Here is a 53,667-nt window from a genome sequence, read left to right on the forward strand (position 1 = left end):
TGTTGCTGTAATGCGTAAGTATTTAACGGGATTGTGGGCAGTTTATAAAGAAGGTCAAGCATTTGACTCCGCAAAATTATTCAATTTTGAGAGTAAAAATGCTTGAACTTGGACAGAGTATCTACAAGAGCTGCTCCACTAATAGCATTATTGTGAAGATCTGCATGAATTAGTGATCAAAAAAACGAAGATCCTGCCGATAAAGGCAACCAACTGATAAGCTAAGGAAAACTAATCCATTAGTAATCAATAAGTGGTAGTTTGGCTGAGCGCTCTGTTTAGCGATATGGCTTCTTTATTGCCTAATTGGGTTGTTAATCTGTTGTTGCAATGGATAAAAATAGATGGATTTAAAGGGATATACTGACATTGAGTTGGTGCACTTGGCGCAGCAAAGCCGAGTTTATCGCGCGGTTAGAGAGGTCGACCAAGTTCAGGTGATGCTAAAAACGCCTAACCAAGATTTCCCCGATCCCCGTCAGTTATCCGCATTAAAGCGTGAACATAGCATCTTACAGACCCTATCTGGCGATGGTTTAGCTCAAGCATTTGATTACATAGAGCAAAAAAACTCAGCCGTTTTGGTTAGGCAGTGGTTAGAGGGGATATCACTGCGCCAATATGAAAAAGAGAACTCGCCTTCCTTAACACAAGCCTTAAATATAGCCATTCAACTTACGGATATTTTGGGTTGCGTGCATCAGCAACATTATTGTCACCGCGATATTTCTGCTGGCAATGTGATTGTTGATCCGGCCACTGAGAAGGTGAGTCTCATTGATTTTTGTTCCGCGCTGGAGCTGCCCAATCGCGCTCGGCAAGTGATAAAGCCTAAGTTTATTGAAGGCTCAAGGCCTTATATGTCGCCCGAACAAACGGGACGAATGAATCGAGGACTGGATTTTCGTACCGACTTTTATTCGTTAGGGGTGTTGTTTTACGAACTGTTTACCCAGCGTTTACCGTTTGCGGCATCGGATAATAACGAACTGATCCATTGTCATATTGCGGTTGAGCCTGCCTTTCCTGATACGGTCAACCCTGACATTCCCCATCCCTTAGCGCGATTGATCATCAAGCTAATGAGCAAGTCGCCCGATGATCGTTATCAGAGTGCACAAGGCCTAGCTGCGGATTTACGTCATTGTCTAGCTCAGTGGCAACAACATCAACGAATTGATGATTTTGTTTTAGCACAACATGAAGTGCAGGACTGGTTTATTCTGCCGGATAAACTCTATGGTCGTGAGCAACAAACCGCGCAGCTACTTAACACCTTTGATCGGGTGAGTGAAGGCAAGGGCCATTTGGTGTTTATTTCTGGCCCCGCTGGTATAGGCAAGACATCATTGATCCGTGAATTATACCGGCCACTGGCGGGCAAGGGCGGTTATATCGTTAGTGGTAAGTATGACCAAGTAATGCGACATCAGCCCTATTCCGCTTTGTTGCAGGCACTAACCAGTTTGGTTAGGCAGCTATTAGCTGAGCCCGCGGCCTTGATTGAGTATTGGCGGGATAAAATTCAGCAAGGCGTTGGCGTCAATGGGCAAGTCATCATAGAGGTGATCCCTGAGCTGGCTTTGCTCTTAGGCCCTCAACCAAAATTGGCAACCTTATCGGTTGAAGCGGCGTCAACGCGATTTAACACCACGTTTCACAACTTGATGCACAGCCTAGGGCATACGCGTTATCCCTTAGTGATCTTTATTGATGATTTACAGTGGATCGATCCCCCTAGCTTAGCCTTGCTTGAAGCCATGGCGCCAGCTTTGGCCGATTCATCTTTAATGATGATTGCGGCCTATCGTGACAATGAGGTCGACCAAACCCATCCATTGTCTTTATCCATGCCCAATTTAACGGCCAGTTGTCCCCATGTGTTGTCGATTGCGTTAGGCGAGTTAGATGAGCCTGCGTTTGTGGCGTTAGTCCAAGATTGTGTTGCGTTACCTCACGCTGAACTCGCGCCATTTGTGGCCTTGTTGCGCCAGCGTGCCCAAGGTAACCCACTGATTTTTAGAACTATGTTGGCCTCATTGCATCATCAAGGCCATTTGTACTATGACTATGAAACAAACACTTGGGGCTGCTTGCTTAAAGAGGTAGAAAAGCTACCTACCATGCACAATTCACTTGAGATGTTAAGGGCTTATATTCTTCAGTTACCCGAGGCGACATCGAGTTTATTGCGTTTGGCTAGCTGTATTGGTAACACCTTTGACTTGCACTTGTTAGTGAGTTTAAGTGGTTTACCTCGTTCGAAAGTCGCGACCTTGTTGCTGCCTTGCGTGAGTGTGGGGTTGATCTTGCCCCTTGATGATGACTTTGAATTACTGACCACACAAGCCGGAGAACAGCTGCCGGATGTCGCATTTAGGTTTAGTCATGATAGGGTGCAGCAGGCCGCTTATACTTGTTTATCCGAGCAGCAAACAATACAAGCCCATTGGCAAATTGGCTGGCAAATGCTGCAAGATAGCCACGAGGGTGAAACCTTATTTGATGCTGTTGAACACTTAAACCAAGGTTGCGCCTTAGCCAATGACGTTGAACGTGACCGCTTGGTTGAGTTAAATATTCAAGCTGCGGCGAAAGCCAAGGCCTCGGCGGCATTTAGTGTGGCTTATAATTGCTTAAGCCAAGCCCATGCCTTGTTAATCCCATTAGCCGAGCCTGAGCATTCAGAGCGCACGATAGATCTTGAAATTCAATTGGCACAGGCGTGTTATCTGGTGGGGGAGTTTGAGCAAGCACAAGACTTGTATCAAGCTCTGGACGCTAAGAACACGTCAGTGGCCGCTAGGCTTAAGCTATGTAATATCAGAGCGAAACAATACCATCACCAAGGTTTATACCAAGCGTCTGTAGCTCAAGAGCGCGCCGCATTGGCCTTGTTGGGAATCGATTTACCCGATGATGATGACGCTTTGCTCGCTATGTTTGCAGAGCAGCAACAGCAAATTAATGCGCTACTACAGCGTAAAGATGCCGAGCGGTTATACCAACAAGCTGAGGTGGATGAAGCCCATTTTGTGTTAACCCATGAGCTATTGTTCGACTTATTCGTTGATAGTTATTTACTGGGGCGCGCCCCGTTATTATCCGTTGCAGCGGCCATCAGCGCTCGAATTTCGATGGAGCAGGGCAATTGTTGTGTCACCTCTGCTGGCTACATTAATTACGCCACCATTTTATGTTCCAGTGGTCACTATCGCGATGGCCATGCCATTGGCCGTTTGGCGGTAAGGTTAGCAGATAAATACCAAAACCCCGCCTTTCAAAACTATACCTATCATGTCTTTTCGTTAGGGATTAATCACTGGCTTGAACCCCTAAGATCGAGTTATCACTATTGGCATCAGGCGTCTAAATTGTCACTGGAATCTGGCTCGCCCTATGCGGGTTGGGTGTTTTTGCAAAAGCCTCACTTATTGTTTTCGGCCGGTGCGCCCTTAGTCGAAGTGGCTGAGCAAGTGAAGGCAAGTGAGCATTATCTGCAAGCCAACAAGCTTGATGATGTTGCTCAGTTACTGACTATTATTGTTAGCCAACCATTAAAGCATTTACTCGGGCAAACCCAGCATTTTGCCACCTTAGATGACGCCAACTTTAATACCACAGAGTTGCTTCACCGTTATCAAGATGCGCCCTTCTTTCTTGGCCATACTTATTATGCCCAGCTGAGAGTGGATTTATTGGCGCAGCAATACCAAAGTGCAACGCAGTTAATGCAACGCTTAGCCGTGATTGAGGCAACCGTACAGGCGCAGATTATTCAGGTGGATAGCTGCTGGTTCGTTGCTTTGCAATTAAGCGCACCTTGCCATCACTTAAGCGGTGAGGCCAAGGCTGAACACTTGGGTTTATTACAGCAATTGATTGATAAGTTTGCGGTTTGGGCTCAGTTATGTCCGCATAACTTCAAACATAAATACTTATTACTTCAAGCTGAGTGGCTTCGCTTAGATGGCCAAACCATGGCTGCGCTTGATCATTATGAGTTGGCGCGTGAAGCCGCCCTCGCGGGGCAGTTTTTGTTTGACGCAGCCCTTTGTGACGAGTTCACGGGCTTATTCTGGCTGAGCTTAAATAAAGCGTATCAAGCACAGAGCTACTTAAAGCGGGCGATGGCCGGTTATGAACAATGGGGCGCTAAAGCCAAAGTTAATTGGATGAAGGCCAATTACGCAGGTTTATCCCCTGAATTGCCTAGTGCTTCAGGCTTGTTTGGCACATTAGATTCAACCTTAGGCAGCCATGATTTTTCAACAGCACTTGATATAAACACAGTGTTAAAAGCCTCCCAAGCGATCTCGCAGCATATCAACATAGATAAACTGAGCGACCAATTGTTAAGTTTGGCGGTAGAGAATGCTGGCGCAACACGAGGACTATTGTTATTAAGGCAAGCTGATGACTATGTAATTGCCAATGAAAACTGTGCCAAACAAGGGGGCGTCCTCAAGGTTGAGCTAGCGCAGTCATATAGCCAATCCTTGAGCTTGTCTCAAGGCATAGTGCGCTTTGTAATTAATACCAAACAATTAGTGCTTTACTCGCCAAAACAGCACGATGAGCAATTTGATCGCTGCCCTTATCTGAAAAAGCACAAAGAGGTGGCGATTATTTGTGTGCCGATAGTGCGTCAAAATCAGCTCACCGGGATCTTATATCTTGAAAACAGTCACCTTGCCGAGGCCTTTATGCCGGAGCGGGTGTATACCTTACAAATTTTGGCCACGCAAGCCGCCATTTCCTTGGAAAATGCGCAAATGTATCGCGATTTGCAGGGCTTAAATAAAAATTTGGAAGCGCTGGTGGATGAGCGCACCCAAAAGCTACACCATGCTAACCAGTTGTTAGTTGAAAAGAACAATGAGCTGTATTTGCTTTCAACCACAGATCAGCTAACGGGTATTTATAACCGCCGTTATATGGAAGAGCAGTTACAGGCAAGTTTAACCACATTAATGCTCCAACCTGCCTGTGTGTTGATGCTAGATGTCGACTATTTTAAGCAGGTTAATGACAACTACGGCCATGACGTGGGTGATGATGTTTTAGTCAATGTGGCCAATATCATAGGGCGAGTGATCCGCCGAGTGGATGTTGCCGGGCGTTGGGGCGGAGAGGAATTTGTGATCCTCACTATGTCGGATCTCGCTGGCGCTAAAGCCAATGCCGAGCGCCTTGCTAGAGAGGTGGCGACACATACTCATCCAACAGCAGGGATAGTCACAGTGAGTATCGGAGTTACGCCGTTATGCGCGACGGATACATTAGATTCTGCCTTAGTACGCGTCGATAAGGCGTTGTATGAAGCCAAAAATCAGGGGCGTAATCAAGTGGTGGTTAGGACTAAGTAATGAGTAAGGAATATAAGTGCGAGTGAAACAGGATAAAAATAACAGCCGAGCTATCAAAAAAGCGTTATTAGTTGTGACTAGCCATACGGAGCTTGACGGCACAGGGCAAAAAACAGGTTTTTGGTTTGATGAATTAGCGACCCCTTTTTGGGGATTGTATGATGCCGGATACGAAGTTTGTATCGCTTCGATAAAAGGCGGCAAGGCCAGTGCCGATCCCCTCAGTGCTCAAGGTGAGTTTGCGACGCCTGCCGTGCAGCGCTTTTTAGCATCCGATTTTGCGATGTCTTGGCTCGATGATACCTTGCTGATTGATGAAGTGAATGTCCCTTCTTTTACTACTTTGTTTCTTTGCGGCGGCCATGGCACCTTGTGGGATTTTAAGCAAAGTCGTGGCTTAGCTCGAGTGGTGAGTGAATTTTACGCCGGACAAAAGTTAATTGCCGGCGTTTGCCATGGACCAACGGGACTTTTATCAGCGAAAAAGCCAGATGGCAGTGCGCTGATTGCAGGCCTTAAGTTAACCGCATTTTCGGACGCTGAAGAAACCTTAACCCCGCCGCAATATATTCAAGCCTTACCCTATCATTTAGAAGATGCCTTGGTTGAGCAAGGGGCAAATTATCAATGCGGGCAACCCAATGCGCGTTTTGTTCGCTCTGAAAAAGGCCTGATCACAGGGCAAAACCCTGCGTCGGTCGAGCTGGTAACGAAAACCTTACTGGATGCGCTGAGTAAAAAACGGGTGTGGTTAGACACTAACCTAGCGATAGGGGCTGCGAATCCAGCTGGGCAAGTGTGCAAGGTAGACGATGCTTACGCGCTGCTTAGTCTATTTAATAGCAGCAACGTAAAAGTGCAGGGCATTAGCAGTGTTTTTGGTGAGACAGATACGCTGACGGCATCACAACTTGCCAAGATGTTAGCGAACCGATTTGGTCCGGTGGCGTTACCAGTTGCGACAGGTGCTGCTCAAGCCCTCAATATTAGCGAGGTGAAGTCCAATGAGGCGGTGAAGCGGTTAGCGCAAGCCTTGCGTCAAGGGCCTATGACGCTGGTAGCCCTTGGGCCGTTAACCAACATTGCAACGCTTATCCTGCTTCATCCCGACTTAACCAGCCAGATAGAACAGCTTATTTGGGTGGCTGGGCGTGCCAGTGAGCATGGGGCGTTTATCGGTGGCCCTAAACAGCAAACGCCACTTGCCGATACGGGCTTTGAATTAGATGTGGATGCAGCGCGAGTGGTATTAGCCAGTGATATTCCCGTGGTGTTAACGCCATTTGAGTTAGGGGGCCAAGTGTGTGTAACCCAAGCTGATTTAAAGGCATTAGAAGAAAGTCACGGTGTTGGTGAGTATTTAAGTGAGCATTCACAGCCTTGGCTAAATAAATGGACACAGGATTATGGCGCGCAAGGATTTACGCCGATAGCGGCACTGGCTGCCGGGTTTGCGATAAACCCGAACCGATACCAATGGCAAAAATTAGCGGTGGAGTTTCGTATCGCCGCCGATGATACCAAAGGGGCCCGCTTTGGCACGCCGGAACAATACAAGCCCTATCTCGTTGTTTCGCCTGAATGCCAAAGCCCATACTCGGTGCTTTACTGTACCCATGTGGTCGACGACTTTAAGCAATCTCTGCTATCTGGGATCATTAACCCCAATGATCCGGCTAAGTACATTGCAGCCGTGTCGCACTTAAACATCATAGTGGACGATGTTGATGAAGCCACCGCGTTTTATCAGCGCACCCTTGGTTTTGAACAGGCCTATGATGAAGCCGGAGAAATCATGGATTATCCGCATTTAACCTTGGCTTCATTTGCGAAAGATGCGGGCTTTACCAATGGTAAAGTCGATGTGGATATCCGTTTTTTGCGTCACCCTACCGCAGGTCTTTACCTTGAATTAATGCGTTATTACACCCCACAAGGCGAGCAAGTAATCACTAGGAAAAACACCCATGATATGGGCGGCGTGCGTCATACCGCGCTTGAGGTGAACGATATTATGGAAGCCTTTAACTACCTTAAAGATCAGCCTGGGGTCGAAATGGTACGTTTTCCTGATGATCAAGATAATGATGAGCAAGGGCCGCCCATGGTATTGGCGCCATTCCCAATGTCGTTCTTTTACTGGCGCGACCAATATGGTGTGCAGTGGGAAATGGAATGCGGCAGAAAACGCGGTTATTTAAGAGGCATCTAATTGAATTAGCTTCACTTTAGGCAATGGTGTACTTGGCTTGAGACTGCGTACGCTATTGCCAACTGTTTTCTATATTGTCTCATCAAGCGAGAGAAGTCTCGCCGCTTTCAGTCTTCTTAACCGCATTTCTCGATGAATATTTTAAACAAGGTTTTAGTATGAAACTTAATGGATTAACGCGCATCAGTATAACCCTAGTCCTGTTACTTAGCTCGGTACGGGCTTTTGCTAGCGATGACTACAGCGTGCAGCTTTACTTTGGTCTTTCTGTTCCCGATGGTAGCGGCGTGTCTATGCAGCAGTGGGATACCTTTATGACCGAGCATATCGTGACACGCTTTGCTGGCTTTAATGTGGTGGACTCGGTGGGCTATTGGCAGGGCAAGCCCGAGCGCTCCAAAATAGTGACTATCTTGCTTAAAGCCTCGCAAGTGGCTGAAGCTGAAGCGGTAGCTCGCCAGTATGCTAAACAGTTTCATCAAGATTCAGTGATGATGGTGAAAAGCTCTGTAGTGAAGGTTGAGTTTGTGAGCGCAAAAGAGCCTGAATTAATCCAATAGCTAGTTTTTAATCACGACATGGTGAAAGTGGTCATCCATTCACACTGGATAGAATGGCGAGTAGAAAGCGAGAAAATCAGATATGCCCCAAAGAAAAAAGCACTTAATACCAATGATATTAAGTGCTTACAAATTTGGTGGCCCCTCACAGACTTGAACTGTGGACCTACCGATTATGAGTCGGGTGCTCTAACCAGCTGAGCTAAGGGGCCTATATTATTGTTGCTCTTTAAGTGTGCAGAAGGGCTAACTTCTGTCTCGACATCCTTATCTTGGCCAGCCAAGTGAGCTGCAAACCGATGAGATAAAAGGTCGATTTATTCTTCTTATTAAGCGGGGGAGATTATATAGAGCTCGCTGAGCCCTGTCTACTGTTAGCCAATCGTTTGCTGTTTTTATAGTCAGTTGGTTGCAGTGAAGCAAGGGGGCCTAGTGATCAGGCAAAAAAATACCAGCCGAAGCTGGTATTTTTATCTGCGAAGGGTCGCTTATTCGTCGAGGAAGCTGCGAAGCTGCTCGCTGCGACTTGGATGGCGCAGTTTACGCAAGGCTTTAGCTTCAATTTGACGGATACGCTCACGGGTTACGTCAAACTGTTTACCTACTTCTTCTAGGGTGTGGTCGGTATTCATGTCGATACCAAAACGCATCCGCAGTACTTTCGCTTCACGTGCGGTTAGGCCGGCTAATACGTCGTTGGTCGCATTTTTCAGGCTTTCGCTGGTGGCGGAATCCACTGGTAGATGGATGGTGGTATCTTCGATGAAGTCACCTAAGTGCGAATCTTCATCATCACCAATTGGCGTCTCCATCGAGATCGGCTCTTTGGCAATTTTGAGTACCTTACGGATCTTGTCTTCCGGCATCATCATACGCTCTGCCAATTCTTCAGGAGTGGGTTCGCGGCCCATCTCTTGCAGCATTTGGCGTGAGATACGGTTCAGTTTGTTGATGGTTTCAATCATGTGAACCGGAATACGTATGGTACGTGCTTGGTCAGCAATCGAACGCGTAATGGCTTGACGGATCCACCAAGTAGCGTAAGTTGAGAACTTGTAACCACGTCGGTATTCAAACTTATCAACCGCTTTCATTAGACCTATGTTACCTTCTTGGATCAGATCCAAGAATTGTAGGCCGCGGTTGGTGTATTTTTTCGCGATGGAAATTACCAGACGTAAGTTGGCTTCAACCATTTCTTTTTTAGCACGGCGGGCCTTGGCTTCACCTATGCTCATGCGGCGGTTGATGTCTTTAATGTCGGTAATGGTTAGGCCGGTTTCTTCTTCTACCGAGGCCATTTTTACGATACAACGTAAAATTTCGTCGCGTAACACAGACAGTGAAGCGCTGTAAGGCTTGCCTTCTGCGATGGCGTTTTCTAACCAAGTACGATCGGTTTCATTGCCTGGGAAAACGGATACGAACGATTTCTTAGGCATCTTACATTGGTCGACCACCATTTTTAAGATAAGACGCTCTTGAACACGTACGCGATCCATCATTGAGCGCATGTTGCTTACCATGCGGTCAAATTGCTTAGGCACAAGGCGGAATTCTTTAAATACTTCTGCCAGCTCTTTGATGGCTTCTTTTGAATCTGGGCTTTGACGGCCTGACTTTTCGATAACAGCTAACAAGTTATCATGGGCTGAGCGCAGTGCCGCAAATTTCTCACGGGCTTCTTCCGGATCGGGGCCTTTGTCGCCGTCATCATCGTCGCTGTCGTCGTCATCGTCATCGTCGTCATCTAGATCTTCATCGTCTAGATCGTCGCCTGATAGTTCAGAACCGATGTGAGTGGCTGTTGGGGCTAAGGTTTCCGCTTCATTTGGGTCAATAAAGCCGGAAATAATATCGCTCAGCTTGATTTCTTCGGCTTCGTAGCGATCCCATTGCTCAAGTAGGTAGTGAATTGCTTCAGGGTATTCAGAGACGGACGTTTGAACAAGGTTGATGCCTTCTTCAATCCGTTTTGCGATATCGATTTCGCCTTCACGGGTTAACAGCTCAACTGTGCCCATTTCACGCATGTACATACGTACCGGGTCGGTAGTACGACCAATTTCTGATTCCACCGAGGCAAGGGCTTGAGCCGCTGCTTCTGCTGCATCTTCATCTGCAGTATCTTCAGATAACATCAGATCATCGGCATCAGGTGCGTTTTCTACTACCTGAATACCCATGTCGTTAATCATTTGAATGATATCTTCAATTTGATCAGAATCGACGATGTCTTGGGGTAAGTGATCATTAACTTCGGCGTAAGTAAGGAAGCCTTGTTCTTTACCTTTGGTAACCAGAAGTTTTAACTGAGACTGAGGGGTTGGCTCCATAGACTCCATCCGATTAGGGTTTAAGGATTGGTGCAAAAATGCAAGGGCGCGATTATAATGCCTTTGCGCTTAATTTACTAGTTAGAAGATGATAACTTTCTACTTTGAATCAGTTCACTGAGCTGCTTTTTTTGTTCTAAGCTAAGCTGACCTGTTCGGGCTTTAGCAAGTAATGCTTCTTCTTTTTGTTCGATATAGGTTGCGAGTAACTTATCTAAGGTGTCTAAAAACACCGCTTCAATTTGTGTTGCTTCAATATGATGGTCCCACATGGCTAATTTTGCCAGTTGTTGGCCTTCTTTTGTGCCTCGCCAATCTTCTAATAACTGTCCCGTGGTGATATGGGGTTGTTGTTGGCACTTTTCAAGTATTTGGGCAAAAAGAGCACTGCCAGGCAAGTTTAACTCGGCGATTTCCGGCATCGGCGGTAAATCATTAACCAGCTGAGGATATTGAATGACTAAAGCAACGGCCATGCGCATGGGGGTGACTTTAGGTTGTCGAGCTGGTTTAGGTTTAGTTACTTGCTCTGTTGTGTCGGATGACGGCAGAAGTTTCTCGAGGCCGGTTAAATCAATGGCGAGTAAGTTAGCTAACTTCTCCTTCATCATATGGCTGAATACGTTGTTAGGCAGTTTTGCGATCAACGGCATGGCCAGCTGCGCTAATTTGGTCTTGCCATCACGACTGCCCATATTGACTTGTTGCAGTAAGTTTTCAAACAGAAAATCCGACAGCGGTGTGGCTTTGGTTAGTCGTTGCTCAAACGCGTCTTTACCTTCTTGACGAACCATGGAGTCGGGATCTTCCCCATCGGGTAAAAACATAAATTTCAGTGATTTACCGTCTTGAAGCAAGGGTAAGGCATTTTCCAACGCGCGCCAAGCCGCTGCGCGTCCGGCGCGGTCTCCATCGTAACAACAGATCACTTCATCTGTGGTTCTAAACAAGGTTTGCATGTGCTCGGGCGTGGTACTGGTGCCAAGGGACGCGACGGCATAATCAATGTCAAATTGGGCGAGGGCGACCACGTCCATGTAGCCTTCAACCACTAGGATCTTGGCCACGTCTTTATGGGCTTTTTTGACTTCATAAAGGGCGTACAACTCGCGCCCTTTATGAAAAATAGGGGTTTCGGGCGAGTTGAGGTATTTAGGCGTGCCGTCGCCTAACACGCGGCCACCAAAGCCGATCACGCGACCACGCCGATCACGAATAGGAAACATCACACGATCGCGAAAGCGGTCATAGCTGCCACCGCCCTCTTTTTCGATTAGCATGCCGCCTTCAATCAGTTGCGCCTGACTATCACGATTAGGTGCGAAGCGCTTTTTCACCTCGTCCCAGCTGTCGGGCGCAAAACCAATGCCAAATCGTTGGCAAATTTCCCCGCTTAGGCCACGACCTTTTAGGTAATCAATGACGCGTTGGCTGTGGGCTTGGCCACGCAGCTGTTGCTGATAAAAGTGGGCGATTTGCTCCATCACTTGGTAAAGATCTTTTTTACCTTGGATTTGCGCTGGCGTTGGTGCTGGGCCTGAGCCTTGCTCACGTGGCACATCTAAACCATGAATACTGGCTAATTCTTCAATGGCATCGGGAAATTCTAAGCCGTCGTACTCCATCACAAAGCTGATGGCATTACCGTGAGCGCCACAGCCAAAACAATGGTAAAACTGCTTGTTTGGGCTGACGGTAAATGAGGGGGATTTTTCGTTATGGAACGGACAACAAGCCTGATAGTTTTGTCCGGCTTTTTTGAGTTTTACTCGGCTATCGATAAGATCAACGATGTCTGTGCGAGCGATAAGGGTATCGATGAAATCGCGTGGGATCCTGCCTGCCATAAACCCTCAATAAACGAACTTGAATCTTTTCTATGTTGCTGGCCAAGCTGAAACACCTTGCATCAAAATGGCTTAAGTGTTGCTAAGTTAGCAGTAAACAATAAGAAATAAAACGTCAGAAACAAACAAGCCGCACACTTTCGAAAAAGTTGCGGCTTGTTCAATCAGCTTAGAATGGGATTAAGATAAACTGGCTTTAATTTTGCCGCTTACTTGTCCCATGTCCGCTCTACCTTGAATTTGGCTTTTGATCGCCGCCATGACTTTGCCCATGTCCTGCATACCCTGTGCGCCGGTTGATTCCAGTGCAGCAGCGATAATGCTGTCTACTTCTTCCTCGGTAAGAGGTTGAGGTAAGAATTCTTGTAGAACATTAAGTTCTTCAGATTCTTTATCGGCTAGGTCTTGACGATTTGCTGCTTCAAACTGGGCGATAGAGTCTTTGCGTTGTTTTACCATTTTGGTAATCACTGCAATAATCTCTTGGTCAGATAACTCAACTTGGTTATCGACTTCGCTCTGCTTGATGGCCGCCATGAGCATGCGGATGGCACCTAAGCGGACTTTGTCCTTGGCGCGCATTGCTGCTTTTTGTTGGTCTTGCAACTTCTCTTTCAAGGTCATTACGAACGCCTTATTAGTAAAGACGAACGCGACGTGCGTTTTCGCGAGCTAGCTTTTTCAAGTGACGCTTAACTGCAGAAGCTTTAGCGCGTTTGCGAACGGTAGTCGGTTTCTCGAAGTATTCGCGGCGGCGAACTTCAGAAAGGATACCTGCTTTTTCGCAAGAACGCTTAAAGCGACGAAGTGCAACATCAAACGGTTCGTTTTCACGTACTTTTATTACTGGCATATGCCCATCACCTCAGGGTGTTTGTGAAGCCGGTCGTAGATTGACCAGTCTGTTTAAAAATGGTGCGGAATTTTAATCCTATTAGGGGGCGTTTGTAAACCCCGATTAATTGTCTCTGGTGAAAAAAGCTGTGAATCGTTACACTAGCGCCAAATTTTTGCCCCGCAAACGCGGTGGAAAAGTGAATTAAGCCCGACTTTGTTGGTTGATTCTAGCTTAGAGGAATGAAGATGCGAATTTTAGGTATTGAAACATCGTGTGATGAAACAGGTGTGGCCATTTATGACGACGAACAGGGTTTATTGGCTCATCGTTTGTACAGTCAGGTGAAGTTACATGCTGATTATGGTGGTGTGGTGCCCGAGCTGGCTTCACGCGATCATGTTCGTAAAACCATTCCTCTTATAAAAGAAGCGCTAGCCGAAGCGAATTGTACTCAAGCTGATATTGACGGCATTGCATTTACCGCAGGGCCAGGGTTAGTGGGTGCTTTGTTAGTCGGTGCCACGATTGGCCGCAGTATTGCTTACGCATGGGGTGTACCCGCAGTGGCCGTACATCATATGGAGGGGCACTTATTAGCACCCATGTTAGAAGAAGATCGCCCTGAGTTTCCTTTTCTCGCGTTGCTTGTTTCTGGCGGTCACAGCATGATGGTCAATGTGCAGGGCATAGGTGAATATGAAGTGCTCGGTGAAAGTGTGGATGATGCGGCCGGCGAAGCATTTGATAAAACAGCTAAGTTAATGGGGCTGGATTACCCGGGCGGGCCATTACTGGCTAAATTAGCCGAGCAGGGTACGCCTGGTCGTTTCACCTTTCCAAGGCCGATGACAGATAAGCCTGGACTTGATTTTAGCTTTAGTGGTTTAAAGACGTTTGCTGCCAACACGATACGCAGTGAAGGGGATGATGAACAAACCCGCGCCGACATCGCCTATGCGTTTCAAGATGCGGTGATCGATACCTTGGCGATTAAGTGTCGCCGCGCCCTAGATCAAACCGGTTTGAAATCCTTGGTGATTGCCGGTGGGGTGAGTGCGAATAAGCAGTTACGTGAGCAATTGGATGTCATGATGAAGAAACGTGGCGGCAAGGTGTATTATCCTCGCCCTGAGTTTTGCACCGATAACGGCGCGATGATTGCCTATGCGGGGATGCAACGCCTAAAAGCGCAGCAGCTGGAAAGTTTAAGTATTCAAGCTAAACCGCGTTGGCCGATTGATACCTTAGCGCCATTAGCATCCTCGTGCTAATCAGCTGGGATCACTTAGATTCATCTTGCTGTTGAGTGGCTTGGGGTGGCGTTTCTTGCGGCGAATCATGTTTATCCATAGAAAATTTGCGCCAAATCTTCAGCTCGGTGCCACGATAAAGGCGAGCGATGTTTTCATGGTGGCGCAAAATCACCAAACAACCTAGCATGGAAACGGGTAAGGTATATTCCGGCTTAATTAAATAGGTAAACAAAGGCGCAAGCAGGGCGGTGATAATGGCCGCTAACGAAGAATAGCCACTGAGAGCCACCACGAGTAGCCAGCAGCCCACTAAGGCGCCAGCAATATCCATTCCTAAAGGCAGCATGGCCCCCATTGAGGTGGCCACGGCTTTGCCCCCCTTAAAGTGAAAAAATATTGGGTAGATATGGCCTAAGCATGCCGCCACGCCGACTAAGCCAATATAAACCGGCTCAAACCCCGCCCAATAAGCACAATAGACGGGCAAGGTGCCTTTTAATAAGTCAGCTAGTAACACCCAAGCCGCTGCTTGTGGGCCGCCTAATCGGAGCACATTGGTAGTACCTGGGTTGTTTGAGCCATGTTGGCGAGGGTCGGGAAGTTTTTTTAATCGGCAGATTAAAACGGCACTCGAGACTGAGCCCAGTAGGTAAGCTAAAAAAATAAAGACAATGACGGTGGCAGTCATAAAATGCTGTTTTTCCTTCTTGGCTTTTTGCGTTATTATCGCCGCTCTTAAATAGCCTACCGATAATACGCTTAATTATTGGGCGGTGGTAGCCCTTCTCGGCCAAAAAAACCAAACTGTCAGGAAAGCAAATGGATCGCGTTTTTATTCATTCTTTGGAAGTCTTGTGCACCATAGGCGTGTACGATTGGGAAAAGACCATCAAGCAAAAACTGGTATTTGATCTGGTATTAGCCTTTGATAACAAGCCTTCAGCCCAAGATGACAATATTGATTTAGCTTTAGATTATGCGGTGTTATCGCAACGAGTGGTTGAGTTTGCACAACAGCATACTTTCGAGCTGATAGAAACTATGGCAGAGCGGGTCGCAGCCATGATCATGGCTGAGTTTAACGTGCCAGGATTACAATTAACCCTGAGTAAACCCGGCGCGGTCCCGATGGCGGCCAATGTTGGGGTGCAAATTACCCGCGGTAAGTTTTATGCCCAAGGTACACAGTTGTAATGGCGCAAATTTATATTAGCGTTGGCTCAAATATCGATCGTGCTCATTATATTCAAGCTGGGATAGATGCGATGACGGCCTTGTTTGGTGAGTTAAAGGTATCTTCTGTGTTTGAAAGTGAAGCGGTCGGCTTTAACGGCAGTGCTTTTTATAATTTAGTGGTCGGGGCCGACACGCAATTACCTGCGGAGGAAGTAGCGCAGTGTTTAAAGCAAATTGAATTGGAAAACGGCCGCACACCAGATTCACGCAAGTTTTCGCCTCGCACGCTCGACCTTGATTTATTACTTTATGACGATTTAATCACCCATCAAGGCGTCCAACTCCCCCGAGATGAAATCCCCCATAATGCCTTTGTGTTGTGGCCGTTAGCAGAGCTAGCGCCTGATAAGGTTCATCCTATTTTAGGAAAAAGCTACCGCGTACTTTGGCAAAATTACGATAAATCTTCACAAAAATTGTGGAAAATCCCTTTTAATTGGAAATCTTCAGAAAGGAACAATCAGCATGACAATGCTTGAAATAGTGGTGTTAGCCATCGTTCAGGGCCTCACCGAGTTTTTACCTATCTCCAGCTCGGCACATCTCATTTTACCCTCGCAAATTTTAGGCTGGCAAGATCAAGGCCTTGCCTTTGATGTGGCGGTTCACGTGGGAACCTTGATCGCGGTGGTGCAATATTTTCGCCGCGAAGTCTCAACCATGGCCGTCGCTTGGACGGGCTCGGTTTTAAAGCGCCAACACAATCAAGACAGTAAGCTTGCTTGGTGGATCATTTTAGGCACCATTCCCGCGGGCTTGTTTGGGCTATTTGGCAAAGACTTTATTGAAACCTATTTACGCAGCGGCTACGTGATTGCGACGACGACTATCGTATTTGGTTTATTGCTTCTACTTGCCGATAAACTAGCCAAGCAACAGGTTACCGAGTATCAGTTAGGGTGGAAAACGGTGTTGTTGGTCGGTTTTGCGCAAGCAATGGCATTGATCCCCGGTACATCGCGCTCGGGTGTCACCATGACCGCTGGTTTGTTTTTAGGCATGACGCGACAAGCCGCAGCGCGCTTTTCCTTCTTGTTGTCGATTCCCTTGATCTTTTTAGCGGGCAGTTACTTGACCTTGAAGCTGATCACCTCCGGTGAAGCGGTGGATTGGTTTGCCATGATAGTCGGGGCCTTGTTAGCCTATATCAGTGCCTTGATCTGTATTACCTTCTTCTTGAAAGTGATTGAAAAGATGGGCATGTTGCCTTTCGTTATCTACCGACTAGCCTTAGGTATCGCGCTATTTGTCGTGCTGTCATGGGCATAAGGTGACTAGGCTGGAATATCGCTCCAGCCTAGCTAAACAATCTGGCTTTCATTTTCTATCATAAATTGGCTTAGGCGTTTGGCGCGTTGCAATGTCAGTTGTTCACGAATGGCTTGGCCTTTAAAACCTGCTTTAATAATCGGCTGAACTTCAACGCTTTGAGCGGCTTTAAAGGCGGCGTGTAGATAGTCAGCTTCCGCATAGGGCCTGTCTTCAAAGCCCAAACGCCCAGTTAAATCGGCTTTGCAGGTTAATAATAGTTGCTCGAACCGCTCCGGTTTGCGCCATGCATCGGCGGTATCAAACAGGCTAAGGATTTGTTCAGGGGGTAGGCTGTATGCTCGGTGCACATCGCCATGGACTTGACTCATGATCAAAGCCAGATCGCGACAAGGGTTCGGCACTTTATACCGCTGACAAAAACCTTTGATCAGGGGCAACCCCTTGATGCCGTGATGCTTGTGGCTTGGCCAAAGGTTGGGGTCGGTTTCGGCTTTGCCAAAGTCATGACACAAGGCGCTAAAGCGGACCTCTAAATCCGGAGACAAGAGCGCGGCTTGCTCGATCACCATTAGGGTATGCAGCCCTGTGTCTATCTCGGGGTGCCATTTTTTCGGCCCTGGTACACCGTATAAGTTATGCAGTTCAGGCAGTAATATTGGCAGCGCCTGACAATCTTTGAGTACTTGAAAAAAGACCTGAGGCGAATTTGTCATCAAGGCGGCTGACATTTCTTGCCAAACGCGCTCGGGCGTTAAATGATTAAGCTCGCCGTTGGTACTAAGCTGAGTCATTAGCGCCAGTGTCTCGGGCGCGATGGTAAAGCCCTGACGATGATATCGCGCGGCAAAACGTGCCACCCTTAACACCCTTAAGGGATCTTCGGCAAAGGCTGGGGAGATATGACGTAAGATCCGGTTTTTGAGATCTTGTTGGCCTTGATAAGGGTCTATGATCTGACCTTGTTGGTCTTGCGCCATGGCGTTAATCGTCAGATCGCGGCGCTGTAAATCTTGTTCTAGGGTGACATCGGGGGCGAAATAGCATTCAAATCCCGTATAACCCGCTGCGGTTTTACGTTCGGTGCGGGCCAGGGCATATTCTTGCTTTGTATCAGGATGCAAAAAAACCGGAAAATCTTTACCTACCTGCTGGTAGCCTTGGGTTTGCATTTGTTTAGGTGTTGCCCCAACGACCACATAATCGCGATCTTTGATGGGTAAACCTAACAGGCGATCTCGAACGGCGCCTCCAACCAAATAAATTTGCACGTTATTTCCCTTAAAATTTCACTTTCTTAAGTATACCTAAAAATAAATCTGAGCAGGCAATGGCGGCGGATGTTAGCCAAAGAATGTGACCCAAAATCCAGGTTTTTGTGGTTAACCTAGACTCTTTAACCCCTCTGTTGTGACGGTAAATCCAATATTGGCTGATTAAGATGAAATAATCTTTTGCGCCTGTGCGCAAAACTGACATTCTGTGGTAGCTTGATTTTGGTAATATGACGCTCTCTGCTATAGTGGGCGTCCACTGGATGGATGCAGTTAGACTATGTACACAGAGTTTTTTGGCTTAAGAGAAAGCCCTTTTTCAATCGCCCCTGATCCCGATTATCTTTATCTGAGCGATCGACACAAAGAAGCCTTAGCGCATTTAATGTATGGATTAAATGGCGGCGGTGGCGGCTTCATTTTACTTACGGGGGAAGTGGGGACCGGTAAAACCACCGTATGTCGTTCTTTGTTACAAGAATTACCTGAGCAAACTGAGCTAGCATTTATTCTTAACCCTGCTTTAACTGAACTGGACTTATTGGCGACCATATGTGATGAATTTTCTATCGAATATGATCGTGACAAACCCAGTTTGAAGCACTTATTTGATGTTATCGCAGCGTTTTTGTTAAAGAATCACGAGCAAAATATTCACTCGGTATTGCTCATCGACGAAGCTCAACTGTTGAACCCGCCTGTGTTAGAGCAGTTAAGGCTGTTAACTAACCTTGAAACGGATCGTAAAAAGCTGCTACAAATCATTCTCATTGGTCAGCCCGAATTACAGCAGTTACTGAAAAAAGATGAGCTGCGCCAATTGGCGCAACGGATCACCGCTCGTTACCATTTATTGCCACTCAATCAGCTTGAAGTGTGTAATTACATTCGCCATCGTCTACAAGTGGCGGGCTGCCAGTTACCCATTTTTAGTAAATCTAGCCTAAAAGAAATTCACCGACAAAGTGGCGGTGTACCGCGCTTAATTAACCTGATCTGTGATCGCGCATTATTGGCTGCCTACGCCAATAGTGATCACACCATCACGCCCTTGTTGATTAAGTCGGTGGCCAATGAGGTGCGAGGTGATGGCGCGGTCGAAAGTCTTAATGCTAAGCCCATCATTATCGGCTCCGTGGTGTTGGCCATGGCCATATTAGCGGGCTTGACCTTACCTTATATGAGTGGGCCTGCTAATGTCAGCGAGGCTGAATTACTGGCCGTGGTCACGGGGGAGAGTAGCCCAGAGCCAGCCGTTGTCAAAGATGTTGATCAAGCTATCGAACAAGCGCTTGGCGAAACACAAGCGCCAGCACAGCAGGCGAGTGATGAACCTGCTGCCTCTAACGCTGAGTCGAGTCAATTAGCTCAGCTTGAAGTCGTTACTCCGCTTGAAGCTGGCAATAATGCATCCTCGGCTAATGAGATAAATGGCAAAACCGTGGTTGAAGTGGCCTCAAATTCAGTGCAAACGCCTGATAAAATGAAATACCAACGTCGTTTAGAAAAAGTGGTTACCGATAGCCGCGAGCCAGAAGCGGCCATCCAGAACCTCTATAAGGTTTGGGGTTATGAAGTGCCACTGATGCAAGCAACTTGCGAGCGGGCATTAGCGGCGGGCCTACATTGCCTTAATGGTACCGGCAGCATTCGAACCCTAAAAGAGATGAATCACCCCGCGGTGGTGAAGATGTTTGATAAGCGTAATCAACCTTATTTCGCTACGTTAATTGCCATTAACGATGGGTTTGAAATTCTGATCAATGCTAATCGGATCAAGGTGACGGAGGCTTGGTTTAACAAGCACTGGAGCGGAGCTTATACCCTATTTTGGCAAGCCCCAGAGGGTTACCAACGCGCCATTGGCTTTGGTGCAACCGGCAATGCGGTACAATGGTTAGATGACAGCCTAGCTCAAGTACTTGGCTACCCGGCGCGCAGTGCGCGCCAATTTGATTATGAGTTGCAAGATAGGGTGATGCGTTTTCAAGCAAAGCATCACCTTGAGGCGGATGGCATTGCCGGTGTGCAGACCATACTAAGGTTAAATTTGGCAGTGAATATCGCTATGCCAAAACTTAAGGTTGAGGGGTAATCATGTCTACCATACTTAATGCCCTTAAAAAGTCGGAAGAGTTACGCAATCGAAAAATCCCGACTCAATCTCTGGCCAGTAATCATTATCAATACCCTGTTGCTGAAGAAACAACCCAAGCCATTTGGCCCTATGTGACCATTGCTGTGCTCAGTACCAGCTTAATTTGTGGTGGCGTGTTTTGGTATTTAAGCGCTAATAATGACATGGCTAGCGAGCAGGTTAGCCCAGCTGCTTTGGATATGGAGCAGTGGATTGAACAAACAGCGGCACAGTCAAGCAAGCAACTCTCAACTAACCTACAACCGCCCAAGGAGCAATTGGTTGCTGAGCGTCAAGGGCAAACCGAGCAGGCCTTGGAGAGTGCGACGCCAGCGGCAAAGCCGATAATAAAGCCTGAAGCTAAGCCAGTGAAGCCAGATGCGCAAACGGTGAGATCGGCTGAGCCTGCAGAGGTGGAGTTCTTACCAGAAAAACAATTTGAGACGGTTCCACTGCCGGTTTATGTCAGTAGTCAAAAACCGAGGGCTCGCGTTGAACAAATTCAGCCTAAGGTGATCGAGCCTGTTGATCCCCTTGCTGATCTTGATTTATCAGACACCTCTCCCGAGCTGGCCGCAAAAATTCGCTTGGCTTTAGCCGGTGAACAAACACAAGCCGTCGAGCCTGAGGCTCCCAATGAGATAGATTATTCGGATGTGTCAGATACGGTCGCTGAGAAATTTCAGCGTGCCCTTGCGGCACAAGAAAATACCCCTGTGGCCGAGCCTGCACCGAGTCAGCCGATGTCGGCTATTCCTGTCTCAAATCTACCCGATGATATCCAAGCGAGTATCCCACCATTTGCCTATAACTCCCACGTGTATTCCAGCTTAGTTGAGAAACGCTCGGTGCGGTTTAACGGCACCGAGTTTAAAGAAGGCGACAGTGTGTTTACACCGGATTTAACCTTGTTGGAAATTCGCCCTGATTACGTGATCATGCGCTATCAAAATCAAAGTTTTAGCGTTAAATCCATGGAAGATTGGAAAGGGTATTAAAAAAAGCGGCCGAGGCCGCTTTTTTCTTACGCAATGGCATATCCCATTGTTATACCCAGTTAGGATCTTTCTTCTTTCGTCTGGGTAAAAAAGGAATAACAAGGCCTAGGAAAACACCCGCGCCAAGTACGGCTGCGCCTCTAATTAACCATTGCATTTGCACGGTTTCACTTTGATTATCTAAGCGTGTTTGTAACGTTTCATTTTTGAGTTTCAACGCTTCAATGTCTTGTGTTAATAAGGTTTGTTGCTCGAGTAATTGTTTTATCTCATTACTTTGTTGCTCGATGGTATGGTCTCTATCAAGCAATACCTGATTATGGCTTTGCTCTGTTTCAGTTAAGGTTTGCTTGGTTTGTGCTAACTCTTGTCGTAATTCGGGCAGCAGGGTGAGTGCAGGCGGCTCATCACTGACAAACTTGGTTTCAACCCAGCCGATACGACCACGAGTATCTTGAATTTGAGTAAAGTTGGCTTCGTTGTCCTGTTGCTTAACGGTAACGGGCGAGCCTGCATTTAGGCTGCCTATAATACGAAATTGGGTGCTCGGGCCAGAGTGAATGTAGACAATCAGGTTATCGCTAATATATTGAGCTTGTGCGGAAACGGGGGCCACAATCAAAGTAACCAGTAAAATGGAATAAGAGATGAAACTTTTCACAAAACCTTCTCTGCTAAAACAAAAGTTAATGACAAGTTTAAGAGTTTAAGCCGTGAAGACAAGCAGAAAAAATGAAAGCTGCGTTTGATGCTCCAATAATAGACTTAATCAACCCGGAGATGCTTGATTTCAGCAGGCGTTTAGGCAAGGCATTGATTGCAGGTAATGACTTGCCCTAATTAAATCAATAACGCGGTATAAACGCCTGTAAACTGTCGCTGAACGATGCCATAAAAACAAAAAAGCGCCCGTAGGCGCTTTTGTGATTAGACGCTGAACATGCCTTTCAACATGTAGAAGAACATGATGGAGAGGAACGCGCCAATCGGCAAGGTGATCACCCAAGACACTACAATGCTGCGCACGACACCTAAGTTCAAGGCAGCAATACCGCGCGCCATGCCCACACCTAATACGGCACCCACTAAGGTTTGAGTGGTGGAAATAGGCAAGCCGGTACCGGACGCGATAACCACAGTGGTGGCGGCTGCCAATTCTGCGGCAAAGCCTCGGCTAGGGGTGAGGTGAGTAATACCATTACCTATGGTTGCGATAACGCGTTTACCGAAAATAGCCAAGCCTAATACGATACCAAAACCACCTAATGGTAAGATCCACCAAGCTAATGCTGCTTTACTGGCTATTTCACCTTGGCTATTAACGATGCTGACCACCGCTGCCAGTGGGCCAATAGCGTTAGCAACGTCATTTGAGCCGTGAGCAAAGGCCATGGCACAAGCCGTGATCACCATTAAGATAGCGAAGACTTTCTCAACATTGGTAAAGTGCATTTTTTTATCGGCTTTAGGGTCGATTTTGATGCGATTAATGAAGTACTTACCAATCAAGGCGACCAAGATGCCCACGATCACGGCAAGGCCATAAGCTTCCATGGTGTCAAAATGTAAACCAACGTGCTTAAGGCCTTTTTTGATGGTGACCAGTGACATCATAAAGCCAGCTAAAAACATGTATAAAGGAACATAGCGTTTAGCATTTTTTAACGGCTCTTCGGTATCAAAGATAAGTCGCTGTGCACTCATAAAGATGGCATAGGCGATCAAACCGGCTATCAGCGGGGTCACTATCCAACTGCCGACAATGCCGCCAATCTTACCCCAAGATACGATATCTGGGCTGACGCCAACGGCCGCAAAACCAACAATCGCACCGATAATAGAGTGGGTGGTTGATACAGGCCAGCCGCAATAAGATGCGATCAACAGCCACAAACCGGCCGCTAGTAACGCGGAGATCATACCAAACACTAATAAGTCTGGGTGCTCGACAAACGCCGCAGAGTCAATGATGCCTTTACGTATGGTCGAGGTCACTTCGCCACCGGCAAGGTATGCCCCTGCAAACTCGAAAATCATCGCAATGATAACCGCTTGCTTGATTGTCAGCGCTTTAGAGCCGACCGAGGTGCCCATTGCGTTAGCGACGTCATTGGCACCGATACCCCATGCCATAAAGAAACCAAACACGGCTGCGAGTACGACTAAGGTTGTGCCGTAAGTGCTTATTATTTCCATAATTTAACTACTCTTTGAAACTTATGAACGAGCTAACATTAGCTCCAAGCGAGCACCTACACGCTCTGCTTGATCGGCAAGGGCACCTACCCACTCCAAGATCTGATATAAAAACATCATATCAATGGGGCTGTATTGGTTTTCCACTTGCTGGAACTGGCGACGCAATTTAATTTGTAAATGGTCGGTATCGTCTTCAATTTCATCAAGGCGATGAATCATGTCTTCGACTAAATCCACTTCTCGGCCTTTAAAGCCGGTTTCAAGCAATTCATCTAGCTCATTAATGGCTTTTTTCGCTTGATTGGTGGCATCGATGCAGCGTTGCAAGTAGGCCATAAAGTCTTCTTGCGTTTCGGCTGGTAGGGTGAGTTGACGGCCCAAGATACGGCCCGAGATGTCTTTTGCTCGGTTGGCGATTTTATCTTGCTGAGTCAATAGTTCCAGCATGTCGGTACGCTCAACGGGCATAAAAATACCGCGAGGTAACTTTAAGCGGATTTCGCGTTTTAGCTCATCAGCTTGTTTTTCTGCTTGGGATATTTTCGCTCTCAGTTGCTCGGCTTCATCCCAGTCATTAGCGTTAACCGCTTCAAAAAAAGGGACGAGGAGTTTACAACATTGGTGAACTTTGTTGATATGCTCTTGTAGAGGCTTGATTGGGGACTTTGCAAAAAGTCCAAGTATTGTATTTACTGGCATAGCCAATTACCTGTTCTCGGTGAAAAAACACACGATGGATAGATTGGAGCGCATGTTAACGCAAGTTGGCGAGCATGAAAACAGCTAAACTGGGTAAATACCCGTTAAAGTCAATTTTTGCGTTTAAATGGTATCGCTAATATACCTGATTAACTTACTAAAGTGTTTAATTATCATATGGATACAGAAGTAGAGATAAAGTTCTTTGTGTCAAAAAAAGCGGGGGAAAAACTGCCAGAGTTACTCGCTAAATGGCAAGTTTGTGCACAAAATCAGCATAATTTACAAAATGTTTATTTTGATACCCGAGAGCGAACCCTGAAAAACCAAGGGATTGGTTTGCGTGTGCGTAGCCATGATGGCAAAAATGAACAGACCATTAAATTAAATGGCTCTGTGGTAGGTGGTTTACATCAACGCCCCGAATATAATGAGCCCATTGAGGGAATACAGCCCGAATTAGCCCGATTTAAGGCGGATATTTGGCCTAGTGGTCTAGATATAGCGAGTATTCAGCAAGACTTAGTGCCCATTTTTAGCAATGACTTCACCCGACAAACTTGGCTAGTTGACATCAATGATGAAGGTTTGGTTGAAGTGGCATTTGATTACGGCAAGCTATCTTGTAAAGGCCAAGAGGAGAGCATTTGCGAAGTCGAACTAGAGTTACTCAAAGGGCACCAAGGTTTGTTGTTTGAATTGGCTCACGACATGGCTGCCTTACCTGGGGCTCGTTTGGTGAATATCAGTAAGGCTCAAAGAGGCTATCTACTGTCGAGTCAAACCTTGCCCGAGTTGCGGGCTTTAGACATCGTTCCTCTGTCAGCAACCCATGACATTACCGAGGCTTTGGTACAAACCCTAAGCCAAGCCTTGCAACATTGGCAATATCACGAGCACTTATACTTGCAACACCGATTAGATGCCTTGGCCAACATGCGTGACGGCGTGAATTTATTGCATCAAACCTTGCTTATATATTCCCGTTACTTGCCAAACCATTTGCCTATTACCTGGTTGGCAGATTTAAATTGGCTCACCAGCAAGTTAAAGTGTATCGACCGCTATCAGGCGTTGACAGGCTTGACCCAAGATCAAGGGCGTTACATTAAAAAGTTAGATAAGGTTAAGCCCCTAAAACAATTTTTAAAACAAGAGCTGAAGTCGCTGCCACAATATAAGCAGATGAAGCGCTTGTTTACCAGTGAGCGTTACTGCACCTTGATATTGGCGATTTCCCAATGGCTAATGGCGTTAACCAAGTTGCCTAAAGGCCAGCAAGAAGTCCCCTTATCGGATTTTGCCCATCAAGCCATCGCGCAAAGTTGGCAAGAGCTAAGCCAGTCAGCCTTAGTGCTTAGTGATGAATTATCGCGCTCGCAATATATTGCCCTTGAAGGGTTGTTGAATCGAAATCTGTTAGTTGGCGCCTGTTTGTCAGGTTTGTTTCCGGGTCAACTGAGGGATGAGTTTCGCTTACCTTGGAATGACATATTACATGGCATTGAAGAGCTCAAAGTGCTCACCCCTATTTATGACTATTTAGAGATTGAGCAAGATACGGCCACCCAAGAAAAAATTCTCAAGTGGCTAAAACGCAAAGAGAGCTCATTATTGTTGGCAATGGAACAATCTAGATTGCAAGCCAAAACATTAAGCCCGTATTGGTAGAGAGCCCGTAGCGAGCTTAATCGGATTCGTCTTGGCTTAGGCTCGGCTTAGGTTTTTAGGTTCGCCTTAGGCTCACCTTTATCAGGTTGTTTCTTGGGCTGTTGTTTGTGTTTTTCATCTTTCGTTGCGACTGTTTTTAACTCAGCAATTTCAGTGCGCAGTTGCTTTATTTCATTCAATAAGTGTTTGTTGTCAATGTGCTCTTGTTGGCGACTAGCGGTCAAAAAGGTAGCCATTAGACCACTCAAGGTGGCAAATGCGCCCACGCCACAAATAATCAAGGTGGTTGCGATGGTTCTGCCCCAGTCTGTGACGGGGTAGAAGTCGCCATAGCCCACGGTAGAAATCGTCACCACGGTCCACCAAAATGCATCGCCTGCCGTTTTAATGTTCCCGTTAGGGTCGGCCGATTCGAGGTATAGGATAGCGGTTGAGCCGGAGACCAGCAGTAGCATAATAAAAAGGATAATCGATGCAACTGTGGCTTCTTGATAGTGTTTTTTGATTTGACCGAAAAAGTGAGGGTTTTCTTTTAATACCCTAATGATTCTCACTATTTGTAATAGTCTTGCGTACCTAAGCTCTTCCGTCATCGGAATGGAGGCAATAAAGTCTACCCAGTGATGTTTGAGGTATTCAAGTTTGTCGTCGGAGCGGATCAGGCGATAGCTCAGGTGGATCAAAAAAATGTAGCAAATGCTGCTATCTAGGTTATAGAAAAGTAAGGCTGTTTCTGCATCTAGGTTGAGTAATAGCCGTGACAATACTAAACATATACTGATGATGGAAAGGATCATCATGGTGACATCAAGCGAGGTGATCTTGCGGCTTTTGGCTGTGTCTGTCATGTTTTTTAAACCTAGTTCTAAAGTATTGGTTTTACAGGTCGATTAGTTACCTTGATTAGAGTAATTTAGTCATTACACAATAATCTTCTCGTGTTGGAGTAATTATGACTGCTTTTCGGTTGAATAAGCTAGAGCAAGTGTTTGCAAATGTTAAATTGATGCCCAAAATGATCTTGCTTATGGTGTTCAGTACCTTGTTGCTAGTTGGCAAGTCTTTTTTCGATGCAAACCAATTTAGAGTGGATGTGCTTGAACATAGCCAGCATGAACTGGCGCAAAAGCTGGCTCTGGCCGACGGTGTGTTAAAAACAGCCTATGAAACCCAATCCCAGCTGGGAGGGGAAGATAAGGCCAAGCAGTTTGCCCTTGATGCACTAAATAAAATGCGTTGGGATGGCGATGGCCATTATTGGGTCGTGGCCAGTCAAGGGGCCGATTCAGGTAAAGCTTTGCTTTATCCGGCTCAAGAAAGTTTAGTGGGTAAAAAGCTGACCGCCGTTTTTGATGCCAACAGCCCAGCCAATATCCAAACTCAATTAAGGATTTCTCAAGGCGAAAGTGAAGGCTATTTTACAGCCTTAAAGCAAGGCCAAGCGTATGAAGTCTATGCCCGCGGTTTTCAACCTTGGGGCTGGAGCGTTGCAACCGCCATTAGTCATCAGCAACTAGACCAATTCTATTATGCGGCCCTTAAACGTGGCTTAGTTGAAACCTTTGTCATGGCCGTGGTGTTTATCTTTATCTTAGTTTGGGCGGCCAATACCATGTCTAAACAAGTGAAGCATTTAGTCAATGGCATCGATAAAATGGCAAACAAAGATTTACGCCTTAATATGACCATTAGCAGCAAAGATGAGTTTGGTGAAATCGCAGAAGCTGTACGCATTACGGCGGCTAATTGGCAGGCTCTATTAGCAGAGCAGCATGTCACTTCAGAGCAGCTAAATGATGTATCTGAGCAACTGTCTATTTGCATGGAGGCGGTACAAGACTCCATTGAGGAAGAGTTTGGCCAAATAGACGAGCTGGCCTCCGCAATGAGCCAAATGGCATCAACGGTAAGAGAAGTGGCTAATAATGCGGTGACGGCTGCCAATGCGACAACTCAGGCTAATCAAGTTGCCCTAGATGGCAATCGTTATGTGGATACCACCATAGGTATCATCAGCTCTCTTTCAAATAATATCGATGCTTCGTCAAAAGCGGTTAATGAAGTTGAGAGTAAAGTGGGCAGTATAGGGACTGTGGTTGATACCATTCGCGGCATCTCTGAACAAACGAATTTATTGGCGTTAAACGCTGCGATAGAAGCGGCCCGAGCAGGTGAGCAAGGTCGGGGCTTTGCCGTGGTTGCCGACGAAGTACGTAGCTTAGCGCAGCGCACCCAAGATGCGACGGTAGAAATACAAGGCATGATCGAACAGTTGCAAAGCAGTGCAGGCCAAGCGGTGAGCCTGATGGTGACCAGTGTTGATGAAGCTCAAAAAAGTGTTGAACAGGTCAGCCAAGCGGGTCAGAAGATTGATTACATCGCTGAGCAAGTACAAAGCATCGCTGACTTTAACAGCCAGATCGCAACGGCATCGGAGCAACAATCTAATGTGGCTGAAGAAATGAATGAAAACCTCAGCCAAGTAAAAGAGTTGGTGGAAGGCTCTGTGACTGTGCTTAAAGAGCTCAGTGAAGTAGCTGAAATTATCGCAACGCATGCCCAAACCATGGACAACTCAATCAAGGAATTTAAAGTCAGTTAATTATTTGTTGGGGGGAGCTGGTGTTCTGTGTTATTCGCCGAACGAGCTCGCATCCCACTGACCTTGAATGGCTTGGCTGAAATCATCGCAAGCCATGTTCAAAGCCCAAACCATGGATAATTCAATTAAGGAATTTAAAGTCAGTTAATTAATTGCGGGGGGGGAGTTTGTGTTCGGTGTTATTCGCCGAGCCCGCCACTCTCTGGCCTTGAGTGAGTGTTTACACGATATTGCTTACCCATGCTCAGGCTTTTTCATTGCGAAGCCTGAGCGATTAAAGGTCTCGTTTGTTTATCTATTGCAAGTCCCAGTTACATTGATTGCTAAATTCACGTGTACCGGAATCGTCCAAGGCCTGATTCATCATCCGCTTGTAACGGTTTTTGATATTGGCTGGGAGTGGGGGGATCAACAAACGCTCATCAAATTCAGGCAAGGCTTTATCGGGTAACACCGCCAGTTCATCAGCAGTGAATTCTCTGCGTAATAAGCGATTGACGCCTTGGATACTGGGGACACCTTGCAAAACGAGTGCTTGCTGATCTTGGCTGATCAGAAAGTCTATTAACAGGTATGCGGCTTCAAGCTTATCGGGTTGATTGGCCAGGTGTTGGGCAATCGCTAAGGTATCAAGTGAATAGATGGGGCCTTCTTCGGCGACCGCGATTTTCCAGCGTTGGTTATTTTCTTGATTGCATTTTACCAGCTCGAGCCCCCAAGTCGTGGCTAAACTTTGTTGGCGTAAATCGGCGCAGTTGTTTTCTTGATTGGACCAAAAGCCTTGGGCGGTTTTTAATCTCATGGTTAAGGTGTTTTGCACCCGCTGTTGCAGTGATGGGTCTTTGATAATTTGACCATTGGCAAACAAGGCGGGAGATTCACCCAGTGCAAGCATGCTGGAAATTAAAACGGGCTCAAACTGATCGCAATAGATTTTGAATTGCTGTGTGTTTTCAGGTTTACTCAGCCCTGACCAACTGGTGGGCGGCGCACTGAATTGGTTTTGATCATAAGCTAAACTAAATAAGGCATAAGTATGAGGCACGGCATAGTTATGCTCTCCTTCTTTGTCGTACTGGGTTTGCTGGAAAATGGGCCTGAGCTGTTGAAAGTTACTCAGCCTCGTTTTATCAATCGGCAGTAATAATTTAATCAGTGGAGAGTGGTGGGCTTTCAAAAAGAAATTGGCCGGCATCACTACGTCGGCTTTTTTCGTTCTTAGCGCACTATAAATACTATCAAAGTCGGTGATATAGGGTTGGATAGAGGTGACGTTGACATCCATCCCCTTCGTTCGAGCATAGGCTTGAAAACGGTCTTCAAAGCCGACGGGTAAATACCCCCATTCGAGGAAATTCAGCTGGATGGGAGCACTTTTGGCCTGACCAGCCCAAGAAAAAAGCGACCCAATCAGTAACAACGAAAAGCACATCCAATTTGATATCAACTTCATATCTTATCTCTTAACTTCTTTTTCGCGGGACAAGGTTTAACTAAGAGTATAGTTGTAGAGAAAATTTGCTGACGGATTGTTGTAAAGCGTGAACTTAAGAACAAAATTAACCCAACGGGCTATGACTAAACCGATATAAAAGCGCTGGCTGAAATTTTGCTTGTTCCTAATAGCATGGCCATGCTCGACATAAGACCTAGCTCTAGTAATTGAAGAGAGATTCGGCTGTTTAGTTAATTTAGCCTGTGGTTTGCGGTACTATCGGCGGCAAAACACATCAATGTTTAAGGATGAACATGAGGTTTGATGCGCTAGATAGTATTCGAGGCTTAGCGGCTCTCGCGGTTGTGCTGTTCCACCTTCATTATGGCTTTCCAGGCTATTTAGCGGTGGATTTATTTTTTATTTTGAGTGGCTTTGTACTGAGTTATCGCTACTTTAACCCCCATAATCAGGGCGAGCTCTCGCTCACAGACTTTACCATCGCTCGACTTTCGCGTTTGTATCCCTTACACCTATTTGGTCTGATTGCCGTGTTATTGTACTATTTTGCAACGGACTTTCCTGACAAAGGGGATGGGAATCTATACACCTTTTTGCAGCATATTTTTTTATTGCACAATACGGGAATGAGTACTTGGTGGGTGAGTTGGAATCAACCAAGTTGGAGTATCAGTGTTGAGTTTTGGGTGAACCTGATCGTGTTTGCATGGATAGCTTGGCGTGCAAATACCTTAACGCTATTGATCCTGTCGATTCTCGGCTACAGCGTACTGATCGCGAACATAAAACACTTAGATGTTCATATCCAGTTGTTATTCGGTTTTTTAAACGCTGGTATGGTGCGCTGTTTCGCAGGCTTTTTCTTAGGCATGGTGCTGTATCGTTGGTTTGTTGTGATTAAGGCCCACCCCATTAAATTCAGCTCTCCTGCCATGAGGTTTGGTCTATTTTCCCTAGCCGAAATCGCTTTGGTTGCGGCGGCGGTGGCATTGGTTTTCTTTGCTCCGATACGCACCAAAATGGACTTTAATGCGCCCTTTGTTTTCACCGCACTTGTATTTTGTTTTGCTTGGCAAGGTGGAATATTAAGTTGGATATTTAACAAGTGTCGTCTTGCCTTTTTAGGCACTTTATCTTACTCCCTGTACCTTAATCATTATTGGGTGATCAATGTAATGAAGAAGTGGGACTTGCCGACTTATGGCTTTAAGCTGGAAGTGTTTGCTTGGGTGTTTGGTGTGTTAGTGCCGGTATCACTCGCCACGTATTATCTCATCGAAAAACCAGGACAAGGGTATATACGAGCCAAGTGGAAGCAAATTAAAGGGCGAGTTGAGTAGCGCCTAACAGAGCCCATGAATATAACCCGGATTTACTTACTGTGAAATAATGCTCAAGGGTCCTCTCTGGCCCTTAGTCGGGCCAGAGACATGCGGCACTAATATACCGCTGAGTGGAAAAACAGCACGACAAATAGGGTCAGGAACAGGCCAAGGGCAATATCCAGTGTGTTTTCCAAACTAGGGTGCTTTTTGGCCCATAAAGCCATAAAGATAAACAGTGGAAACAGCCCCATCAAGTACCTTGGTCCACTCAGTAGCCAAGTTGGCGAATAGGAAATAATAAGATAGCAAAAGCTGTAGATCACATAAGCGCTTGGCACTTTTCGGATCGAGGTGACAATCAGCGCAATGGATAAAAAGAAGCCCACAAATGTCGGCCACCAGGTTCCTGCTGCCATTTTATAGTTTTGGTCTTGGGTGCGATCGAAAATGGCAGAGACATTCTCAGCAAAATAGCCAAAACCATTGTGCCAGTTTTCTTTCTGGTAATCTAAAAACCTAAACCAATCACCTGTGACCCATTTATTTAGCACTAAATAGAGTATGATCCCAGAAGGAATCAACGCCAAAGCCAGTAGTTTAGGGGTGATAAACTTTATTTTTGCCCCCCAACCTTCTGGCCATTGTGCTTGATGTTGACGGATCATTTCAAATGCCATGGGTGCCAGTAATAACACACCATGATTGCGAGTAAGTGCTGCTAATAGACCAAAACAACCCGCTTGCCACCATAGTCCTTGTCGCATGTAATAAAAGCAAGCGATGCTCATTAATAAGAAGGTGCTTTCGGTGTAGACGATAGCGGTAAAAAACGAAAATGGAAACAAGAGTAAATACTTGACTGTTTTCCATGCGGTGGATTCATCATTAAATTCGTGCGCGACCAGTTTAAAGAGAAAGAAACAAGATAAGGTGAGGTTGATTAATGAAACGGCCACACCGGCATAAAAGGTATCAGCGATGAAGCCCTTCATAATGGCTATCAACATGGGATATAGGGGGTAAAATACCAATAAGTACCTATCTTGCCCCTCTGCCACGTAACCGTTATTGGCAATATTGATATAGTGAAAAGAATCCCAGCGCCACCATATGTGCTTAAACAAATCACTGAAGCCGCCGGCATTTTCATTGATCACACTGAATGAGAAATAGGCAACGAGATAGATGACGAACCGACTAAGCAGCACAACAATCAAAATCTGCAGCAATAGCGTTAGATTTTTCTTCCAGCTGAACTGACTGGTAATGGGAGCACTAAGGGCAACATGATGATTATCAACATTTGACTTACCCAGCCAGCTTAATTGATGACAGGCAATCCAAGCAATATAGAGGCCACTGCAAGCAATTAATAATAAGCTTGCAAATTCAATCGATAATAAATAAGACACAAGCACCTCTTTTAAGGAAATAGGCCAAGGTTGAATTTAACCCAAACTAGGGTTGCCGATAACAGCGCAAAGTAACCTAAGAGAAACCATTCCATTTTTTTACCTTGATGAGATAAAAAGACCAGCCATAGTGTCATAGCAGGGATGTAATACCTGTGTTCAATCATAGGGTGCAGCAACAACAAGGCGATAAAGACGGGGTAGAGAATATAGGCCGAGGGTCGGGTTAATTTAAACACAAAGGCACCGATGACGGTGGCAAAGATAGGCAAGATCCAAGTGGCTTTTAATAGTGTGCTTGACGTGAAGTAGAGCGGGATGGTGTTATGCACAAACCCTGGCACAAAATTATAAGGGTGCACTACCTTAAACAGCAACATGTAAGCAGCAAAGAAGATCACACCTAACCAAACCAAGTTAACAGGTAGCTGGTATTCCTTGTTGTTGAACTCAATCCTCAACAGTGCTCGTTGCTTTAAGGCATGCCAATAATTAATGCTATTTTTTAAGATAATGGGCAAAAAGACCAGGAAGAAACAAACCATATAAAAGTAGAGATTACCCACGGACATGCCTACCGGGTGTCGGTTAGCATCGCCAATGGCCACCCCGCCGTTAATCACCACAAAACTAGCAAATGCGGCAAACAGCACACCAAACGGAAGCAGTTTCACTACCCAAGTCTTAAGTTGATGGCCAGCTAGCAGCTTATAATGCTGCCAATCATCAATCACCACCATGGTCGCAAGGGCGGCGACCCAAATAATATTGGTTTGTCTGACCAAGAGGCTGAGTAACATCATGGCGGCACAGAGCCATAAACGCTTATCTAAGTAAAAATACACACCCAACAGCACGGTTAGCATCGAGAGGCAATGGGTATAGATCAAAAAGTTATACGGGAACATCACAGGTAAAAAGAAAAACGCAAGGGACCTTGGCAGTGCCGCTTCAGGCACGGTTTTGCGTAGGCAAAAATACATCACAATGACAGAGGCCAAAACCATGAGTAAAGAGATTAAGCGGACATGGTTGGCGCCAGTGAGGTGTAAGTGCTTACCGATGAATGCCGTGACGGCATGGTAACCCGGAATGGTCGTCAGGCTAGGCAATTGGCTTAACTCACCCCGAAGAAACATCGATATTTGGGCATAATGGGGATTTTCGTCAATCATCAGGCCAAGGTTAAAGCGATACATTTGGCTATGTAGCGTCAAAGCAACAAGGGTTAATAAGCCAAACATGATCAAAAAACGCCAATGGCGAGGTGTACTCACAGAAGGGGAGTATTGCGTTGATAGTTCCATTTTTCATCCTTGAAAAGTGAAGCGACAAAATTTTGCTCTATTTTTTAATAAATTGTTATTTTGATCCAGTAAAAATCCTGCGTTACATCAAAAATCAACCAATAAGTACCAAAAATAAGTACTAAAAAGGTCAGTGAAATGGGGGGCTAATTGTATGCGTGTTTATCTTGTGAAATCAACTGAACTGGCGAGGGCAAGTTTTACAGGCGTTTATGCCGCGTTATTGATTTTGATAAGGGAACAACCATTACCTGCAATCAATGCCTTGCTTAAACGGCTGTAAATTCTTGCTGAAATCAAGCATCTCCAGGTTGATTGGGTACATTGGGCTTTGCAGCATAAAGTGAGTGTCTTTGCTATGATGATGGAGTGCCTCTCAATCATTGCGGTTGTGTTAAAATCAGCAGTGAGCCTGTAAATCAGAGGTGTTTGTTCAAGGAGTTGTGCATTATTGTGCTTAGTTTTCGATTTTTCATTGGCTGTTTACTTCTGAGTGTTAGCTGTGTGATGGCAGCGCCCTTACGCCTTGCTGTCCCTCAGTTTCCTCCTTACACCAGCATGGACAATGGCCAGTTTTCAGGGGTAGGGATTGAGTTAGTTGATCAGGTGTTAAAGGTATTAGATCAACCTTATCAATATATATCCGTGCCCAATTATGCGAGGGCCTTGGCCGAATTACGTCGTGGTCGTATTGATGGCTTTTTTCTCGCCAGTGAGAACGAACAACGTAACCTGCTTGCTGAATTTAGTGAACCATTAATGATCAACCGTTGGCTTTGGTTTATGCGCCCTGATGACGAGCGAGACCCGCGTTCGGAATCTTTTAAACGCCAAGCTCAAGTGGCGTCGCTGCTGGGCTCCAATACCAGTGTTTGGCTTTTGAAACATAACTACCAAGTAATGATGAAAGCCAGCACCATCAAAGAGCTACCGCCCTTACTGCTCAGACTAAATCGCATTGATGCCGTGTTTTTAGCCGAAAAAGTCTTTAAACAAGAGTTAACGCTACAAGGCTATACGGAAAAGGATTATCGAGTCGTTGAGCAGATCAGCAAGCCTTTTGGCTTGTATATCAGTAAATCATATATAGCTCACCACCCTGATTTTATGAGTCAATTAAACGAGGCGATTAAACAAGTTAAGCAGGAGCCCTAGCTTATCGCTTTAGTTTATTGCCTAGGTTAGGGTAAAATAGCAGCGGTATTTTGATGGTAGCTGAGTAGGTGGTAAGTTGATTTTTTTGATAAGGATGTTAGTTACCACTTGGGTTGTTGCCATGATGGCTGCTGGCGTCAAGGCTAACTCGCTGGATCCTTGGATTGCGTTGGAGAATAGCCATCTCCCGCCCCATGAGTTGATTGTGGAAAGTGAATCGCTGTTGGCACAACACCAACAACAAGGTTACCTTGCGGGCGAGGTCAGAGGTAATGTGATGCTGGCGCTCGCTCACCTTTCTTTAGAGCAAGATCAACAAGCCCAATCTTATTTAGATCGCGCTAAGCGGCTCAATGAGTCTGCTAATTCGGTTGCCGACCGGTTAAAAATTAATAACCTGCAAGCGTCTGTTTATGCGATGAATGGCGACATTAAGCAGGCGGTTGAGGCTGTGATTGCGAACTTAGCCCAAGCCAGAGCATTAGATGACCCCATTTTACTGGGGGATACCTTAATACAATATGCTTACACTATGCAGTTGGAATCGCAATATGCTGAAGCCATCGAGCGCTTATTTGAAGCGCAGCAGCTGTTTGAGAAAACCAATGACCATTCACGTTTGATGACCATTCAGAGTAACCTTGCGATCATTTACTCTAAGTTAAAAAACTACCACAAAGCCATTGAATATTATCGCCATGCTGTGGAATTTGCGATTGAACTGGGTGATGATTTTAGTTTATCCATTTTCTATTACAATTTAGGTACAGCGCATATTGGATTAGAGAACTGGCCCAGTGCCATTGATTATTTTTCTCAGGCCAAGGATCTCAGTGTTGCGTTAGATGATAAGGCCGGAGTGGCACTGGCTACCTCCCAGTTAGGCAGTGTGATGATCAAAAACCAGCAATTCACCGCCGCGCTTCCCTTGTTATTAGATGCCAATGATATGCTTACGGATGCCGGCTCGGAGTACATGCGCATGCGCATCAAGCTCGATATTGCGATGATCTATGCTAAACAAGGCCAGGTAGACTTTGCCAAAGCTTATATCAGTGAAGTGGAGTGGATGATGGCTCAAGGCGGAGACGATAGTCGTTTTCCGCGTCTATCACTTGGTGAAGTCTATTCCGAGCTGGGCTTATATCAGGATTCCTCACGTATTTTTTATGCCTACATCGATCAGTTGAATAAAGATTTTGAAATTAAAAAGCAGTTATCCCTGCAACGTTTAGAAGTGATTTATGATGTGCGTTTTGAGAAATCGCGCAATGAGCTGTTGGAAAAAGAAAATGAACTGAATGAATCTGAGTTGGCTCGGCAAAATCAGTTTCGCATGATTTTAGCCCTAAGCTTGATTTTGGTGTTGGTCTTTTTGGCGCTGACATTTCGACAAATTCGCATCCAGCGTGCACATAAACAAAAATTTAAAGCATTGGCCTATAAAGATGAGTTGACGCAAGCCGCTAACCGTAGAGGCATTTTGGCGTTTGCCCAAGAAAGCCTTGAACAACTCGTTGATACTCATGATCAGTTGGTATTGGCGATCATCGACTTAGATCATTTTAAGCAAGTGAATGATCGTTTTGGTCATGATGTGGGTGATCAAGTCTTGATCTACTTTGCTAAGATTGTTGGTGGTTCACTCCGTAGCCATGAAAAAGTAGGGCGTTACGGAGGGGAAGAATGGTTACTGGTCTTACCTCAAGCAACGCCAGATGAAATTCAACCTTTGTTCAATAAATTGCTCAAAGCCTATCAGCAGCATAAGCCCGCGAACTTGCCAGCAGAGCTGGTCCTTAACTTTAGTATGGGCGCCGTAGTGGCCCAATGTGGTCAAAATGAGTCAATTAATGCCTTGTTAAAACAAGCTGATGAGGCCTTGTATCAAGCCAAACAAAATGGTCGCGCTCGGTGTGAAGTTGCGCAGCAAGGAGCTTAAACCTTAACCCTAGGGGGCTGTTTGAGCTAGAATAGCCCTTTTTGCTTGCCACTATAGAAAGAGAGCCCTATGTCATCCCCTGATCTCACTAATATCACTAAGTTTCTTGACGAATGCCATGGCGTGTTTGGCTCGAGTCAGTTCCAGCGTTTGGTGCTGTCTAAATACCGCGGTGATGAGGCACAGTTGAATCGGATCACTTTGCGTCCGGTTGAACTAAAAGGTCAGCGACTGATTTCTTGTCTGTATCAATATCAAACTAATCACGTCACCAAAAATATCACCACGGATGACGCCATGGCCCTATGTCAGCCTTGGCTTAGGGATGATTTTCAAAATGCGCACTTGGTCAGTGATGAGTGGGAAGTGCAATTGAGTGTGACCAAAAAAGGCAAGGTGCTGTTCAATAAGTACCGAAATAAAAGCGCGGCCATGAAGCCTGCGGCGTCAACACAAGGTAATAAAGTGAGCCATAATCGCGCCAAAAAGCGTTATGTTGAACAATCGCGCCCTTATTTAAACGCCCTTGGCATTACCGATAAACAGGGGGAGATCATTCCTTCCATGTCTCGCAAATGGAAGCAAATCAATAAGTTTATTGAAGTTCTTTCACGTGCGATTGATAACACTGGGCTGGCAAAACGACAAGAGGTACATATTGCGGACTTTGGCTCAGGAAAAGCCTATTTGACATTTGCTGTGCACGATTACTTTATGGATAAGTTACACGTACCCACGCAAGTGACTGGGGTTGAATTGCGCCAAGGACTGGTGGATCTGTGCAATCAAACTGCGCAAAAGCTGAATTTAACCGGCATTAAATTTGAGCAAGGCGATGTGCAACACTTCAAGGCTCAAGGCATCAACATTATGATTGCGTTGCATGCTTGCGATGTGGCTACCGACTACGCCTTGCATATGGGGATCCGTACGGGAGCAGAAATCATCATGTGCTCACCATGTTGCCATAAACAGATCCGTCCACAAATGAAAAGTCCGCAAACATTAGCGCCATTATTACAGCACGGTATTCATATGGGGCAAGAAGCGGAAATGGTGACCGATGGCCTGCGTGCATTGTTGCTTGAAGCCCATGGCTATGATACGCAAGTGTTTGAGTTTATTTCTCTTGAGCACACCAGCAAGAACAAGATGATCTTAGCGCAAAAGCGTAAACAGCCACGCGATAACACCGCGATTTTACAGCAAATTGCCGATATAAAAGCGTTTTATGGTATTAAGGAGCAATGCTTAGAGACATTGCTCGCTCAATAATTAGTGGGAGCCGCAGTGATGCGGCGATAAATATGAATATCAAATCGCCCCATTACTGGGGCCCCTACACCTACACTAATAAACACGCCACCTGGTGATTTTCATCGCCAGTGAGTTTGGGTTTTATGTCGCTGCACTGAGGCTGTGCCTGTGGGCAGCGAGTACGAAACACACAGCCCGATGGCGGATTGATCGGGGAGGGCAAATCCCCTGGCAACAAGGCAATGGTTTTATCACGCTCTTTATCTGGATCCGGCAGAGGAACCGCAGACATTAAAGCATGGGTATAGGGGTGTTTAGGATGATTAAACAGTTCATCGGAGGTGGCGAGCTCGACTTCATTGCCTAAATACATCACTAACACGCGATCGGAAATATGCTTTACGACCGATAGGTCATGGGCAATAAATATCAGTGATAATCCCATTTCCTTTTGTAGTGATTTGAGTAGGTTAACTACCTGAGCTTGGATAGAGACATCCAATGCAGATACGGGCTCGTCACAAATCACTAATTTGGGCTCTAAAATTAACGCACGCGCGATGCCGATACGTTGACATTGACCGCCGGAAAACTCATGGGGGTAGCGGTTAATGACGTTAGGCAACAAGCCGACCTTATCCATCATGGCTTTCACTTTTGCCTTAACCTCTGGCTTGGTTAAGTTGGGAAAGAAGGTTTGCAACGGCTCGGCGATGATGTCACCCACCGTCATTCGAGGGTTGAGCGAGGCAAGAGGATCTTGAAAGATCATTTGGATATCTTGGCGCACAGCGCGAAGCTCTGTTTCATTATAACGGGTGAGATCTTGCCCCATCCACAGGATATTTCCGGCACTGGATTTGACTAACCCGATAATGGCACGGGCAAAGGTTGATTTACCACAGCCTGATTCACCGACGACGCCAAGGGTTTCGCCCTGATACAATTTGATGGATACCCCATCGACTGCTTTTAACTGTGCAGGCGGGGTCCAAGGCCAGCCGCCTTTTTGCTTGATGGCAAATTGAACCTTCAAATCCTGTATTTCTAGGATCGCATTACTTGTTACTTGTGTCATGACTGGCTCCCAGAAGTGTTGGTGAATGAATGAAAGCAAGCGCGTTGTCTACCTGCGGCAAACTCGATGAGCTCAGGGGCTGCCTGTTGGCATTGCTCACTGACAAATCCACAACGCTGTTGGAACGGGCAGCCAACCGGTAAACGCAGCAGATTTGGTGGGTTACCGGGAATGGTAGGCAAGGTTTCGCCCTGCGTATCAAGACGTGGGATGGCTTTGAGCAAGCCTTGAGTATATGGGTGAGTCGGTTGATAGAAGATGTCGCGTACGCTGCCATACTCCATGGTGCGCCCTGCGTACATGACTAAGACAGAATCACAAATCCCTGCTACTACGCCCAAATCGTGAGTGATCATGATAATTGAAGTATCAAAATCAGCTTTTAACTCATTGAGCAGCGCCATGATTTGCGCTTGTACCGTCACATCCAGTGCGGTGGTCGGCTCATCGGCTATCAATAGCTTAGGTTGGCATAAAAGCGCCATGGCGATCATCACCCGCTGGCGCATGCCACCAGAAAACTCATGAGGGTACATGCTCATGCGTTTTTTCGCTTCGGGCATTTTTACGGCATCCAGCATGCGCACGCTGTGTTGAAAGGCTTCTTGTTTACTCATGCCTTTGTGTTTGATCAGCACTTCCATCAGTTGCACTCCCACCTTCATGTAAGGATTGAGTGAAGTCATGGGATCTTGGAAGATCATCGCGATTTGCTCGGCGCGAATGTGGTTAAGCTGTTGCTCAGGTAAGTTAAGTATCTCTTGGCCTGCAAACTTCGCACTGCCGCTGATTTGCCCATTTTTGGCAAGCAGCCCCATTAAGGCAAAGGCGGTTTGGCTCTTGCCTGAGCCAGATTCGCCGACGATGCCTAAGGTTTGGCCTTTGTCTAGGCTGAAGTTGAGTTTATTGACGGCGACTACATCCCCTTCTGGGGTGGCAAATTTAACTTCTAAATCTTGTACTTCCAGCAGTTTCATGGGCTCTCCTTAGCGGTCTTTGGGGTCTAAGGCGTCACGTAAGCCGTCGCCAATAAAGTTAAAGCAGAATAAGGTTGTTACCATAAAACCTGCGGGGAAAAGCAACTGCCAGAGCGCAATTTCCATTGATTGTGAGCCTTCATTTAACAGCGCCCCCCAACTGGTCATTGGCTCTTGAACGCCTAGGCCTAAAAAGCTTAAGAAGGATTCAAATAAGATCATACTGGGGACCAGTAAGGTGGCATACACCACCACAATACCTAGCACGTTAGGCACGATATGACGGGTAATGATTTTCCATTTACTGACGCCGCATACGTGGGCCGCTTCAATAAACTCTTTGCGTTTTAAGCTTAAGGTTTGACCGCGTACAATACGCGCCATATCAAGCCAAGAAACCGCACCGATGGCCAAGAATATCAGTAAGATATTACGGCCAAAAAAGGTCACTAGTAGGATAACGAAAAACATAAAGGGGAAGGAGTATAAAATTTCCAACACCCGCATCATCACCTGATCCACGCGCCCACCGATAAAGCCGGAAGTGGCGCCATATAAGGTGCCGATAAGCATCGCGACAATAGCGCCCAACAAGCCCACCATCAAGGATATTTGGCCACCCATTAAGGTGCGCACAAATAAATCTCGGCCTAGGCTGTCGGTGCCAAAGTAGTGGCCACTTTCGATACTTGGCCCTACATGCATGGCAGACCAATCCGTGTCATCAAAAGCATACTCGCTAAGGTGTGGACCGATGATGACCAACAAACTGATCAAGGTGAGGATAACTAAGCTGACGACAGCAGCCTTGTTGCGAAAGAAGCGACGACGCGCATCTTGCCATAAGCTGCGTCCTTCTATTTCTAGGCTCTCAGCCGCATTTGCTATTGCCTGACTCTTTTCTTTTGAAACAAACATGGTTAACTCCAGACTAATAGCGAATTTTAGGGTCGATCACCGCATAGAGGATGTCGACGATGGCGTTAAAAGTAATGGTTAAGGCGCCCACCAAAATAGTGAGACCTAACACCATGGAGTAATCACGGTTGAGGGCGCCGTTAACAAATAACTGGCCAATACCCGGTAAGCCAAAGATGGTTTCGATGACCACCGAGCCGGTGATAATACCGACAAAAGCGGGACCAAGATAAGACACCACAGGTAAAATCGCTGGGCGTAGGGCATGATGTAGCACGATATATGAGCTTGCGAGGCCCTTAGCGCGAGCAGTGCGTATAAAGTTCGAGCTCATGACCTCTATCATGCTGCCACGCATAATACGGGCGATGGAGGAAATATAGTGCATCATCATGCCAACGACGGGGAGCACCATAAACTGCACTGCGCCACCATTCCAACCGCCAGCGGGCAACCATTTTAAACCGATGGCGAAAATCAAGACCAAGACAGGGGCAAGGACAAATGAGGGGATCACGACACCTACCATGGCTCCTGACATCACCAGATAGTCTATCCACGAGTTTTGCTTTAGGGCGGCGAGGGTGCCCAAGCTAACACCGATCAACACGGCAAGAATAAAGGCGGCGGCGCCTATTTTAGCCGAGACGGGTAAGGCTTGAGCAACGAGTTCATTTACCGTGTAGTCTTTGTATTTAAATGATGGGCCGAGATCACCTTGTACTAAGTTTTTAAGGTAATTGAAGTACTGCTCCACGACAGGCTTGTCAAAGCCATATTTGGCCTCGATATTGGCTTTGACTTGCGGCGGCAGTGACCGCTCACTAGAAAAGGGGTTGCCGGGCGCAAAGCGCATTAAAAAAAATGAAACGGTGATCAGCACCAACAGGGTGGGGATCGCTTCCAGCAAGCGTTTAAATATAAACTTGGTCATAACATGTGCTTCCAATGCATATGCTTAAAGCCACGGCCACAACGCAGCCGCGGTTCGATTAGCAATGAAATATATCTACTGTTTAATGAGGTACATATCTTTGGTGTATAGGTTATCAAGGGGGTTATTTGGGTAACCGCCAAGATAAGGTTTCACCAAGCGAGCTGATACGTATTGATAGATAGGGGCAACAGGCATGTCTTGGCTTAAGATGGACTCGGCCTGTTGGTAATAATTAGCGCGCTCGTTGGCGTCGGTGGTTTTACGGCTTTTTGCCATCAGCTCATCATAGGCTGGGCTATTGTATTTACCGTCATTATTGCCATTGTCACTTTCAAGTAAGCTCAGCATAGAAGAAGCTTCGTTATAGTCAGCAATCCAACCTGCGCGAGCCACGCTAAAGTTACCTTGTTTTTTGGAATCTAAGTAAGTTTTCCACTCTTGGTTTTCGAGTTTAACCTCAACCCCTAGGCCTTTTTTCCACATGGAGGCAATGGCAATGGCTACCTTTTTGTGGTTTTCACTGGTGTTGTAAAGTAAATCAAAGGTGAGTGGGTTGTCTTTGTTATAGCCCGCTTCGGCCAGTAGCGCCTTGGCTTTGGCATCGCGTTCTTTTTGGCTTAGGGCTGCCCATGCTTGTGGGGCAGGTGTAAAACCATCAACAATTTCTGGAGTAAAGGAATAAGCGGGTGTTTGCCCTTGGCCAAGAATAAAGTTGGCAATGGCTTCTCGGTTAATGGTGTAAGATAACGCGGTACGTACTCTGACATCATCAAATGGCTTTTGTTTGGTATTAAACTGGTAGTAGTAGGTTCCCACATAGCCGGTTACTTTAATTGAGTCTGGGTGCTCTTTTTTCAGGCGTTTGAAATGTTCGATAGGCATTTCATAGGTCATGTGGATTTCATCAGCCAAAAAGCGATTCATTTCGGCATTTTGGGATTGAAGCGGCAAGTAACTCACTTGGTTTATCACTGTGCTGGCATTATCCCAGTATTGGGGGCTACGTTTTAGCACAATGCGCTCGTTAACGGTCCACGTTTCTAGCTGATATGCACCGTTACTGACCATGTTACCTGGGCGGGTCCATTTGTCGCCTTTGCCTTCAACCGTGGCCTTATGGACTGGCAAGGTTGAAGTGTGATAGAGCATGGAAACAAAGTAAGGCAAGGGTTTTTCTAGTTCAATGATCAAGGTGTGATCGTCTTTTGCGTTCACGGCAAGCTCTGATGCTGCAGTCGTGCCCGCTATAATGGCTTTTGCATTTTTGATGGTAGCTTTTTCAAAGTACCAAGAATAAGGCGAGGCCGTCACGGGATCGACGCCGCGTTTAAACGAATATTCAAAATCGTGCGCGGTAACGGGATCGCCATTTGACCATTTCGCATCTTTACGTAGATGGAAGGTGTAGATCTTGTTATCTGTGGTTTCCCAATGGCTCGCAACACCTGGTAGGGTTTCACCATTGGGTCCAGAGGTCACTAACCCTTCAAATAAATCACGCAATACGTTGGCTTCGGGCACCCCTTCTGTTTTATGAGGATCTAAGGTGGCCACCTCGGCTCCATTCCCTTTTACGAGTTGTTGCACTGCTGCCAGTTCAACGCCAGCCGGTACCTTGGCTGCGTGTACTTGGCTGCTCATTGCGCCAGCAGCGATGACGGCGAGTGCGATTAAGGATGGTTTCCGTATCATGATGATCTCCATATGCTTCAGGCCACTTAAATTTTAGTTGGCTATTAACTTTTTTCAAAATAGCGTCAATAGTCAGAGTAAGTGAATAATTATCTAGTTGTGCTTGTTGTTTGCAGGGGATTCTTTGGTCTGATTTATCCCTAGCAGCTCAATTTACAAAATAGCTGGGGCAAATTACAAATCATATTCTAGTAACTCCTTGGTTAGATGAGCGAGATCAAAGCCGATAAACCAGATGAAACCTTCAATGATAGTGGGGGGGTATTTACTGAGGCTTTCTTTTTAAGTTGTTGAAATTAAATTGTTTTACGTTTCTTTTGTGCGGTTTTCTTAAGTAATAAATCGCCCTTGGTGATGGTTATCCTGTTGGCGATACAGGCAAAAGGGGAGGTGATTTTTTATAGTCTGTGTGATCTCGGTTGGCAACGGAAAAGGGAAATATTGGCCTTTAGGGGCAACAAACAATGACATGAGCCCTTGCTTAGGCGGTTTCTGATTTGGGCTAATTATGCAGTTTTATTCGCATAAACCGTATTGCGCCTTCACATCACTTGGTTGTTTTTAGCGGTTTTGGGTCTATTCAAACCGTTAGCGGGTGCCATGTAAGTAAGATAAGCGCAGCTCGGGCTCGAATTTTTCAATGGCATATCTGAGCATGGTGCGAGGCATCACTTGATAGTGTTGGTCTAGGAATGCCAGTTCAACGGATAAATCGCGCTTGCCTATTTCTCGTAACATCCAGCCGCTGGCTTTATGTATTAAATCATGAGGGTGGTGTAATAGGTGTTCGGTTAAGTCCAGTGTCAGTTGAAATTGCCCTTGTTGGATAAAGGCAAAGCTTGCCATGATAGCAATACGTTGCAACCATAGCTGGTTGCTGTTTGCAAGCTGCCATAGGATGTCGGTGTCTTTATTGAGCAACCAGTGGCCTAGTAAGTAGTGTGCTGAGCTATCGACCAGATCCCAATTATTAACGCCATCTAAATGGCTTAAGTAGAAATCTATGATGGCCTGTTGGTGCGCTGGATCGGCTTTTTCAAATTGCAGTCTCAGGATAAATAAAGCCAGCAATCTCTGTTCATGAATGGCTGAGTTGATGAGTTGTTCAATTTGTTGGATGGGCAGTAAGCGGTATTTTTTGGCCAGTTGGCGCAAAGGGGGGACGCGGATCCCCCAAAATTGATCGCCTTCGCCATAGCCACCAGGAAAGGCTTGAAAAAACGTGGGAAAGAAGGCTGCTTTCTCGGGCTCAATATGACTTTTCAAGTCCAGCAACAGCGCGTCCATGTTTAAGCTTGGTGGCTGACTCATTTAACGCCCCGTTCATTGAGTAGAAAAAGTGGCGAGCTCTTCCATTACGCGGCGTTTAATTTCTAATTGCTGCTCAGGCTCTAAGCCATATCTCATGGCAAGTTGTTGATAATCTTCAGGGCTGAGTGACACGGTTAAGCGTGGGCGTTTGGGCTTGCGAGTCACAGGCAGTTCAAGAATATGACGAATTTGGTCGGAAGGACTGATGCCTTCATCTAAGGCTTTTTTACGGATGCAATATTGGACTTGTTCATCCATATCAAATGCCACTTGTACCGCCTTGGCGGCTTTAGCGGATTTTGCCCACTTTTCGGGTAGCTTTCTTTCGTTAGTCATAATATCAGCCTTTTGGCCAGAGCTCGGTAATGTCACTAATGGGTTTTTCTATTGAAAGATATATGTCTGTGTCGCCATTTTCAAATACATATATTTCAATCCAGCGCTGCTCTTGCTCACCAAATAAAGAAAAGTACTCAAACTGCCTGCCGTGTTGCTCATCGGTATAGGCCGGAGGCTTGGTGCCTCGATAATCGGTATCATGCCAATAACCTACGGTGGCATAGTCTTGTTGTAGGTAATTATTGGCTAAAAAAGCTTGCCATTTGGTGTCTTGACTTAGGGGAGTTAATTTAGCCTTGCCCGGTGGTTCAAAGATCTCTGCAAAGTCATCCATGTCAAACAAACTTTCGACATCGGCGCGCTTGAGTAGCGCAGTGAGTTTGATGGTGTTTTTATTCTTTTCATCCAGCAAGATGAAAACAGGGTCGCGTTGTGCACCCTGACAAGTAAGCTGAGTTTGTTGGCGATATTGAAACTCTTGAGTCTGGATATCGGTGACTTCAAACTGCTGATTACGGAAAAAATCGGCTAAACCAAAGCTATCACTCATTTTCAACAAATCACCCCGTTGTAGCTGGTAAGGGTGTGTTAACTCTCGGCCAACTTTGGCGGCCGGTTTCGCAAACAGCTTTTTGAAAAAACTCATAGCAGGTCCTAGATTTGAAGTTGATAGCAAAGGTTAAAAACAAAAGCAGGTGGCTGGGCCACCTGTATTGTCATGCTCAATTGTCACAAGTCAATTAAGATTTATTTTTAAGACGCTCAAGTACGGCATTTGCGCTGTTTTGCTGCTGGCCAATACCTGCTTGCTTAAGTTTATCTTTCAGTGACTGATCACCTGATTCAGCTTGTAATTGCTCTGCGGCCACAAGCTTGTCGTCAAACATGGCTTGTTTTTGCTTAATGCGCTCAAGTGATTCTTTTGCACTTAACAGGCTCGAGTTGCTTGAGGTAAAGCTATCCGTAATGGCCGCGGTTGCTTTTTGCACACTGTCTGTGGTTTTCACCATGCTAAGCTGGCGCTGGTAATCGGCCAATTGACGCTCGCTCTTCTTGATTAAGTCTTTTAAGCGCGTTGCTGCTTTTTCAAACGTAGCATGAGAGGTTGTTTGCTCTTGCAACTCAACTTCAAGCTGGGCAATTTTCTCGGCCACTTCAAGGGCGAGCGCTTCATTGTTCTGTGCTAACGCTTGGCTTGCATAACCTTCGTGCTCACTGATTTCGCCTTTGATACGTTCAAGTTCACGGCCTGCTTGCATTTGCTTCGCCATGACCTCGGTAAGATCACGCTTAGCCTTGGTTAAGTGGTTTTCAGCATCACGAATTTCTTGCTCAAAGATACGTGTTGAGTTTGCATCCACGATACCTTCACCCACCTCGCGTGCACCACCACGAACAGCAGTAATAATTTTCTTTAAAATACTCATCGTTCACTCCTTAAAGTGTTTATTTGAGGTAGTCAGCCATTTCCGCAATGACTTCTAAACTGTTATCACTCAGTACACTGACCTCGTGCTCAATATCAGCAAGGGTTGAATGCTCAGAAAGTGCGCCGAAAATAACGTATTTTTGCTCAATACGTGCAAAAGAGGACAGCGGCATGGGAATGTTCATCTCCAGCATGGCTTCCATCATCTCGGCTTTCTTGCCTTCGATTACCTCGTCTTCACCCCACAAATAAGAAATACAAAGAATTTGGTCACCCGTGACGGAAACAAATACAGGTATTTCTTCGCGGCCTTGGATGTCGACTCGTAACACATCAACTTCACCGGCAATCGGCACACAGTCAAAAATTAATCCTGTGTCTGATTGATCTGTTAACCCATTTAGATAGGTGGCAATTTTGTGAATATTCATACGTCTCCCTTGTGACATAATATGTCTGACAAAGCTAACTTTAGTGCGCTAGACATAATATGTCAAGCGTCGTGGTGATATTTTATTCAAATCAATTAATCATCATTTACGGTGTCAAGCTAAGGTATCTGCTGCGCTGTGTCAATTTTATTGATTTTGCGAACACTATGTGGTCATTTTTAAGCACATTAGGCTGGTGATATGGACGTAAATTGGTACAGTGGCAGTTAAAGAAACAACCGTCATTAGAGAAAATGTATATGGATCATTTAACTGCCGCCGCCGATCATCATTTAGCCCGATTAGTCGAGCTGATCGAGCTCGACTCTCTGAGTGTGGAACAGCAAAGTGATTTAAGGCGTGCCTTTGGGCTAAGTGATTTTATTGCTAACAGCCTATACAAGCAGCCTGAGTTGGTGAGCATGTGTTTTGAGCAAGGTTTGTTTGAACAAAATAGCCGCTGTTTAGATATTCAAACTGAGCTTAGCCAATGCCTGGCTGATTGCCATGACGAAACTAAATTGCAAAAGTTGTTGCGTCAATTCCGTCGCAAACACATGCTCATTATCGCTTGGCGTGAATTGCTGGGTAAATCCGATTTGGCTGAAAGCCTTGAGCACACATCTTGTCTTGCCGATGAATTAATTAGCCAAAGCAGCCAGTGGCTTTATCACAAGCAATGCCAAGAGTTAGGAGAGCCGCGTAGCGAAGAAGGCATCGCGCAGCCATTTTATATCTTGGCCATGGGCAAACTGGGAGGTAAGGAGCTTAACTTTTCTTCCGATATCGATCTTATTTTTACCTTTCCTGAAAACGGCGAAACACACGGTGGTCGCCGAGAACTATCTAACCAGCAGTTTTTTATTCGCTTGGGGCAACGGGTTATTGCCGCGTTAAATCAGCCTACGGTCGATGGGTTTGTATTTCGAGTGGATATGCGGCTACGCCCGTTTGGTGAGTCAGGCCCGCTGGTGATGAGTTTTGCGGCGTTTGAAGATTATTACCAGACTCAAGGCCGAGATTGGGAACGTTACGCCATGGTCAAAGCGCGGGTACTCGGACCGACAAGCCTTTATAAAGATGAGCTTGAAACCATGCTACGCCCGTTTGTATTTCGCCGTTATATTGACTTTAGTGCCATCCAATCTCTGCGTCAGATGAAAGCCATGATCAGTGCTGAAGTTCGCCGCAAGGGCCTAAAAGACAATATAAAACTGGGCGCAGGGGGCATTCGCGAAATTGAGTTTGTGGCTCAAGCTTTCCAACTTATTCGTGGCGGCCGTGAGCCGTTATTGCAACAAAAAGGGTTAAGGCAAACCTTGCAAGCGTTAATTGAGCTAGATGTCATGCCTAGCGACCGCGTCAATACCTTGCTTGATAGTTATCATTTTTTACGCCGCACCGAGAACGTGTTACAGCAAATTGATGATAAACAAACCCAAACACTACCCGAAAATGAGTTAGATAAGCAGCGCCTGATCACGGCATTAGGCTTTACCGATTGGGACAGCTTTTATCAGCAATTAACGCATGTGATGTCCCAAGTTAACCAAGAGTTTGATTGGGTGGTGGGTGAAAACGAACAACAAGATGATGAGCTCGATAGTGATATCACCGAGCTCTGGTTGCACGACCTTGAGCAGGATGAAGCCTTGGCAGTACTGGCTAAGTTTGACTTAGGTGAGGAAGAAGCCCTTAAGTTTTACCGTATCGTTGTTGATTTCAAAAAAGAAACTCAGCGTCGTGCAGTGGGCCCGAGAGGTCGAGAAAACCTGAAAAAGTTAATGCCGCTACTAACCTGTAAGGCATTAACCAAAGCCGCCCCAGTGACCTTAATTGAACGTTTGGTGGAGCTATTGACCAGCATTATGACGCGTACCGCCTACCTTGAGTTACTCAATGAAAACCACGGTGCGTTAAAACAGCTGGTACGTTTATGTGATGCCAGTGCTCGAATTGCTGCGCAGTTAGCACGCCACCCTATCTTGCTTGACGAGTTACTCGACCCTCAACATTTGTACAACCCTACGCCATTTGAGCAATACAAAAGCGATTTACGTCAATATATGCTGCGTATTCCTGAAGAGGACATGGAGCAGCAAATGGAAGGCTTGCGTCAATATAAGCAGATCCAGCGCTTACGTATTTCAGCTGCTGATATCGCCGGCGCCTTGCCCTTAATGAAAGTCAGTGATCATTTAACCTATCTTGCCGAAGCTATCATGGAGTATGTGGTTAATATTGCATGGCAGCAGATGATAGAAAAATACGGTGAGCCATCGAACATTCAAGGCAGTGAACGCCGCGGGTTTGCCGTGATTGGCTACGGAAAACTAGGGGGCATCGAGCTGGGCTATGGCTCAGATCTGGATGTGGTATTCTTGCATGACACTGACGTGTCGGGCTACACCAATGGCCAAAAAGAGATTGATAATAAACAGTTTTACTTACGCCTCGGTCAGCGCATTCTTCACCTGTTTAGCACGCGAACATCTTCTGGCATCCTCTATGAAGTGGACATGCGTCTGCGCCCGCAAGGGGACTCAGGTTTATTAGTGAGTTCGATGGCGGCTTATCAGCAATATTTAGAGCAAGAAGCCTGGACTTGGGAGCATCAATCCCTAGTGCGAGCCCGCTGTGTATATGGTGATGAGGCCATCGTTGAAGCGTTTACCCAGATCCGGCTGGCGATTTTAGCCAAGCAGCGTGAAATCAATGTCTTGGCAAAAGACGTTGTGGACATGCGACAAAAAATGCGCGATCACTTACTGCGCGCCGATGAGACTCAGTTTGATTTAAAACAGTCGCCCGGTGGCATGGTGGATATCGAGTTTATGGCACAATTTTTAGTGTTAGCGAACACCCAGACTATGTCTGCGATGGCGCGCTGGTCTGACAATATTCGCATTTTTGAAACCTGCGTGGAGCAAGGTTTATTATCACCAGAGCAAGGCAAGCTGTTATCTGAAAGCTATTGCCATATACGCGATGCGGCTCATCGTTTAACCTTGAATCAGCAAACCCGCGTGGTGTCAGCTGATCGCTATGAGGAGGACAGGGCTAAAGTGATCGATTTATGGGATAGCTTAGTGGCTTGTCATTACCCGAGTAGCGCAGAATAAAAAGTGATCAGAGCCAAGGCTAGCTTGGCTCGTTAAGTGAGCGGCCAACTTATTTTTTATACAAGGATGCCTCGCCTTCAGGTCGGGTCTTAAAGCGTCTATGCAGCCACATATATTGCTCAGGCGCTGTCATCACCATTTGCTCTATCACTTTATTGGTGGTGGCGGCATCAGCTATATCATCGCCCGTGGGGAAGTTTTCGAGCGGCGCTTTAAAGATCATTTTATAGCCTTGACCATGGGCTAAACGCTGAGCAAATGAAGGGATCACCACGGTATTTTTGGTTCTGGCTAGGCTTGCCGTGCCAGTGACGGTGGCCGCTTTATCCACCGCAAAAAAGGGCACAAAGGCGCAGCGACGACGGCCGTAATCGTGATCGGGGGCGTACCAAATGACTTCGCCTTGGCGCAAGGCTCGCACCATGCCACGAAAGTCACTGCGATCGAGCAAGCTTTTTAACGCCCGAGTTCGGCCCCAATAAAACCAAAAATCTTGCAGCGGGTTATTGTGTTTACGATAAATGCCGATGCCGGGATGCACCATGCCGCCGATACGGCCATTCATTTCCAACGTTAAAAAATGCGCGCCGATCAAGATAACGCCTTGTCCCTTGTCAATGGCGGCAAATAGGTGTTCTTTGCCTTCCACCTTAAAGTGACGACGTACGCGCCAATCAGGCCAAAACCAAGCCATGCAGATCTCAAAGAGCGCGATACCGGTATTTTCAAAGTTTTTTTCCAGCATGGCTTCGCGTTCAGATGGGGGCATATCAGGAAAACACAGCTCAAGATTACGCTTTGCGACCTTGTATCTTGATTTCATTAGCTTCATGGCTAAACGGCCCAAGTGTTTTCCTAACCAAAGTTGGACGCGATAGGGTAATAATGACACCAGAAACATGGCGGCTATGCCTAACCAGACGCCCCAATACTTAGGGTGGGCAAATTGCGAAGTCAGTTTGGGTTGGCTCATATCGACTCTTTTTGGTGGCAAATAACGCTGCAGTTTAACTAATTTTTGTGCCGACAGGTATGTTTTTGGGAATTGAAAAAATAGCCGTTATTGATAGTGCAGGGATGCCAGCCACTGAAAATGCGAGTGTTCAAACAAGTCTCGGCTGCCAGTTCTTAGCTAGCCTATGATACACTGCTGCTAGCTAACAAAATGAGACTAGATATGAAAATTACGCTTCCTGATTTTGATAACGCCAATGTATTGGTTGTCGGCGATGTGATGTTAGACCGTTACTGGCATGGCCCAACCGAGCGGGTTTCCCCTGAAGCACCTGTGCCCATCGTGAAGGTTAAACAGATTGAAGACCGTCCAGGCGGCGCGGCTAACGTCGCATTGAACGTCGCTGCACTTGGGGGCAAGGCAAAGTTGATTGGCTTAACGGGCCAAGATGAAGCGGCCGATATTTTAGCGAATCAGTTAGCCAGCATGCACATAGCAACGGATTTTGCGCGCCAATCCGAGCGTCCAACCATTACTAAGCTGCGGGTGCTAAGCCGTCACCAGCAGCTGATCCGACTTGATTTTGAAGAATCGTTTTTGGCCGATGACAGCCAAGCATTAGTTGAACGTGTCTCGGCCAATATGGATTATGCGCCTGTGGTGGTGTTTTCCGATTATGCCAAGGGGGCATTGGCTGATGTGGCGAACATGATCGCCTTAGCTAAACGCCAAGGCATGAAAATTTTAATCGACCCCAAAGGGAATGATTTCGAAAAGTATCGCGGCGCGGATTTATTGACGCCGAATTATGGTGAGTTTGAAGCCGTGGCAGGCCCTTGTCACAGTGAAGAGCAAATCATAGAAAAAGCGACCGCTATGCTGGCCAAGTATGATTTAACGGCGCTGTTGATCACACGCAGCGAACATGGCATGACCTTAGTGCAAGCCGATCGCAGCACCTTACACTTACCCGCTAAAGCCAAAGAAGTGTTTGATGTGACAGGGGCAGGCGATACCGTGGTTTCTGTGTTGGCAGCGGCGTTATCGGCAGGAGCTGATTTAGCCACATCTTGTACCTTAGCCAATGCGGCCGCTGGCGTGGTGGTGGGTAAATTGGGTACCTCTACGGTGAGCTTAGTTGAGCTTGCTAATGCCGTGCACAGTCAACAAGAGCTTGGTTTTGGCGTGGTTGCGCCAAATACACTTAAATTAGCCGTGGCGGCAGCGAAAAGTCGCGGCGAGAAAGTGGTGATGACCAATGGCTGCTTCGATATCTTACATGCGGGGCATGTATCTTATTTAAACAGTGCGAAAGAGTTAGGCCATCGTTTAATTGTCGCGGTGAATACCGATGCGTCGGTGCGCGCATTAAAAGGCGAAGGGCGTCCGGTGAACTCAGTGGAGCGGCGCATGGCGGTGCTAGCAGGGTTAGGCGCCGTTGATTGGGTGGTGCCTTTTGCCGAAGAGACACCACAGCAGTTAATCGCCGATATTTTGCCGGATATTTTGGTTAAAGGCGGTGATTATCAAGTTGAACAGATTGCCGGTGGCGCTGAAGTGTTAGCCAATGGTGGCGAAGTAAAAGTGTTGCAATTTGAAGAGGGGTGCTCCACCACAGAGATCATTAAAACGATCCGTAACGAGCGCAACTAACAGAGTGAACGTTTTATGAGCAATAAAAAAACCCACACAAGTGGGTTTTTTTACGCCATTGGATCAACGTATTACTGCGTTGAAGTGACCGGCTTTAAGCCTGCATTGATGTTGGCGATATCGTCTTCAGATAAATCCCCTGCGGCGTATTTTAGGTTAAGCATACTTAAGATGTAATCGTAGCGAGCGTTAGAAAGTTGATCTTTTGATTGATACAACTGACGTGTGGCATCGAGTACGTCAACGATGGTTCGCGTGCCTACTTCAAAGCCCGCTTCCGTGGCTCTTAATGCACTTTCTGATGAGATCACCGTTTGCTCATAAGCCTGAATGGTGCTGATGGATGCTCCTTGTATGTTGTAACCAAACATATTTACTATTGAACCAGTTCCGGGGAAGCCGCCCGCTCCTTGAAGCAGAATCCGTTCTGACTTCGTCTGTAGAGGGGCTCCCCACCTCATTGTTCAGCTC

At 46.3% G+C, this 53,667-nt stretch carries 41 protein-coding genes, 1 tRNA gene and 1 pseudogene; 17 read left to right on the top strand and 26 right to left on the bottom strand.

Annotated elements, in window-relative coordinates:
* The first annotated feature begins 344 nt into the window (after window positions 1-344).
* From K6Y21_RS18715 to K6Y21_RS18725, 3 genes are all read left to right on the top strand, one after another.
* Window positions 345-5,369 carry a diguanylate cyclase gene (locus tag K6Y21_RS18715; RefSeq protein WP_233073403.1) on the top strand — a complete coding sequence of 1,675 codons (5,025 nt, stop codon included), beginning with the start codon at window positions 345-347 and terminating at the stop codon, window positions 5,367-5,369.
* Window positions 5,370-5,391: 22 nt separating this feature from the next.
* Window positions 5,392-7,581, top strand: a complete 2,190-nt coding sequence (locus K6Y21_RS18720; protein ID WP_233073404.1) for a nucleoside hydrolase — start codon at window positions 5,392-5,394, stop codon at window positions 7,579-7,581.
* A gap of 158 nt (window positions 7,582-7,739) precedes the next feature.
* On the top strand, window positions 7,740-8,141 hold the full coding sequence (locus tag K6Y21_RS18725; protein WP_233073405.1) for a DUF3574 domain-containing protein: 402 nt from the start codon (window positions 7,740-7,742) through the stop codon (window positions 8,139-8,141).
* Between the two features lie 135 nt (window positions 8,142-8,276).
* Here the strand turns inward: K6Y21_RS18725 and K6Y21_RS18730 are convergent.
* From K6Y21_RS18730 to rpsU, 5 genes are all read right to left on the bottom strand, one after another.
* A tRNA-Ile gene (locus tag K6Y21_RS18730) sits at window positions 8,277-8,353 on the bottom strand.
* Between the two features lie 276 nt (window positions 8,354-8,629).
* On the bottom strand, window positions 8,630-10,477 hold the full coding sequence (gene rpoD, locus K6Y21_RS18735; RefSeq protein ID WP_233073406.1) for an RNA polymerase sigma factor RpoD: 1,848 nt from the start codon (window positions 10,475-10,477) through the stop codon (window positions 8,630-8,632).
* A gap of 77 nt (window positions 10,478-10,554) precedes the next feature.
* Complete coding sequence (gene dnaG, locus K6Y21_RS18740; RefSeq protein ID WP_233073408.1) at window positions 10,555-12,324, bottom strand: DNA primase; 1,770 nt, start codon at window positions 12,322-12,324, stop codon at window positions 10,555-10,557.
* 180 nt (window positions 12,325-12,504) lie between these two features.
* Window positions 12,505-12,948: a GatB/YqeY domain-containing protein gene (locus K6Y21_RS18745; RefSeq protein ID WP_233073410.1), complete on the bottom strand. Its 444-nt coding sequence runs from the start codon at window positions 12,946-12,948 to the stop codon at window positions 12,505-12,507.
* Window positions 12,949-12,961: 13 nt separating this feature from the next.
* Window positions 12,962-13,177: a 30S ribosomal protein S21 gene (gene rpsU, locus K6Y21_RS18750; protein ID WP_119912023.1), complete on the bottom strand. Its 216-nt coding sequence runs from the start codon at window positions 13,175-13,177 to the stop codon at window positions 12,962-12,964.
* Between the two features lie 230 nt (window positions 13,178-13,407).
* On the opposite strand from rpsU, the gene tsaD reads away from it, so the two are divergent.
* Window positions 13,408-14,433 (top strand): tRNA (adenosine(37)-N6)-threonylcarbamoyltransferase complex transferase subunit TsaD, encoded by a 1,026-nt coding sequence (gene tsaD, locus K6Y21_RS18755; RefSeq protein WP_233073412.1) that lies wholly within the window; start codon window positions 13,408-13,410, stop codon window positions 14,431-14,433.
* A gap of 10 nt (window positions 14,434-14,443) precedes the next feature.
* On the opposite strand, the gene plsY is transcribed toward tsaD, so the two are convergent.
* Window positions 14,444-15,103, bottom strand: coding sequence for a glycerol-3-phosphate 1-O-acyltransferase PlsY (gene plsY / locus K6Y21_RS18760; protein ID WP_233073414.1), 660 nt, complete (start codon window positions 15,101-15,103; stop codon window positions 14,444-14,446).
* Between the two features lie 131 nt (window positions 15,104-15,234).
* On the opposite strand from plsY, the gene folB reads away from it, so the two are divergent.
* Genes folB through K6Y21_RS18775 form a run of 3 tightly spaced genes read left to right on the top strand, consistent with a single transcriptional unit; the run spans window position 15,235 to window position 16,920 of the window.
* Entirely contained in the window at window positions 15,235-15,609 is a 375-nt protein-coding gene (folB, locus tag K6Y21_RS18765) for a dihydroneopterin aldolase (protein WP_233073415.1), read from the top strand.
* Window positions 15,609-16,130, top strand: a complete 522-nt coding sequence (folK, locus tag K6Y21_RS18770) for a 2-amino-4-hydroxy-6-hydroxymethyldihydropteridine diphosphokinase (protein ID WP_233073416.1) — start codon at window positions 15,609-15,611, stop codon at window positions 16,128-16,130. The genes folB and folK overlap by 1 nt, the downstream gene beginning before the upstream one ends.
* Window positions 16,117-16,920, top strand: a complete 804-nt coding sequence (locus K6Y21_RS18775) for an undecaprenyl-diphosphate phosphatase (RefSeq protein WP_233073417.1) — start codon at window positions 16,117-16,119, stop codon at window positions 16,918-16,920. The genes folK and K6Y21_RS18775 overlap by 14 nt, the downstream gene beginning before the upstream one ends.
* A 32-nt stretch (window positions 16,921-16,952) precedes the next feature.
* Here K6Y21_RS18775 and K6Y21_RS18780 read toward each other — a convergent pair whose 3' ends face one another.
* On the bottom strand, window positions 16,953-18,191 hold the full coding sequence (locus K6Y21_RS18780) for a multifunctional CCA addition/repair protein (RefSeq protein WP_233073418.1): 1,239 nt from the start codon (window positions 18,189-18,191) through the stop codon (window positions 16,953-16,955).
* Between the two features lie 283 nt (window positions 18,192-18,474).
* On the opposite strand from K6Y21_RS18780, the gene K6Y21_RS21335 reads away from it, so the two are divergent.
* Together K6Y21_RS21335 and K6Y21_RS18795 are read left to right on the top strand one after the other, a co-directional pair.
* Window positions 18,475-20,289 carry an ExeA family protein gene (locus K6Y21_RS21335; protein WP_285229765.1) on the top strand — a complete coding sequence of 605 codons (1,815 nt, stop codon included), beginning with the start codon at window positions 18,475-18,477 and terminating at the stop codon, window positions 20,287-20,289.
* A 2-nt stretch (window positions 20,290-20,291) separates the two neighbouring features.
* Complete coding sequence (locus K6Y21_RS18795) at window positions 20,292-21,329, top strand: general secretion pathway protein GspB (RefSeq protein WP_233073419.1); 1,038 nt, start codon at window positions 20,292-20,294, stop codon at window positions 21,327-21,329.
* Between the two features lie 49 nt (window positions 21,330-21,378).
* On the opposite strand, the gene K6Y21_RS18800 is transcribed toward K6Y21_RS18795, so the two are convergent.
* From K6Y21_RS18800 to K6Y21_RS18810, 3 genes are all read right to left on the bottom strand, one after another.
* The gene (locus K6Y21_RS18800; RefSeq protein ID WP_233073420.1) at window positions 21,379-21,990 is read right to left on the bottom strand and encodes a TIGR04211 family SH3 domain-containing protein; all 612 of its coding nucleotides are present in this window, start codon (window positions 21,988-21,990) and stop codon (window positions 21,379-21,381) included.
* 266 nt (window positions 21,991-22,256) lie between these two features.
* Window positions 22,257-23,525, bottom strand: coding sequence for an inorganic phosphate transporter (locus K6Y21_RS18805; RefSeq protein ID WP_233073421.1), 1,269 nt, complete (start codon window positions 23,523-23,525; stop codon window positions 22,257-22,259).
* 21 nt (window positions 23,526-23,546) lie between these two features.
* A complete protein-coding gene (locus tag K6Y21_RS18810) occupies window positions 23,547-24,227 on the bottom strand; it encodes a TIGR00153 family protein (RefSeq protein ID WP_233073422.1) in 681 nt (226 codons plus the stop codon).
* 177 nt (window positions 24,228-24,404) lie between these two features.
* Between K6Y21_RS18810 and K6Y21_RS18815 the strand changes: the two genes are divergently transcribed.
* The gene (locus tag K6Y21_RS18815) at window positions 24,405-25,898 is read left to right on the top strand and encodes a CYTH and CHAD domain-containing protein (protein ID WP_233073423.1); all 1,494 of its coding nucleotides are present in this window, start codon (window positions 24,405-24,407) and stop codon (window positions 25,896-25,898) included.
* Window positions 25,899-25,945: 47 nt separating this feature from the next.
* Here K6Y21_RS18815 and K6Y21_RS18820 read toward each other — a convergent pair whose 3' ends face one another.
* Window positions 25,946-26,746, bottom strand: a complete 801-nt coding sequence (locus K6Y21_RS18820; protein WP_233073424.1) for a potassium channel family protein — start codon at window positions 26,744-26,746, stop codon at window positions 25,946-25,948.
* A 104-nt stretch (window positions 26,747-26,850) separates the two neighbouring features.
* Between K6Y21_RS18820 and K6Y21_RS18825 the strand changes: the two genes are divergently transcribed.
* The gene (locus K6Y21_RS18825; RefSeq protein ID WP_233073425.1) at window positions 26,851-28,500 is read left to right on the top strand and encodes a methyl-accepting chemotaxis protein; all 1,650 of its coding nucleotides are present in this window, start codon (window positions 26,851-26,853) and stop codon (window positions 28,498-28,500) included.
* Between the two features lie 295 nt (window positions 28,501-28,795).
* Here the strand turns inward: K6Y21_RS18825 and K6Y21_RS18830 are convergent, their stop codons facing one another.
* Complete coding sequence (locus K6Y21_RS18830; protein WP_233073426.1) at window positions 28,796-29,953, bottom strand: ABC transporter substrate-binding protein; 1,158 nt, start codon at window positions 29,951-29,953, stop codon at window positions 28,796-28,798.
* A gap of 296 nt (window positions 29,954-30,249) precedes the next feature.
* Between K6Y21_RS18830 and K6Y21_RS18835 the strand changes: the two genes are divergently transcribed.
* Complete coding sequence (locus tag K6Y21_RS18835) at window positions 30,250-31,296, top strand: acyltransferase family protein (protein WP_233073427.1); 1,047 nt, start codon at window positions 30,250-30,252, stop codon at window positions 31,294-31,296.
* A 98-nt stretch (window positions 31,297-31,394) separates the two neighbouring features.
* Here the strand turns inward: K6Y21_RS18835 and K6Y21_RS18840 are convergent, their stop codons facing one another.
* Complete coding sequence (locus tag K6Y21_RS18840) at window positions 31,395-32,693, bottom strand: hypothetical protein (protein WP_233073428.1); 1,299 nt, start codon at window positions 32,691-32,693, stop codon at window positions 31,395-31,397.
* An 11-nt stretch (window positions 32,694-32,704) separates the two neighbouring features.
* Complete coding sequence (locus K6Y21_RS18845) at window positions 32,705-34,000, bottom strand: Dol-P-Glc:Glc(2)Man(9)GlcNAc(2)-PP-Dol alpha-1,2-glucosyltransferase (protein ID WP_233073429.1); 1,296 nt, start codon at window positions 33,998-34,000, stop codon at window positions 32,705-32,707.
* 507 nt (window positions 34,001-34,507) lie between these two features.
* Between K6Y21_RS18845 and K6Y21_RS18850 the strand changes: the two genes are divergently transcribed.
* The 3 genes from K6Y21_RS18850 (at window position 34,508) to K6Y21_RS18860 (ending at window position 38,372) form a co-directional block, all read left to right on the top strand.
* The gene (locus K6Y21_RS18850) at window positions 34,508-35,155 is read left to right on the top strand and encodes a substrate-binding periplasmic protein (RefSeq protein ID WP_233073430.1); all 648 of its coding nucleotides are present in this window, start codon (window positions 34,508-34,510) and stop codon (window positions 35,153-35,155) included.
* A gap of 94 nt (window positions 35,156-35,249) precedes the next feature.
* Window positions 35,250-37,097, top strand: a complete 1,848-nt coding sequence (locus K6Y21_RS18855; RefSeq protein ID WP_233073432.1) for a tetratricopeptide repeat-containing diguanylate cyclase — start codon at window positions 35,250-35,252, stop codon at window positions 37,095-37,097.
* Window positions 37,098-37,166: 69 nt separating this feature from the next.
* Window positions 37,167-38,372 (top strand): class I SAM-dependent methyltransferase, encoded by a 1,206-nt coding sequence (locus tag K6Y21_RS18860; RefSeq protein WP_233073434.1) that lies wholly within the window; start codon window positions 37,167-37,169, stop codon window positions 38,370-38,372.
* 70 nt (window positions 38,373-38,442) lie between these two features.
* On the opposite strand, the gene oppF is transcribed toward K6Y21_RS18860, so the two are convergent.
* The 10 genes from oppF to K6Y21_RS18910 all read right to left on the bottom strand — a co-directional run bounded on the left by oppF (window position 38,443) and on the right by K6Y21_RS18910 (window position 47,466).
* The gene (gene oppF / locus K6Y21_RS18865) at window positions 38,443-39,432 is read right to left on the bottom strand and encodes a murein tripeptide/oligopeptide ABC transporter ATP binding protein OppF (RefSeq protein ID WP_233073436.1); all 990 of its coding nucleotides are present in this window, start codon (window positions 39,430-39,432) and stop codon (window positions 38,443-38,445) included.
* Complete coding sequence (gene oppD, locus K6Y21_RS18870) at window positions 39,429-40,409, bottom strand: oligopeptide ABC transporter ATP-binding protein OppD (protein WP_233073437.1); 981 nt, start codon at window positions 40,407-40,409, stop codon at window positions 39,429-39,431. Before oppD ends, oppF begins: the two co-directional genes overlap by 4 nt.
* A 9-nt stretch (window positions 40,410-40,418) precedes the next feature.
* The gene (gene oppC, locus K6Y21_RS18875; protein ID WP_233073439.1) at window positions 40,419-41,327 is read right to left on the bottom strand and encodes an oligopeptide ABC transporter permease OppC; all 909 of its coding nucleotides are present in this window, start codon (window positions 41,325-41,327) and stop codon (window positions 40,419-40,421) included.
* 13 nt (window positions 41,328-41,340) lie between these two features.
* Window positions 41,341-42,261, bottom strand: coding sequence for an oligopeptide ABC transporter permease OppB (gene oppB, locus K6Y21_RS18880; RefSeq protein WP_233073441.1), 921 nt, complete (start codon window positions 42,259-42,261; stop codon window positions 41,341-41,343).
* A gap of 75 nt (window positions 42,262-42,336) precedes the next feature.
* A complete protein-coding gene (locus tag K6Y21_RS18885; protein WP_233073442.1) occupies window positions 42,337-43,956 on the bottom strand; it encodes an ABC transporter substrate-binding protein in 1,620 nt (539 codons plus the stop codon).
* A gap of 588 nt (window positions 43,957-44,544) precedes the next feature.
* Window positions 44,545-45,267, bottom strand: a complete 723-nt coding sequence (locus K6Y21_RS18890; protein WP_233073443.1) for a DNA alkylation repair protein — start codon at window positions 45,265-45,267, stop codon at window positions 44,545-44,547.
* Between the two features lie 12 nt (window positions 45,268-45,279).
* A complete protein-coding gene (locus K6Y21_RS18895; protein ID WP_233073444.1) occupies window positions 45,280-45,603 on the bottom strand; it encodes a hypothetical protein in 324 nt (107 codons plus the stop codon).
* Between the two features lie 4 nt (window positions 45,604-45,607).
* Window positions 45,608-46,252 carry a hypothetical protein gene (locus tag K6Y21_RS18900; RefSeq protein WP_233073445.1) on the bottom strand — a complete coding sequence of 215 codons (645 nt, stop codon included), beginning with the start codon at window positions 46,250-46,252 and terminating at the stop codon, window positions 45,608-45,610.
* 94 nt (window positions 46,253-46,346) lie between these two features.
* Entirely contained in the window at window positions 46,347-47,033 is a 687-nt protein-coding gene (locus tag K6Y21_RS18905; protein ID WP_233073446.1) for a PspA/IM30 family protein, read from the bottom strand.
* 19 nt (window positions 47,034-47,052) lie between these two features.
* Window positions 47,053-47,466, bottom strand: coding sequence for a YjfI family protein (locus K6Y21_RS18910; RefSeq protein WP_233073447.1), 414 nt, complete (start codon window positions 47,464-47,466; stop codon window positions 47,053-47,055).
* A 260-nt stretch (window positions 47,467-47,726) separates the two neighbouring features.
* Here K6Y21_RS18910 and glnE point away from each other — a divergent pair, with 260 nt between their 5' ends.
* Window positions 47,727-50,588: a bifunctional [glutamate--ammonia ligase]-adenylyl-L-tyrosine phosphorylase/[glutamate--ammonia-ligase] adenylyltransferase gene (gene glnE / locus K6Y21_RS18915; RefSeq protein WP_233073448.1), complete on the top strand. Its 2,862-nt coding sequence runs from the start codon at window positions 47,727-47,729 to the stop codon at window positions 50,586-50,588.
* Between the two features lie 49 nt (window positions 50,589-50,637).
* Here the strand turns inward: glnE and lpxL are convergent, their stop codons facing one another.
* On the bottom strand, window positions 50,638-51,561 hold the full coding sequence (lpxL, locus tag K6Y21_RS18920; RefSeq protein WP_233073449.1) for an LpxL/LpxP family Kdo(2)-lipid IV(A) lauroyl/palmitoleoyl acyltransferase: 924 nt from the start codon (window positions 51,559-51,561) through the stop codon (window positions 50,638-50,640).
* 204 nt (window positions 51,562-51,765) lie between these two features.
* On the opposite strand from lpxL, the gene hldE reads away from it, so the two are divergent.
* Window positions 51,766-53,196 (top strand): bifunctional D-glycero-beta-D-manno-heptose-7-phosphate kinase/D-glycero-beta-D-manno-heptose 1-phosphate adenylyltransferase HldE, encoded by a 1,431-nt coding sequence (gene hldE, locus K6Y21_RS18925; RefSeq protein WP_233073450.1) that lies wholly within the window; start codon window positions 51,766-51,768, stop codon window positions 53,194-53,196.
* A 71-nt stretch (window positions 53,197-53,267) separates the two neighbouring features.
* On the opposite strand, the pseudogene K6Y21_RS18930 reads toward hldE, so the two are convergent.
* Window positions 53,268-53,558, bottom strand: a pseudogene (locus K6Y21_RS18930) (TolC family protein); the annotation flags it as partial.
* Window positions 53,559-53,667 lie beyond the last annotated feature (109 nt).

Origin of the sequence: Motilimonas eburnea (genome assembly GCF_021295345.1) — a bacterium.
Classification (GTDB): domain Bacteria; phylum Pseudomonadota; class Gammaproteobacteria; order Enterobacterales; family CBDFNC01; genus Motilimonas; species Motilimonas eburnea.

Excerpts from the sequence above, each read along its gene's own strand:
- hldE (WP_233073450.1), top strand. The coding sequence starts at position 51,766 with ATGAAAATTACGCTTCCTGATTTTGATAACGCCAATGTATTGGTTGTC.
- folB (WP_233073415.1), top strand. The coding sequence starts at position 15,235 with ATGGATCGCGTTTTTATTCATTCTTTGGAAGTCTTGTGCACCATAGGC.
- rpsU (WP_119912023.1), bottom strand. The coding sequence starts at position 13,177 with ATGCCAGTAATAAAAGTACGTGAAAACGAACCGTTTGATGTTGCACTT.
- K6Y21_RS18910 (WP_233073447.1), bottom strand. The coding sequence starts at position 47,466 with ATGAATATTCACAAAATTGCCACCTATCTAAATGGGTTAACAGATCAA.
- folK (WP_233073416.1), top strand. The coding sequence starts at position 15,609 with ATGGCGCAAATTTATATTAGCGTTGGCTCAAATATCGATCGTGCTCAT.
- K6Y21_RS18900 (WP_233073445.1), bottom strand. The coding sequence starts at position 46,252 with ATGAGTTTTTTCAAAAAGCTGTTTGCGAAACCGGCCGCCAAAGTTGGC.
- K6Y21_RS18845 (WP_233073429.1), bottom strand. The coding sequence starts at position 34,000 with ATGGAACTATCAACGCAATACTCCCCTTCTGTGAGTACACCTCGCCAT.
- K6Y21_RS18835 (WP_233073427.1), top strand. The coding sequence starts at position 30,250 with ATGAGGTTTGATGCGCTAGATAGTATTCGAGGCTTAGCGGCTCTCGCG.
- oppB (WP_233073441.1), bottom strand. The coding sequence starts at position 42,261 with ATGACCAAGTTTATATTTAAACGCTTGCTGGAAGCGATCCCCACCCTG.
- plsY (WP_233073414.1), bottom strand. The coding sequence starts at position 15,103 with ATGACTGCCACCGTCATTGTCTTTATTTTTTTAGCTTACCTACTGGGC.
- tsaD (WP_233073412.1), top strand. The coding sequence starts at position 13,408 with ATGCGAATTTTAGGTATTGAAACATCGTGTGATGAAACAGGTGTGGCC.
- oppD (WP_233073437.1), bottom strand. The coding sequence starts at position 40,409 with ATGAAACTGCTGGAAGTACAAGATTTAGAAGTTAAATTTGCCACCCCA.
- K6Y21_RS18725 (WP_233073405.1), top strand. The coding sequence starts at position 7,740 with ATGAAACTTAATGGATTAACGCGCATCAGTATAACCCTAGTCCTGTTA.
- K6Y21_RS18745 (WP_233073410.1), bottom strand. The coding sequence starts at position 12,948 with ATGACCTTGAAAGAGAAGTTGCAAGACCAACAAAAAGCAGCAATGCGC.
- dnaG (WP_233073408.1), bottom strand. The coding sequence starts at position 12,324 with ATGGCAGGCAGGATCCCACGCGATTTCATCGATACCCTTATCGCTCGC.
- K6Y21_RS18885 (WP_233073442.1), bottom strand. The coding sequence starts at position 43,956 with ATGATACGGAAACCATCCTTAATCGCACTCGCCGTCATCGCTGCTGGC.
- K6Y21_RS18825 (WP_233073425.1), top strand. The coding sequence starts at position 26,851 with ATGACTGCTTTTCGGTTGAATAAGCTAGAGCAAGTGTTTGCAAATGTT.
- K6Y21_RS18795 (WP_233073419.1), top strand. The coding sequence starts at position 20,292 with ATGTCTACCATACTTAATGCCCTTAAAAAGTCGGAAGAGTTACGCAAT.
- K6Y21_RS18815 (WP_233073423.1), top strand. The coding sequence starts at position 24,405 with ATGGATACAGAAGTAGAGATAAAGTTCTTTGTGTCAAAAAAAGCGGGG.
- glnE (WP_233073448.1), top strand. The coding sequence starts at position 47,727 with ATGGATCATTTAACTGCCGCCGCCGATCATCATTTAGCCCGATTAGTC.
- K6Y21_RS18850 (WP_233073430.1), top strand. The coding sequence starts at position 34,508 with ATGGCAGCGCCCTTACGCCTTGCTGTCCCTCAGTTTCCTCCTTACACC.
- K6Y21_RS18715 (WP_233073403.1), top strand. The coding sequence starts at position 345 with ATGGATTTAAAGGGATATACTGACATTGAGTTGGTGCACTTGGCGCAG.
- oppC (WP_233073439.1), bottom strand. The coding sequence starts at position 41,327 with ATGTTTGTTTCAAAAGAAAAGAGTCAGGCAATAGCAAATGCGGCTGAG.
- K6Y21_RS18860 (WP_233073434.1), top strand. The coding sequence starts at position 37,167 with ATGTCATCCCCTGATCTCACTAATATCACTAAGTTTCTTGACGAATGC.
- oppF (WP_233073436.1), bottom strand. The coding sequence starts at position 39,432 with ATGACACAAGTAACAAGTAATGCGATCCTAGAAATACAGGATTTGAAG.
- K6Y21_RS21335 (WP_285229765.1), top strand. The coding sequence starts at position 18,475 with ATGTACACAGAGTTTTTTGGCTTAAGAGAAAGCCCTTTTTCAATCGCC.
- lpxL (WP_233073449.1), bottom strand. The coding sequence starts at position 51,561 with ATGAGCCAACCCAAACTGACTTCGCAATTTGCCCACCCTAAGTATTGG.
- K6Y21_RS18805 (WP_233073421.1), bottom strand. The coding sequence starts at position 23,525 with ATGGAAATAATAAGCACTTACGGCACAACCTTAGTCGTACTCGCAGCC.
- K6Y21_RS18775 (WP_233073417.1), top strand. The coding sequence starts at position 16,117 with ATGACAATGCTTGAAATAGTGGTGTTAGCCATCGTTCAGGGCCTCACC.
- K6Y21_RS18810 (WP_233073422.1), bottom strand. The coding sequence starts at position 24,227 with ATGCCAGTAAATACAATACTTGGACTTTTTGCAAAGTCCCCAATCAAG.
- K6Y21_RS18890 (WP_233073443.1), bottom strand. The coding sequence starts at position 45,267 with ATGAGTCAGCCACCAAGCTTAAACATGGACGCGCTGTTGCTGGACTTG.
- rpoD (WP_233073406.1), bottom strand. The coding sequence starts at position 10,477 with ATGGAGCCAACCCCTCAGTCTCAGTTAAAACTTCTGGTTACCAAAGGT.
- K6Y21_RS18895 (WP_233073444.1), bottom strand. The coding sequence starts at position 45,603 with ATGACTAACGAAAGAAAGCTACCCGAAAAGTGGGCAAAATCCGCTAAA.
- K6Y21_RS18820 (WP_233073424.1), bottom strand. The coding sequence starts at position 26,746 with ATGACAGACACAGCCAAAAGCCGCAAGATCACCTCGCTTGATGTCACC.
- K6Y21_RS18830 (WP_233073426.1), bottom strand. The coding sequence starts at position 29,953 with ATGAAGTTGATATCAAATTGGATGTGCTTTTCGTTGTTACTGATTGGG.
- K6Y21_RS18905 (WP_233073446.1), bottom strand. The coding sequence starts at position 47,033 with ATGAGTATTTTAAAGAAAATTATTACTGCTGTTCGTGGTGGTGCACGC.
- K6Y21_RS18855 (WP_233073432.1), top strand. The coding sequence starts at position 35,250 with ATGTTAGTTACCACTTGGGTTGTTGCCATGATGGCTGCTGGCGTCAAG.